Origin of the sequence: Paraburkholderia strydomiana (assembly GCF_031456815.1) — a bacterium.
GTDB lineage: Bacteria > Pseudomonadota > Gammaproteobacteria > Burkholderiales > Burkholderiaceae > Paraburkholderia > Paraburkholderia caledonica.
Map to the genome: position 1 here is coordinate 56,847 of NZ_JAVDVL010000006.1, position 57,025 is coordinate 113,871.

Annotated in this window: 53 protein-coding genes (1 of these 53 running past the window's edge); 39 read left to right on the forward strand and 14 right to left on the reverse strand. The window is 62.7% G+C overall.

Annotated elements, in window-relative coordinates; genetic code table 11:
- The first annotated feature begins 148 nt into the window (after positions 1-148).
- Positions 149-715: a hypothetical protein gene (locus J2W46_RS17570; RefSeq protein ID WP_310355306.1), complete on the forward strand. Its 567-nt coding sequence runs from the start codon at positions 149-151 to the stop codon at positions 713-715.
- Positions 716-824: 109 nt separating this feature from the next.
- Positions 825-1,622: an endonuclease/exonuclease/phosphatase family protein gene (locus J2W46_RS17575; protein WP_020067207.1), complete on the forward strand. Its 798-nt coding sequence runs from the start codon at positions 825-827 to the stop codon at positions 1,620-1,622.
- Positions 1,623-1,709: 87 nt separating this feature from the next.
- On the opposite strand, the gene J2W46_RS17580 is transcribed toward J2W46_RS17575, so the two are convergent.
- On the reverse strand, positions 1,710-2,693 hold the full coding sequence (locus J2W46_RS17580; RefSeq protein ID WP_310355307.1) for an aldose 1-epimerase: 984 nt from the start codon (positions 2,691-2,693) through the stop codon (positions 1,710-1,712).
- A gap of 342 nt (positions 2,694-3,035) precedes the next feature.
- On the opposite strand from J2W46_RS17580, the gene J2W46_RS17585 reads away from it, so the two are divergent.
- From J2W46_RS17585 to J2W46_RS17660, 16 genes are all read left to right on the forward strand, one after another.
- Complete coding sequence (locus J2W46_RS17585; protein WP_310355568.1) at positions 3,036-4,088, forward strand: LacI family DNA-binding transcriptional regulator; 1,053 nt, start codon at positions 3,036-3,038, stop codon at positions 4,086-4,088.
- A 109-nt stretch (positions 4,089-4,197) separates the two neighbouring features.
- Positions 4,198-5,229 (forward strand): ABC transporter substrate-binding protein, encoded by a 1,032-nt coding sequence (locus J2W46_RS17590; protein ID WP_131315904.1) that lies wholly within the window; start codon positions 4,198-4,200, stop codon positions 5,227-5,229.
- A gap of 192 nt (positions 5,230-5,421) precedes the next feature.
- The gene (locus J2W46_RS17595; RefSeq protein WP_374726844.1) at positions 5,422-7,074 is read left to right on the forward strand and encodes a sugar ABC transporter ATP-binding protein; all 1,653 of its coding nucleotides are present in this window, start codon (positions 5,422-5,424) and stop codon (positions 7,072-7,074) included.
- Positions 7,064-8,125 carry an ABC transporter permease gene (locus tag J2W46_RS17600; protein ID WP_310355308.1) on the forward strand — a complete coding sequence of 354 codons (1,062 nt, stop codon included), beginning with the start codon at positions 7,064-7,066 and terminating at the stop codon, positions 8,123-8,125. The genes J2W46_RS17595 and J2W46_RS17600 overlap by 11 nt, the downstream gene beginning before the upstream one ends.
- A 19-nt stretch (positions 8,126-8,144) precedes the next feature.
- Positions 8,145-9,110, forward strand: a complete 966-nt coding sequence (locus J2W46_RS17605; RefSeq protein ID WP_087751716.1) for an ABC transporter permease — start codon at positions 8,145-8,147, stop codon at positions 9,108-9,110.
- 578 nt (positions 9,111-9,688) lie between these two features.
- Positions 9,689-10,459, forward strand: a complete 771-nt coding sequence (locus J2W46_RS17610) for a ferredoxin--NADP reductase (protein ID WP_020067214.1) — start codon at positions 9,689-9,691, stop codon at positions 10,457-10,459.
- Between the two features lie 417 nt (positions 10,460-10,876).
- Positions 10,877-11,737, forward strand: coding sequence for a sensor histidine kinase (locus J2W46_RS17615; protein ID WP_310355309.1), 861 nt, complete (start codon positions 10,877-10,879; stop codon positions 11,735-11,737).
- Between the two features lie 10 nt (positions 11,738-11,747).
- Complete coding sequence (gene rqpR, locus J2W46_RS17620; protein ID WP_088176113.1) at positions 11,748-12,404, forward strand: response regulator transcription factor RqpR; 657 nt, start codon at positions 11,748-11,750, stop codon at positions 12,402-12,404.
- 195 nt (positions 12,405-12,599) lie between these two features.
- Entirely contained in the window at positions 12,600-13,991 is a 1,392-nt protein-coding gene (locus tag J2W46_RS17625) for an amino acid permease (RefSeq protein WP_310355310.1), read from the forward strand.
- 168 nt (positions 13,992-14,159) lie between these two features.
- On the forward strand, positions 14,160-14,702 hold the full coding sequence (locus J2W46_RS17630; protein WP_310355311.1) for a (2Fe-2S)-binding protein: 543 nt from the start codon (positions 14,160-14,162) through the stop codon (positions 14,700-14,702).
- Between the two features lie 10 nt (positions 14,703-14,712).
- Positions 14,713-17,100 (forward strand): xanthine dehydrogenase family protein molybdopterin-binding subunit, encoded by a 2,388-nt coding sequence (locus J2W46_RS17635; RefSeq protein ID WP_310355312.1) that lies wholly within the window; start codon positions 14,713-14,715, stop codon positions 17,098-17,100.
- A 22-nt stretch (positions 17,101-17,122) separates the two neighbouring features.
- A complete protein-coding gene (locus tag J2W46_RS17640; RefSeq protein WP_027776779.1) occupies positions 17,123-17,920 on the forward strand; it encodes an FAD binding domain-containing protein in 798 nt (265 codons plus the stop codon).
- A gap of 173 nt (positions 17,921-18,093) precedes the next feature.
- Positions 18,094-18,981, forward strand: a complete 888-nt coding sequence (locus J2W46_RS17645; RefSeq protein WP_310355313.1) for an AAA family ATPase — start codon at positions 18,094-18,096, stop codon at positions 18,979-18,981.
- A gap of 5 nt (positions 18,982-18,986) precedes the next feature.
- Positions 18,987-20,249, forward strand: coding sequence for a vWA domain-containing protein (locus tag J2W46_RS17650; RefSeq protein ID WP_310355314.1), 1,263 nt, complete (start codon positions 18,987-18,989; stop codon positions 20,247-20,249).
- The gene (locus tag J2W46_RS17655) at positions 20,240-20,848 is read left to right on the forward strand and encodes a CoxG family protein (RefSeq protein WP_087751722.1); all 609 of its coding nucleotides are present in this window, start codon (positions 20,240-20,242) and stop codon (positions 20,846-20,848) included. Before J2W46_RS17650 ends, J2W46_RS17655 begins: the two co-directional genes overlap by 10 nt.
- Entirely contained in the window at positions 20,821-21,843 is a 1,023-nt protein-coding gene (locus J2W46_RS17660; RefSeq protein WP_088176109.1) for an XdhC family protein, read from the forward strand. Before J2W46_RS17655 ends, J2W46_RS17660 begins: the two co-directional genes overlap by 28 nt.
- A 53-nt stretch (positions 21,844-21,896) precedes the next feature.
- On the opposite strand, the gene J2W46_RS17665 is transcribed toward J2W46_RS17660, so the two are convergent.
- The 3 genes from J2W46_RS17665 to J2W46_RS17675 all read right to left on the reverse strand — a co-directional run bounded on the left by J2W46_RS17665 (position 21,897) and on the right by J2W46_RS17675 (position 24,223).
- Complete coding sequence (locus tag J2W46_RS17665) at positions 21,897-22,637, reverse strand: PepSY-associated TM helix domain-containing protein (RefSeq protein WP_020067226.1); 741 nt, start codon at positions 22,635-22,637, stop codon at positions 21,897-21,899.
- Between the two features lie 249 nt (positions 22,638-22,886).
- The gene (locus J2W46_RS17670; protein WP_310355315.1) at positions 22,887-23,912 is read right to left on the reverse strand and encodes a serine/threonine protein kinase; all 1,026 of its coding nucleotides are present in this window, start codon (positions 23,910-23,912) and stop codon (positions 22,887-22,889) included.
- Between the two features lie 98 nt (positions 23,913-24,010).
- Positions 24,011-24,223, reverse strand: coding sequence for a hypothetical protein (locus tag J2W46_RS17675; protein WP_006050502.1), 213 nt, complete (start codon positions 24,221-24,223; stop codon positions 24,011-24,013).
- A 445-nt stretch (positions 24,224-24,668) separates the two neighbouring features.
- Between J2W46_RS17675 and J2W46_RS17680 the strand changes: the two genes are divergently transcribed.
- Both J2W46_RS17680 and J2W46_RS17685 read left to right on the forward strand, forming a co-directional pair.
- A complete protein-coding gene (locus J2W46_RS17680) occupies positions 24,669-25,874 on the forward strand; it encodes an MFS transporter (RefSeq protein ID WP_310355316.1) in 1,206 nt (401 codons plus the stop codon).
- Between the two features lie 308 nt (positions 25,875-26,182).
- Entirely contained in the window at positions 26,183-26,368 is a 186-nt protein-coding gene (locus J2W46_RS17685) for a hypothetical protein (RefSeq protein ID WP_020067230.1), read from the forward strand.
- Between the two features lie 61 nt (positions 26,369-26,429).
- Here J2W46_RS17685 and mgrA read toward each other — a convergent pair whose 3' ends face one another.
- On the reverse strand, positions 26,430-27,473 hold the full coding sequence (gene mgrA, locus J2W46_RS17690) for an L-glyceraldehyde 3-phosphate reductase (protein ID WP_020067231.1): 1,044 nt from the start codon (positions 27,471-27,473) through the stop codon (positions 26,430-26,432).
- A 212-nt stretch (positions 27,474-27,685) separates the two neighbouring features.
- On the opposite strand from mgrA, the gene J2W46_RS17695 reads away from it, so the two are divergent.
- Complete coding sequence (locus tag J2W46_RS17695) at positions 27,686-27,892, forward strand: DUF3185 family protein (RefSeq protein ID WP_027776789.1); 207 nt, start codon at positions 27,686-27,688, stop codon at positions 27,890-27,892.
- 68 nt (positions 27,893-27,960) lie between these two features.
- Here J2W46_RS17695 and J2W46_RS17700 read toward each other — a convergent pair whose 3' ends face one another.
- Positions 27,961-28,722, reverse strand: coding sequence for a phytanoyl-CoA dioxygenase family protein (locus tag J2W46_RS17700; RefSeq protein ID WP_310355317.1), 762 nt, complete (start codon positions 28,720-28,722; stop codon positions 27,961-27,963).
- Between the two features lie 480 nt (positions 28,723-29,202).
- On the opposite strand from J2W46_RS17700, the gene J2W46_RS17705 reads away from it, so the two are divergent.
- Positions 29,203-29,574, forward strand: a complete 372-nt coding sequence (locus tag J2W46_RS17705) for a hypothetical protein (RefSeq protein WP_087752294.1) — start codon at positions 29,203-29,205, stop codon at positions 29,572-29,574.
- A gap of 200 nt (positions 29,575-29,774) precedes the next feature.
- Here the strand turns inward: J2W46_RS17705 and metK are convergent, their stop codons facing one another.
- Positions 29,775-30,965: a methionine adenosyltransferase gene (gene metK, locus J2W46_RS17710; RefSeq protein ID WP_020067236.1), complete on the reverse strand. Its 1,191-nt coding sequence runs from the start codon at positions 30,963-30,965 to the stop codon at positions 29,775-29,777.
- Positions 30,966-31,238: 273 nt separating this feature from the next.
- Here metK and J2W46_RS17715 point away from each other — a divergent pair, with 273 nt between their 5' ends.
- The 9 genes from J2W46_RS17715 to hslU all read left to right on the forward strand — a co-directional run bounded on the left by J2W46_RS17715 (position 31,239) and on the right by hslU (position 40,661).
- The gene (locus J2W46_RS17715; RefSeq protein WP_020067237.1) at positions 31,239-32,123 is read left to right on the forward strand and encodes a lipid A biosynthesis lauroyl acyltransferase; all 885 of its coding nucleotides are present in this window, start codon (positions 31,239-31,241) and stop codon (positions 32,121-32,123) included.
- Between the two features lie 77 nt (positions 32,124-32,200).
- Complete coding sequence (gene dapF, locus J2W46_RS17720) at positions 32,201-33,064, forward strand: diaminopimelate epimerase (protein ID WP_310355318.1); 864 nt, start codon at positions 32,201-32,203, stop codon at positions 33,062-33,064.
- Positions 33,065-33,158: 94 nt separating this feature from the next.
- Positions 33,159-33,896: a DUF484 family protein gene (locus J2W46_RS17725; RefSeq protein WP_310355319.1), complete on the forward strand. Its 738-nt coding sequence runs from the start codon at positions 33,159-33,161 to the stop codon at positions 33,894-33,896.
- Between the two features lie 43 nt (positions 33,897-33,939).
- A complete protein-coding gene (xerC, locus tag J2W46_RS17730; protein WP_020067240.1) occupies positions 33,940-34,863 on the forward strand; it encodes a tyrosine recombinase XerC in 924 nt (307 codons plus the stop codon).
- A 92-nt stretch (positions 34,864-34,955) separates the two neighbouring features.
- A complete protein-coding gene (locus J2W46_RS17735; protein WP_310355320.1) occupies positions 34,956-36,158 on the forward strand; it encodes a class I SAM-dependent rRNA methyltransferase in 1,203 nt (400 codons plus the stop codon).
- Between the two features lie 179 nt (positions 36,159-36,337).
- A complete protein-coding gene (locus J2W46_RS17740) occupies positions 36,338-37,435 on the forward strand; it encodes a CobW family GTP-binding protein (RefSeq protein WP_020067242.1) in 1,098 nt (365 codons plus the stop codon).
- A 594-nt stretch (positions 37,436-38,029) separates the two neighbouring features.
- Positions 38,030-38,449, forward strand: a complete 420-nt coding sequence (gene dksA, locus J2W46_RS17745; RefSeq protein WP_012431412.1) for an RNA polymerase-binding protein DksA — start codon at positions 38,030-38,032, stop codon at positions 38,447-38,449.
- Positions 38,450-38,768: 319 nt separating this feature from the next.
- Complete coding sequence (gene hslV / locus J2W46_RS17750) at positions 38,769-39,305, forward strand: ATP-dependent protease subunit HslV (protein ID WP_020067243.1); 537 nt, start codon at positions 38,769-38,771, stop codon at positions 39,303-39,305.
- 9 nt (positions 39,306-39,314) lie between these two features.
- On the forward strand, positions 39,315-40,661 hold the full coding sequence (gene hslU / locus J2W46_RS17755; RefSeq protein ID WP_020067244.1) for an ATP-dependent protease ATPase subunit HslU: 1,347 nt from the start codon (positions 39,315-39,317) through the stop codon (positions 40,659-40,661).
- Between the two features lie 104 nt (positions 40,662-40,765).
- On the opposite strand, the gene J2W46_RS17760 is transcribed toward hslU, so the two are convergent.
- Complete coding sequence (locus tag J2W46_RS17760; RefSeq protein ID WP_007179684.1) at positions 40,766-41,308, reverse strand: response regulator transcription factor; 543 nt, start codon at positions 41,306-41,308, stop codon at positions 40,766-40,768.
- Positions 41,305-42,615, reverse strand: a complete 1,311-nt coding sequence (locus tag J2W46_RS17765; protein ID WP_087752299.1) for an ATP-binding protein — start codon at positions 42,613-42,615, stop codon at positions 41,305-41,307. Before J2W46_RS17765 ends, J2W46_RS17760 begins: the two co-directional genes overlap by 4 nt.
- Positions 42,616-42,724: 109 nt before the next feature.
- Between J2W46_RS17765 and J2W46_RS17770 the strand changes: the two genes are divergently transcribed.
- On the forward strand, positions 42,725-44,347 hold the full coding sequence (locus J2W46_RS17770) for a tetratricopeptide repeat protein (RefSeq protein WP_310355321.1): 1,623 nt from the start codon (positions 42,725-42,727) through the stop codon (positions 44,345-44,347).
- Positions 44,348-44,428: 81 nt separating this feature from the next.
- Here the strand turns inward: J2W46_RS17770 and J2W46_RS17775 are convergent, their stop codons facing one another.
- Positions 44,429-44,653, reverse strand: coding sequence for a cysteine-rich CWC family protein (locus J2W46_RS17775; RefSeq protein ID WP_310355322.1), 225 nt, complete (start codon positions 44,651-44,653; stop codon positions 44,429-44,431).
- 261 nt (positions 44,654-44,914) lie between these two features.
- Between J2W46_RS17775 and argB the strand changes: the two genes are divergently transcribed.
- The 7 genes from argB (at position 44,915) to J2W46_RS17810 (ending at position 52,165) form a co-directional block, all read left to right on the forward strand.
- Positions 44,915-45,814, forward strand: a complete 900-nt coding sequence (argB, locus tag J2W46_RS17780) for an acetylglutamate kinase (RefSeq protein ID WP_013337747.1) — start codon at positions 44,915-44,917, stop codon at positions 45,812-45,814.
- 127 nt (positions 45,815-45,941) lie between these two features.
- A complete protein-coding gene (locus tag J2W46_RS17785; protein WP_310355323.1) occupies positions 45,942-46,745 on the forward strand; it encodes a pyrimidine 5'-nucleotidase in 804 nt (267 codons plus the stop codon).
- Positions 46,712-47,389: a nucleoid occlusion factor SlmA gene (slmA, locus tag J2W46_RS17790; protein ID WP_310355324.1), complete on the forward strand. Its 678-nt coding sequence runs from the start codon at positions 46,712-46,714 to the stop codon at positions 47,387-47,389. Before J2W46_RS17785 ends, slmA begins: the two co-directional genes overlap by 34 nt.
- 336 nt (positions 47,390-47,725) lie before the next feature.
- Complete coding sequence (gene metX / locus J2W46_RS17795; protein WP_087752304.1) at positions 47,726-48,871, forward strand: homoserine O-succinyltransferase MetX; 1,146 nt, start codon at positions 47,726-47,728, stop codon at positions 48,869-48,871.
- A complete protein-coding gene (gene metW, locus J2W46_RS17800; RefSeq protein ID WP_020067251.1) occupies positions 48,868-49,476 on the forward strand; it encodes a methionine biosynthesis protein MetW in 609 nt (202 codons plus the stop codon). The genes metX and metW overlap by 4 nt, the downstream gene beginning before the upstream one ends.
- Before the next feature lie 14 nt (positions 49,477-49,490).
- Positions 49,491-50,885 (forward strand): AmpG family muropeptide MFS transporter, encoded by a 1,395-nt coding sequence (locus tag J2W46_RS17805; protein ID WP_088176096.1) that lies wholly within the window; start codon positions 49,491-49,493, stop codon positions 50,883-50,885.
- Positions 50,882-52,165 (forward strand): M48 family metallopeptidase, encoded by a 1,284-nt coding sequence (locus J2W46_RS17810; RefSeq protein WP_374726845.1) that lies wholly within the window; start codon positions 50,882-50,884, stop codon positions 52,163-52,165. Before J2W46_RS17805 ends, J2W46_RS17810 begins: the two co-directional genes overlap by 4 nt.
- A 90-nt stretch (positions 52,166-52,255) precedes the next feature.
- On the opposite strand, the gene J2W46_RS17815 is transcribed toward J2W46_RS17810, so the two are convergent.
- The 4 genes from J2W46_RS17815 to gatA form a co-directional block, all read right to left on the reverse strand.
- Positions 52,256-53,035: an exodeoxyribonuclease III gene (locus J2W46_RS17815; RefSeq protein ID WP_020067255.1), complete on the reverse strand. Its 780-nt coding sequence runs from the start codon at positions 53,033-53,035 to the stop codon at positions 52,256-52,258.
- 56 nt (positions 53,036-53,091) lie between these two features.
- Positions 53,092-53,928, reverse strand: a complete 837-nt coding sequence (locus tag J2W46_RS17820) for a PPK2 family polyphosphate kinase (protein WP_310355325.1) — start codon at positions 53,926-53,928, stop codon at positions 53,092-53,094.
- 175 nt (positions 53,929-54,103) lie between these two features.
- Positions 54,104-55,579 carry an Asp-tRNA(Asn)/Glu-tRNA(Gln) amidotransferase subunit GatB gene (gene gatB / locus J2W46_RS17825; protein ID WP_110405513.1) on the reverse strand — a complete coding sequence of 492 codons (1,476 nt, stop codon included), beginning with the start codon at positions 55,577-55,579 and terminating at the stop codon, positions 54,104-54,106.
- 5 nt (positions 55,580-55,584) lie between these two features.
- Positions 55,585-57,025 carry the 3' portion of an Asp-tRNA(Asn)/Glu-tRNA(Gln) amidotransferase subunit GatA gene (gatA, locus tag J2W46_RS17830; RefSeq protein WP_020067258.1) on the reverse strand. 47 nt of this gene lie beyond the right edge of the window, so the window shows 1,441 of its 1,488 coding nt (coding positions 48-1,488); its start codon lies off the right edge, out of view; the stop codon is at positions 55,585-55,587.

Consider the following 57,025-nt stretch of genomic DNA (forward strand, 5'->3'; position numbering starts at 1 on the left):
GGAAGCGCGGTCCGGATTACCGGCCCAACCGGAAATGCATTGTTGCTGAACCCGGCCCCGTTTAACCTGTCAAAAAAGCGTTCTGCTCTTCAGGCGTAAGATGGCCATCTGACAACGCTGCCGGACGCAGTCACCGGAGATTTGCTTTATGTGGAAAACCAGTATCGTGGCCGTGCTGCTTGGCACTTCGTTGCTCGCACAGGCGCAACAACGGCCGCCGCAGCGGGTTGTTCAATGGGAGTTGCAAGTATTGCGCGACGGTCAGCAGATCGACACGTTCGAAGGCACCACCACGGTTGGCCAGGCGCGCACGGATACGCATCACAAGGTGGTTCAGCATAACGTCGGCTGCAAGGATCGGCCGGCCGGCAGCATCGACCTCGCCCGGACGCTGACCGTGTCGCCGCTGCAGGCGGACAGTAACGAGGTCACACTGTCCATCGAGGCGCAGGAAACTTTCGAGGACTCCGCCGCGCGGCAAACGGACACCGGCTGCAAACTGCCGCCGCAGCCGCGTCAGGTGAGCGCGAGCCATCCGGGTCTGAAAGTGGCAGCGGGTCAATCGGCAAGCTGGACGATCGTCGCCAAAGATCCGAACTTGGTCTATCGCGTCCGCGCGAGCCTGACTAACGGGGCAAGTGAGGCGGCAGGCGCGAGTGCCGCGAGTGCCGCGAGTGGCGCAAGTGGCGCAAGTGGCGCGAACGCTACGAACTGAGCGGCAAGGCAAAGGGTTGAAAAGCGAAGCTGAAGAGCCAACCTGAACGTTGTGTGAACAACGCACGAATAATCAAAGCCCCGAAAACAGAACACGTGGATAACGCGGCATGCGAAACCCCGAAGAATTGATCCGCGAAAGCACAGCACCCAAAGATTTTGTGGCGGTGAGCTGGAACCTTCACAAAGGGAGAACGCCGCTCGGCTTTCAGGCCTGGCAGGCCATGCAGCGCTGGGTTCAGTCGACCCAGGCAGACGCCTATTTTCTCCAGGAAGCCATGGCGCGGCGCATGCCGTCGCCGGTGCTGGGGAGCAGTTTCGGCGCACCCGTTGCCGATCCGCTAAGCGATGTCTGGCATTGCCAGGCGACCGAAATCGCGCGGGCGCTCGAACTCGAAATCGCGCTCGGGCCGAACGTCTTCAAACCGTCCTGGCGACACGGCAATGCGATTCTGTCGCCACATCCGCTCGATCTCGGCGGACGCTGGGACATCTCCGCGCATCGCTTTGAAAAACGCGGCCTGCTTGTCGCGCGCGCAACGTTCGGCGGGCACTCGGTCACCTTGTTGTGCGCGCACCTTGCTCTTACGCGCTCGGCGCGCTTGCGTCAGATGAACTGGATCGCCCACTGGATCGCGAAAGAAGCGCCGGACGGGCCGCTTGTGCTGGCCGGTGACTTCAACGACTGGCGCAACGACTCGGTGCCGCTTTTCGGCGAACACGGCCTGCACGAAGTTGCGACACTGCTCGGCGAATCCGGCCGCACCTTCCCGGCTTTTTCGCCGGCCCTCGCGCTGGACAAGATGTTCATCCGCGGCATGAAGCCGATCGAGTGGATTCAACCGACACAGGAGACCGCGTGGCTCTCCGATCACTTGCCGTATATGGCGCGGTTGCGCGTCGAATGACGGCGTGAAAGCGTGAAATCGACGTTGTCAGGGGCGGTGCGACCGCCCTTTTTCTTTTAATCCCGCCAGACTCCGCGCCCAAAGCAGCTACATCCGTTCAGGCGTCCACGTCACCGTAGCCGAGAGTTCTTCGCCCGGCTGCAGCACGCAGCCGCCGACATGCTCGCGCGGACCTGACGCGTTAAAGCAATCGGTCGTGTTCGTCACCGGTTCCACACACAGCTGCGAGTCGTCAACGGGGGCAAATATCACCATATGGTCGAACGGCGCCTCGGCGGTCATCGTCAATTGACGGCTTTCGTCGGGCCATGCAATCGTTGCTTCGCGCGCCCAGTTTGCGAAGTTGTTGTCCAGATCGAAAGCATCCGGCGAGAGACCGTCGCGGCGCAATGCATCGACAGCCGGATGCGGACCAAGATGCGTCGGCAGCACGTGAGCGTCGGCGTGCCACATTGCCGCTACATCGGCGTAGATGCGCGTTTGCCGCGTGCGCGGATAGTACGGATGATGTCCCATGCCGAACGGCATGGGCCGCCCCGCCAGGTTTTGCGCCGACAGCGTGATGCGCAACGCCTGATCGCTGAGTTCGATGCGCTGCCGCGCGCGGTACCGGAATGGCCAATCGCCGGTAATGCGCGAATCGGGTTCGTGCTCGAAATGCAGGTCCACCGAATTTTGCGTCAACGCGCCAACCTGCCACGGACGCCGCCACGCATTGCCATGCAGCGCGTGCGCAAAGCGCGGGTCGTTACCGCTGAGATCGACCATAGCGCCGTCGAATTCGAAGCGCGCATTGCGAATCCGGTTGCAATACGGAAAGAGCGGAAAACTCGCCATGCGCAACGGGTCCTGCTCGGTGAATGCCGCATGCGAAGCGGGCCGCATCCAGTGCAGGGGACCGTTCGCCGTGCTCTCGTAGAAAGCAGCCAGCGCGCCGCCAATCGCAGGCGCGATCACGAGCCGTAGCGTGCCGGCCGTCAGCCTGACAAGCTGCGGCGCGATGGAAGGATCGTCGAGCCATGCCAGTTCGGTTGCAGCAGGCAGCTTGGGATTGGCGGAAACGTCGGGCATGTGGAGAGAGAAAACGTGGCACCGCGCGAAGACGGCTAACGGCTACAGCGCGGACCCTGTTGGCGTCGATGTACCGCGCACTCTGCGCGGCCCGTGCGGATCAAGGTCCGCGCGTCGCAGAATCGCATGCCATGACACGCCGGTCAATATTATTAGTAATAATTCGGATACGCGCCACTTCGAAACATCCCGCCACCTGCGCCCACCGTGACGGGTTAGCGCGCGTTGCCGCGCGCATATTATTAGTGGTACCGTCAGCACGGAATGTTCAGCATGTCTTCGCTTTAGCGCCGCTGCCGCGCGGCCCGCACAATGAAAAAATCGACTCAACGCCGTCCCACCATGACCGACATCGCCAAATTCACTGGCGTGTCGCAATCGACTGTCTCACTGGTGCTCAACAACGCGACCGGCGCGAAGTTTTCCGAGAATACCCGCAAGAAGATTCTCAAGGCCGCCCACGACCTCGGCTACCGGCTTGCGCCGCGCGCGCCGGTCGCGGCTTCGAGCGACGAACGCAATCTGATCGTCTATCTCGCCGACGAAATCTCCACGAGCCCGCATCCGGTCGTCAATGTTGACGGCGCCCGCGACGCGGCCTACGCGAGCGGCAAGATGCTGGCGGTCTATTCGACGCACGGCAACGCCGACATCGAAAAGCAGGTGCTCGACACAACGTTGTCGAACCCCCATGTGCTCGGCGTGATTTACGCGACCGTCTATACGCGCAAGGTGACGCCGCCAGCCGCGCTCTCCCGCGTGCCGACCGTGCTGCTGAACTGCTACACGGGCGACAGCGGCTTTTCGTCGGTCGTGCCGGCCGAAGTCGCGGGCGGTCATCTGGCCACCGACTATCTACTGCAAGCGGGACATCGGCGAATTGGTTATATCAACGGCGAGCCGTGGCAGGACGCGTCGAAAGACCGGCTCAAAGGTTATCGCACGGCGCTCGCAACGGCCGATCTGCCGTACGCGCCCGAACTAGTGCGCGACGGCGACTGGAGCTCCGGACTCGGCTTCGAGCTGACGCTTTCGCTGATGCGTGAACCCAATCCGCCGACAGCGATTTTCTGTGCGAACGACCTGACCGCGATCGGCGCGATCGAAGCGCTGAAGCAGCTCGGCCTCCGCGTTCCCGACGACGTCTCGGTGCTGGGCTACGACGACCAGGAAATTGCTCGCCATACGCATCCGCCGCTATCCACGGTCGTGCTGCCGAACTACGAACTGGGACGTTGGGCTGTCGAAACTTTGCTTCAGGAAGAGCACAACCGTGCAGCCGGCGCACCGGTGCGGCACCGCATGGTGAAGCTCGACGGACCGCTCGTCGAACGTGCTTCAGTGCGGGTAACTACCGAGGCGAAAAATCCCATGACTAATATTATTAGTGATTGACCGATAATAATTCGCGGTGAAATAATCGACGCGTCCGGTCGTGGCAAAGTTGTCGGGCGAAAGCAAAATCAAAAAGCAAAATACACCTCACCAGGTACTGGAGGAAGACATGGCGTTGCTCAACAAAGAGGCGCGCAGGAATGCGCGCACGCAGAAGATTCGTCCGCTGGCCGGTTCGCTGCTGGCTCTGGCAGTCGGTGTCGGCGCGGGCCTTGGTGCGATCGCGGCGCACGCGGACGACGCGTTGCCGAAACTGCCCGGCAAGACTCCGCTCAAGGTCGGCTTCGCGCAGACCGAAAGCAACAACCCGTGGCGCCTCGCGGAAACACGCAGCTTCAAGGAAGTGGCCGCGAAATGCGGCTGGCAGCTCGTGATGACCGACGCCAACGGCTCCAACTCCAAGCAGGTGTCTGACATTCAAAGCATGATCGCGCAGCACGTCGATCTGCTGGTGTTCCCACCGCGCGAAGAAAAACCGCTTGCACCTGTCGTGCTGCAGGCGAAAAAGGCCGGCATTCCGGTGATTCTGGTCGACCGTAACGTCGATCAGTCGGTGGCCGTCGCGGGCCGCGACTACATCACGTTCATCGGCTCCGACTTCATCGATCAGGGTCATCGCGCCGCAGACTGGCTCGTCAAGGCAACGGGCGGCAAGGCGAAGATCATCGAACTCGAAGGCACGACAGGCGCGTCCGCAGCGAATGATCGCAAGAAGGGCTTCGACGAAATCATCGCGAAGAATCCGGGCATGACGATCATCGCGTCGCAGAGCGGCGACTTCGCGCGCGACAAAGGCCGTCAAGTGATGGAAACGTTGCTGCAGGCGCATCCGGACGTCACCGCCGTCTACGCGCACAACGACGAAATGGCGCTCGGCGCGATCGCCGCGATCAAGGCGGCGGGCAAGCAGCCGGGCAAAGACATCCAGATCGTCACCATCGACGGCACCAAGGGCGGACTCGACGCAATCGCCGCCGGCGAACTGGGCGCGAGCGTGCAGTCGAGCCCGTTCTTCGGGCCGCTCGCCTGCGACGTCGCTCAGCGTTATGCGAAAGGTGAAAAGATCCCGACCTGGGTCAAGGTGTCGGACCGTTTCTACGACAAGAGCAACGTGCAGCAGAGCATGCAATACGGCTATTGACCGTGTTGCTGGCGAAGCTCGCCAACCAGGCAGCAAGAAGTCTCCGGCTTGAAGCAGTCTCCTCTGCAAGCGGATGACGGAAGGGTTCGAAGCGACGCGCCCGTGAACCACGGACCGTCGCTTCGCTTTTATGCAGCGTAAGATGGTCAGGCGCAAAGCGCCGAGCGTTGTACGCGCATCAGGAGGACACCTGTGACGCAATCCGGCATGCACACGCCGCACTCCCCGCAGCCTTCGCAGTCTCCAGTTACACGTCCGCTGCTGCTCGAGATGCAGGACATCGGCATCAGCTTCGGTGGCGTGCCCGCGTTGCGCGGCGCGAATCTCAGCGTCGCGGCGGGCGAAGTCCACGCGCTGATCGGCCAGAACGGCGCAGGCAAATCCACCATGATCAAGATCCTGACCGGCGCTTATCGGCGCGGCTCGGGCAGCGTGCGCTTCGAGGGCCGCGAAGTCGATTTCCGCACGCCGAAGCAGGCACGCGAAGCCGGTATCAGCACGATCTATCAGGAAATCAACCTGGTGCCGTTCCGCTCGGTGGCCGAGAACATTTTTCTTGGCCGCGAGCCGCGCCGCTTCGGTCTGATCGATTGGCGCACGGTGCAGCATCGCGCCGCCGCATTACTCGACTCGTTCGGTTTGCATATCGATGTGAAGAAACCGATGGGCCGCTATTCGACCGCCATTCAGCAAATGGTGGCACTCGCGCGCGCCGTTTCTTCCGACGCGAAGATGGTCATCATGGACGAATCCACTTCTTCGCTCGACGAACGTGAAGTGGAGTTGCTATTCACCGTGGTGCGCAAGCTGCGTGACGACGGGCGGGCGGTGATCTTCGTGTCGCATCGGCTGGACGAACTGTATGCGTTGTGCGACCGCGTCACGGTGATGCGCGACGGTCAGACCGTTGCGCAAAGCACGATGGCGGAGATGGACAAGCTGCAACTCGTGACGACGATACTCGGCCGTACGCTCGCTGCCGTCGTGCACGACGATCCCGCGGCACGCGAAGCGAATCTCGCACGACGCGGCAAGCAGGCCATCGCCGCGCGCGATCTCGGCGCGCATCCAAAAGTGAGCGACGTCTCGCTCGAAGTGCATGCGGGCGAAGCCGTGGGTCTGGCGGGCCTGCTCGGTTCAGGGCGTACGGAAACCATGCGGCTGATGTTCGGCGCCGATACGCTGGAACGCGGGTCGGTTTCGATCGACGGGGCAACGGTGACGCTGAAATCGCCGCAAGACGCAATCGCGCGCGGTCTCGCGTATCTGACCGAAGACCGCAAGGCCGAAGGCATCGTGCCGAAACTGTCGGTGCGCGACAACCTCACGCTCGTCTGTCTGCGCACGTTGACGAGAAACGGCATTGTCGATGTGAAGAAACAGCAGGCGATTGTCGACCGCTTCATTGCGTCGCTCGGCATCAAGCTGCGCTCCGCCGATCAACCGATCCGCGAACTGTCGGGCGGCAATCAGCAGAAAGTGCTGCTTGCGCGTTGGCTCGCCGCCGAGCCGTCGCTTCTGCTGCTCGACGAACCGACGCGCGGCATCGACGTGGGTGCGAAGGCGGACGTCGCGAAGATCGTGCGCGAATTGCGCGACGCGGGACTCGCGGTGCTCATGTCCGCTTCGGAACTGGAAGAGCTGACGGCGGTGGCCGACCGCGCGGTCGTAATTCGCGACGGCCGGACCGTCGCGGAACTGAACGGCGCCGAAATGAGCGAGAGCGCGATCATGGACGCCATCGCGTACGGCGGCGACAGCAGTTCGCAACTGGCAAGAGCGGCACAGACGGCGAGTGCCGCTCACATCGAAGACGCGCTGGAGGGCGACCGTCATGGCGTTTAAGCTGGACACGGAGTCTTTGCAAAGCGAGCCGCAGGCCGGGCAGGAAGCCAGACCGCAACCTGGCAGCGAAGCGTCGCCTCAGCAGGCGAGTTCGTCGGCTTCCCAAGCCACCGGCGTGCGCAACTGGCGGCGCCTCGCGATGCAACGAGAAGTGATCGTGCTGCTCGCGATGGTGCTGTTCAACCTGATCTTCACGCCGCATTTCTGGTCGCTACAGACGTTCAACGTGAATCTCACGCAGGTGGTGACGATCGTGATCGTCGGCATCGGCATGACGCTCGTGGTCGCGACAGGCGGCATCGATCTGTCGGTCGGCGCTTCGATGGCCATCTCGGGCGCGCTCGCACCGATGCTGTTCCTCAACATACTCGGACCCGGCGGCATCGCGCTGGCGTTTGTGCTGCCGGTGCTGGCCGCGGCGTTGTGCGGTGTCTTCAACGGACTGCTGGTAACAAGGCTCGCCGTTCAACCGATTGTCGCGACGCTCGTCCTCTTCATCGCCGGACGCGGCATTGCCCAGGTCGTCACCGACGGCAGCCTGCAGGCGTTCAATACGCCGGCCTTCCAGTGGATTGCGCTTGGCAAGGTCGCGGGCGTGCCTTTCCAGGTGCTTCTCATGCTCGCGCTGGTGGTCGCATTCGCGTGGGTCGTGCGCAAGACGCTGTTCGGCCAGTATCTGCTGATCACCGGCGGCAACGAGAAGGCGGCTTATCTGTCGGGCGTGCCGACGGCGAGCGTCAAGCTGATCGCCTACACGCTGTGTGCGGCGCTGGCCGGACTCGCCGGGCTGATTTCGATCTCCGTTAATTCTTCGTCGGATGCGAACGTGGTCGGACTCGGCATCGAACTCGATGCAATCGCCGCGGTGGCGGTTGGCGGCACGGCGCTGACCGGCGGCAAGGCGTTTATCGGCGGCACGCTGGTCGGCGCGTTGATCATCCAGTTGCTGCGCTACACGTTGCTCGCGCACGGCATTCCCGATGCGGCCGCGCTAGTGGTGAAGGCCGGCATTATCGTCGCCGCGGTGTACGTGCAGCGGCGCTCGCGCTAACGCCAGGAACCTGATCGCGATGAAAAAAAATCTGCCTATCCTGCTCGCGCTGGTTGCGCTCGTCGTGCTCGGCCTCGTGCGCTACGAGCATTTCGCGTCGGCGTACAACATCACTTCGTTCTGGCGCTACAACTCGATGTTCGCGCTGATCTCGGTCGGCATGGCGTTCGTGATCATCACGGGGGGCATCGACCTGTCTGTGGGAACGGTCGCGGCCATGTCGAGCGTCGTGGCGGCACTGGCAAGCGCGCACGGAGGCTGGGTCGCCGTGGTCGCGGGTTGCGCGGCCGGGCTTGCGGTCGGCGTGCTGAACGGAGTCATCATCACGCGGCTGAAGATTCTGCCCTTCATCGTGACGCTCGCGACGAGCCTCGGCGCGCACGGCGTCGCGTTGCTGCTCGGCAAGAACGATGCAGTGTCGATCGCGTCGGATTCGAATTTCGCGAATTTCGGCCAAGGCGATCTGTTCGGCTTGCCGATTCCCGGGATCGTCGCCGCGCTGGTCGCCGTGGCCGGCTGGCTCGCGCTGCGCAGCACGCGCTTCGGGCGGCATTCGCTCGCCATCGGCGGAAGTGAGGAAGCGGCGCGGCTAATGGGCCTGAACGTGGACCGCACGCTCGTGATGGCCTACGCGGTCAGCGGCCTGCTTGCCGGCATGGCGGGCGTGATCCTGGCCGCGCAGTTCGGCGCGGGGCAGCCGAACGAGGGCGTCGGCTGGGAGTTGTTCGCGATCTCAGCAGTGGTGCTCGGCGGCACGCTGCTCACGGGCGGAGAAGGCTCGATTGCGATGACGATTGCCGGCGTGTTGCTGCTCGGCCTCGTGTTCAATCTGCTGAACTTCGAGAACGGCCTCGGGTTCATCAGCCTGTCGGCGTACTGGCAATCGGTGATTCGGGGCGTGTTTCTGCTGCTCGTCATCGTTTTGCAAGCGAGAGTGTTGAAGCAGCGGAGTAACAAGCGGATCGAGGCAGCAGCGCAGAGTTAGGCGACGGTGGACGGGCCAGAGCGCGGCGCCAAGCTGGCGCCAGGCCGCTCCAAGCGGCTTTTTTCTGACGCGTTTGCCTGCTTTATCGGCAGGGTCTATGCTGCGCCGCACGGCAGGTTTCGGTATTATCCCGAAAATGTTGGCCGCGCGGCGCACCTACCCGGCGCAAGCCGACAGCCAATGGCGACCGCCCTGCGCGGCGTTCGCCCATCGCCGTACCCGTGGTGAAGCGCGGCTGCAATCACGCCAGGTTTTCCCGCCGCCGATCGGACTCAGATCGCACCCAGATCCGGCGCGGGCGCTTTCAAACCAGTAATCCGCTCGATGACCGCAGGCCGATAACCGTCGCCTGGACTGCTGTATCGGTGCCAGCCGCACTGCTTTTGGCCGCGCTTCTGGCGGCGCTTGTCTCTGTATTTGTCGCGCCCTATCGCCCGCGCCACGGCCCACCGGCTGCGGGCGCGGTAAAATAATGGATTGCGCGCACTTCCCGTTCGCGGGTGAGCGCAGCATCGCCCTTGCCGTGCCGGCCGGCTTGAACGACTGGCCGCCTTTGTTTTCGCACTATCCAAGAAGCCATGAGCAACCTCAATTCACAAACCGTCCTGAGCGTCCATCACTGGACCGATACGCTTTTCAGCTTCACCTGCACGCGCGATCCGTCGTTCCGTTTCGAAAACGGCCAGTTCACGATGGTGGGCCTGGAAGTCGATGGCAAGCCGCTGATCCGCGCCTACAGCCTCGCAAGTGCGAACTACGAAGAACATCTCGAATTCCTGAGCATCAAGGTGCAGGACGGCCCGCTCACGTCGCGTTTGCAGCATTTGAAGGTGGGCGACCAGGTGCTGATCGGCAAAAAGCCGGTCGGTACGCTGATGGCCGACAACCTGCTGCCGGGCAAGACGCTGTGGCTGTTGTCCACGGGCACGGGCCTCGCGCCGTTCATGTCGATCATTAAAGATCCGGACATTTACGACCGTTACGAGCGCGTGGTTCTCACGCACACCTGCCGTTTCGTCGACGAGCTGGCGTACAAGGAATACATCACCGACCACCTGCCGGCGCACGAGCACCTCGGCGAACTGGTGCAGGAAAAGCTGCTGTATTACCCCACCGTCACGCGTGAGCCGTTCCAGAACCGTGGCCGCATTACCGAACTGATCGAAACCGAAAAGCTGTTCGCCGACCTCGGCGTGCCCGGCTTCTCGCTCGAAGACGACCGTGTGATGCTCTGCGGCAGCCCGCACATGCTGCGCGACACGCGCAAACTGCTTGACGACCTGGGCTTCCAGGAAGGCAGCAACAACGCGCCGGGCCACTACGTGGTTGAAAAAGCGTTTGTCGGTTAAGACGACTGTCGCGGCCGCGCCGCAACTCGCGTAAAAGGAGCCTTCTGGCTCCTTTTTTTTCGTGGTTACAATTAGGCGTCACACAGTTGACGTTTAATGTCGGAATTCTTCCTACAAAAGCGCTCGTGACCGGGGTCCGTCATTGCTGTCAATATTCGCGCTAACCCTTGGTGCGCCTGTATTTTTCGCCTTTTTAAGATATGATCGCGGCGCACCGGCGGTGGATTTTGTTGAGGCTCATGGTGCGCCCCGCTTGTTACTGAATGTAAATTTCGTTACGTTTGCGGTAGTGAATTTGCCTCGCGCTTTTTTCGATACGGGCCGTCCGGGGTGTACTGAGACCTTATGCATTCTTTCGTTTTTGCGGCGCCGATGCGCCACTCTGTCGTTGTCCGCGCCGCTTGCTGAGAGAAAGTCATGGATACGTCGACTGTCGTCCGATTAACCGCCCATTCGCCAACGCCGTTGCTGCGCGGCGGTTTCGACGCGAGCGGTGAAACCGCTGCGCCGGCTGAGCGCGAATTGGCCCGGCTGCGCGCGAGGGTGCGTGAACTTTCCACGGAACTCGTCAGGGCTCAGGAAGCGGCTTGCCGCCACGTTGCGCGCGAACTGCACGACGGCGTGGGCGCCGAGTTGACCGCCACGCGCTTCGCGCTCGCCGGCGTGGAAACATGGTTGCCCGCCGACGCTCCCGCACAATGCTCGGCCGCGCTCGCCGTCGCGAACCGTTCGCTCGACGCCGTCTGCACTGCAACGCGTCAGGCCGTGGCGGAACTGCACGCACCGGCGTTGGAAGCGGGCATCGTCGGCGCGCTTTCGCAATGGACCGGTGATTTCGCCGCACGCACGCAGTTGCGCACGAGTTTCGTCTGCGCGGCCGACGTCCGTCTCACGCGGCTACCCGGCGACGCCGCGCTAGCCGTGTTTCGCGTCGCGCAGGAAGCGCTCAACAACATCGCCAAACATGCACGCGCCCAATCCGCCGACGTACGCATCGAGACAAGCCGCCGCCATCTCACGCTGATAGTCAGCGACGACGGCATCGGCGTTTCGCGCAACGCCCAGCGGCGCAGTGGCCATTTCGGCCTGAGCGGAATGAAGGCGCGTTGCGCCGCATTCGACGGCACGCTGCGCGTGACTGCACGGCGCGACAAGAACGACGGTTCGCGCAGTAACAGCGGCGAAGGCTCGCGCGGCACGCTCGTGCGTGCGCGCTTCGCGTGGGACGCGATGCTCGCGGACGGGTACGCCGCCGGACTGCGCGCGGTGCAATCGTGAGCGAGCCGTCATGAGTCTGCGCATCCTGCTCGCCGACGATCACGCCGTGGTCCGCCAGGGCGTGCGTCAATTACTGCTCGACCGCGGCGTGGCGCGCGAGGTCACCGAGGCGCAGACCGGCGCCGAAGCGCTCGACGCCGTCGCGAGCCAGAGCTACGACGTGGTGTTGCTCGACATTTCGCTGCCGGACATGAACGGCGTCGAAGTACTCAAGCGCCTGAAGCGCAAGGCGCCGCGCGTGGCGGTGCTGATGTTCTCGATGTACCGCGAGGATCAATATGCGGTGCGCGCGCTGAAGGCTGGCGCCGCGGGCTATCTGTCGAAGACCGTCGACGCCGCGCAGATGATCGGCGCGATCCAGCAGGTCGCCGCGGGCCGCAAGTACGTGAGCCCGGCGATGGCGGAGGCGCTCGCCGATTACGTCTCGTTCGACGGCGAACAGCTGCCGCACGAAAAGCTCTCCGACCGCGAATACCAGACGCTGTGCATGCTCGCTTCGGGCAAACGGCTGACCGACATCGCCGAAGCACTGTCGCTGTCGGTGAAAACGGTGAGCGTGTACCGCACCCGTCTGCTCGAGAAGATGAAGCTGCGCAACAACGCGGAACTCACTTTCTACGTGATGAGCAACCGCCTCGTCGACCTGAATCCGGCGATGGCGGGCTGAACCGCGGCTTGTTCTCGCTCTTGCCGCTTCTTTATCGCTTTCGTCGCCCCCTTCCGACGTTGAGCAAATTATCCGGCGATCACGCCAGTCCAATAGCGCGTCCCAAAAAGGTGCATAGGGCGCGCATCCGCTAAAATTGCGGGTTTCCCCGACATTCGGCGCGCGACGCGCGTGCACTACTGGAGACCCCCGCCAATGTCCCTCTTCCGCAAAAAGAGCGTCGAGCACATGATCGCGACGAGCGCTCAGAATGCCGGCCTCAAAAAAGCGCTCGGCGCGCTCGATCTCACGTTTCTCGGCGTCGGCGCCATCATCGGCACCGGCATTTTTGTGCTCACGGGCACGGGCGCTGTGCAGGCCGGCCCTGCGCTGATGGTCTCGTTTCTGATCGCCGCCGTGGCCTGCGGCTTTGCCGCGCTGGCATATGCCGAGTTCGCGTCGACCATTCCGGTCGCGGGCTCTATCTACACCTATTCGTACGCGACGCTCGGCGAACTGGCCGCGTGGATCATCGGCTGGGATTTGATGCTCGAATATGGGCTCGCCACCTCGGCCGTGTCCGTTGGCTGGTCGGGGTACTTGCAATCGCTGCTGTCGGGCTTTGGCGTCTCGCTACCCGTCGCACTGACGGCGGCGCCCGGCGCGCTGCCTGGTCACGAAACGCTCTTCAATCTGCCCGCGTTCCTCGTGATGATGGCGATTACCGCCCTGTTGTCGGTAGGTGTGCGCGAATCCGCGCGGATCAACAACATCATGGTCGCGATCAAGGTGGTCGTGGTGCTGCTGGTGATCGCCGTGGGCGTATTTCACGTGACGCCGGCCAACTGGCATCCGTTTATGCCAAACGGCTGGAACGGCGTGTTCGGCGCGGCGGCGGTGATGTTCTTCGCGTTCATCGGCTTCGACTCGGTGTCGTCCGCCGCAGAAGAGGTCAAAAACCCGAAGCGCGATCTGCCCATCGGCATCATTGCGTCGCTCGGCGTGTGCGCGGTGTTGTACGTGGCGGTCGCGGCGGTCGTGACCGGCATCGTGCCGTCGGCGCAGTTCGCGAACATTTCGCACCCGGTGTCGTACGCTTTGCAGGTCGCCGGGCAAAAGTGGGTGGCGGGCTTTATCGACCTTGGCGCAGTGCTCGGCATGCTCACCGTGATTCTGGTGATGGCTTACGGCCAGACCCGCGTGATCTTCGCGATGTCGCGCGACGGCTTGCTGCCCGCGCGGCTCTCGCGCGTGCATCCGCGCTTTGCGACGCCGTTTTTTACTACATGGCTCGTCGGCGTTTTCTTCGGACTGATCGGGGCGCTCGTGCCGCTGAATGTGCTGGCCGAATTGATCAACATCGGCACGCTCGCCGCCTTCTCGATGGTGTCGATTGCGGTTCTCGTCTTGCGTAAGACGCACCCTGAATTGCCACGGGCGTTTCGCTGCCCGGGTGTGCCGGTGGTGCCGGTGCTCGCCGTCGCGTCGTGTGTGTTTTTGATGGCGAATCTGCAAGCCGTGACGTGGGTCGCCTTTGTGGTGTGGCTTCTGCTCGGAATGGTGATTTATTTCGGGTACTCGCGGCGTCGGTCGCATCTGGCCAGATAACGGGTGGTTGCTGAGGGCGGGCAAAAAACCCCTCATAGCGCGCCCGCCCGATTTGTGCTTTACTTTTCGGCAGACTCATAAAAACCGCAGCACCCTAATCGGGCCCATGAAGGCAGGCTGAAGGCAAAAACAAAACGGTCCGGTTTCACCCCATAAGGAGACGACTTCATGGCGATCAGCATCAGTCTGACGGTGAACGGCGCGCCCATCAGCGCTTCAGTCGAGCCCGGCACCCTGCTTGTGCAGTTCCTTCGCGATCAACTCCGGCTCACCGGCACGCACGTCGGCTGCGATACGGCCCAATGCGGCGCATGCACCGTCCACCTCGACGGCCGCGCAATCAAATCCTGCAATATCCTCGCGGCCCAGGCGGACGGCGCGCAGATCACCACCATTGAAGGCCTCGCCAAAGACGGCGCGCTGCATCCAATGCAAGCGGCCTTTAAACACTGTCACGGCCTGCAGTGCGGCTTCTGTACACCCGGCATGGTGATGAGCGCGATCTCGCTCGTGCAGCGTCAGCCAGACCTCACCGGCGAAGACGTCCGCACGCAACTCGACGGCAATCTCTGTCGTTGCACTGGCTACCACAACATCGTCAAGGCAGTGCTCGAGGGCGCCGAAGGGATGAAGTCCTCCGGCACAGCCAACGCCACCGCAAATGCCGATGCGCATGCATCGACAAACGCCAACGCAGCGGCCACCGCCTGAGGAGCCGACGATGAACGCACCCGAAACTCACAGCCTAATCGGCGCTTCCGTCGAACGTAAGGAAGACTACCGGTTCCTGACCGGCAACGGCCAGTACACCGACGACATCCTGCTACCGCAGCAAACCTACGCAGTGTTCCTGCGCTCGCCGCACGCGCACGCAAAGATCAACAGCATCGACACGACCGCGGCGAAACAGTCGCCGGGTGTGGTCGCGATCTTTACCGGCGCGGATATGGCTGCTGAAAACGTCGGCGGCCTGCCGTGCGGCTGGTTGATCCACAGCACCGACGGCAAGCCGATGAACGAGCCGCCGCATCCGATCATCGCGCATACGAAAGTGCGCCACGTCGGCGATCAGGTCGCACTCGTGATCGCCGATTCGATCAAGGCCGCGAAAGATGCCGCCGAGCTGATCGAAGTCGACTACGAAGTGCTGCCCGCTGTCGTCGATACCGCGCATGCAGCCGACGCAGGCCAGCCGGCCGTTCACGACGAAGTGCCGGACAACGTCTGCTACAACTGGGGCCACGGCGACAAAGCCGCGACCGACGCCGCCTTCGCCAAGGCCGCGCACGTCACGACGCTCGACATCGTGAACAATCGCCTCGTGCCGAACGCGATCGAGCCGCGCGCCGTGAATGCCAGCTATTCGTCGCAGGACGACAGCTACACGCTTTACGTCGCCAATCAAAATCCGCACGTCGAGCGTCTACTCATGGCCGCTTTCGTGTTGTCGTTGCCCGAGTCGAAATTGCGCGTGATCGCGCCGGACGTCGGCGGTGGCTTCGGTTCGAAAATTTTCCTGTATGCGGAAGACGTCGCGCTGACGTGGGCGTCGAAGAAAATTCGCCGCCCCGTGAAATGGACCGCCGAGCGCTCGGAAGCATTCCTGTCGGATGCGCATGGCCGCGACCACGTGACGAAAGCCGAGTTGGCAATGGATGCCGACGGCAAGTTTCTCGCCATGCGCATTCACACCATCGCGAACATGGGCGCGTATCTGTCCACGTTCGCTTCGAGTGTGCCGACCATCCTCTACGCGACGCTGCTCGCAGGCCAGTACGCGACGCCCGCGATCTACGCGGAAGTGAAAGCCGTTTTCACCAACACCGTTCCCGTCGATGCGTATCGCGGCGCGGGGCGTCCGGAAGCGACCTATGTGGTCGAGCGTCTGGTCGAGACCGCCGCGCGCGAGATGAAGCTCGATCCGGCTGAAATTCGCCGCCGCAATTTCATCCGCGAATTTCCTTATGCGACGCCGGTCGGCCTCACCTACGACACCGGCGACTACGAGACGATCCTCGCGCGCTCGCTCGAACTCGCCGATGTGAAAGGCTTCGAAGCGCGCAGGCAGGAATCCGAACGGAACGGCAAGCGGCGTGGCCTGGGTTACTCGTGCTACATCGAAGCATGCGGACTCGCACCGTCGAATATTGCCGGCGCGTTGGGCGCTCGCGCGGGCCTCTTCGAAGTCGGGCAGATTCGCGTGCATCCGACCGGTTCGGTCACCGTATTCACCGGCTCGCATAGTCACGGCCAAGGTCACGAAACGACCTTCGCGCAAGTGGTCGCGGACCGGCTCGGTCTTCCGCTCGAAAGCGTCGAGATCGTGCACGGCGACACCGGCCGCATTCCGTTCGGCATGGGCACGTATGGCTCACGCTCGATCGCGGTGGGCGGCTCGGCGATCATGAAGGCGCTCGACAAGATCGAAACCAAGGCGAAGAAAATCGCCGCGCATCTGCTCGAAGCCGCGGCGGAAGACATCGAATTCAAAGACGGCGTGTTCCGGGTCGCGGGCACGGATCGCACCAAGGCCTTCGCCGAAATTTCGCTCGCTGCTTACGTGCCGCACAACTATCCGCTCGACGTGCTCGAACCCGGCCTCGAAGAAAGCGCGTTCTACGACCCGAGCAACTTCACGTATCCATCGGGCGCGTACATCTGCGAAGTGGAAGTCGATCCGGATACCGGCGTGTGCCGGATCCAGCAGTTCACCGCGGTGGACGATTTCGGCAACGTGATCAATCCGATGATCGTCGAAGGCCAGGTTCATGGCGGACTCGGTCAAGGCATCGGGCAAGCCATGCTCGAACGCTGCGTGTACGACAACGAGAGCGGTCAACTGCTGTCGGGCTCGTACATGGACTACGCAATGCCGCATGCGTCCGACCTTCCCGACTTCACCGTGGAAACCGCGAAGGGCACGCCGTGCACACACAATCCGCTCGGCGTCAAAGGCTGTGGCGAAGCGGGCGCGATCGGTTCGCCGCCGGCGGTGATCAACGCGATCATCGACGCGCTCGCGCCCTTGGGCGTGACCGATCTGCAAATGCCGGCAACGCCACATCGCGTATGGTCGGCGATTCACGCCGCCAAGCAGGCAGCCCATTGAGACCCTGAGCGGAGCATTCGACATGTATTCATTCGAGTATCAACGCGCGACGGATCCGCAAGCGGCCGCCGCAGCCATTTCTGCCGACAGCGACGCCAAGTTTCTCGCCGGCGGTCAGAGCCTGTTGCCCACCATGCGGTTGCGTCTCGCGCAGCCCTCGCAACTGATCGACGTGACGCGCATTCCGGCGCTCAAGTCGATCGCCGTCGACGCAAATCTGGTCACGATCGGCGCGGCCGTCTGCCATGCCGATGTAGCCGATCACGCCGAGTTGCGGCGCGTGTCGCCGGCGCTCGCGGATCTCGCCGCGCACATCGGCGACCGCCAGGTGCGCGCGCTCGGCACGCTGGGGGGCTCGCTTGCCAACAACGATCCCGCCGCGTGCTATCCAGCTGCTGCAATGGGATTGGACGCAACCATCGTCACGCAGCGTCGGCGCATTGCATCGAGCGACTTTTTCGTCGGCATGTACGAGACGGCACTGGAACCGGACGAGTTGATCGTCTCCGTTGAATTCCCGGTTCCCGAGCGCGCCGCCTACGAGAAATTCCGCAATCCGGCGTCGCATTTCGCGCTCGTCGGCGTGTTCGTCGCGAAGTTCGCTAGCGGCGTGCGTGTTGCGGTGACGGGCGCGGCGGCGTCGGTCTTTCGTGTGCCCGAACTGGAAAGCGCGTTGTCGGCGAACTTTACGCCGGAGTCGGCGCGAGCGGTCAGTGTGCCGTCGGCGAATCTGAACGACGACATGCACGCGAGCGCCGAGTATCGCGCGCATCTGATCCCCGTTCTGGCGGCGCGAGCGGTAGCGAAGGCAAACGCTTAGTCTCGCTTGCTATTGGCTGCTGACGTGTCGAGCGTGTAGCTCGCGCACGTCAGTCGCTCGCACACGTCAGTCGCTCGCATTCGCCAGCGCATGCTGTATCGCGCAACGAACGCGCTTCACGTTTCATTGATGCTGCATTTGACGAGCAGACAGCGCGCAGATTCAGGAACGCCATGCACCCCGTTTCAATCGACGACACCCTCGCGCAACTCGCCGCTCAGAACTACTTCGCGAGCCGCGAGCTTGCGACGGCGTTGTTTCTCGCGCTGCGTATGGACCGGCCGTTGTTCGTCGAAGGCGAGCCGGGCGTCGGCAAGACGGAACTTGCGAAGGCCGCCGCCGGCATGCTCGATACGTCGATGCTGCGGCTGCAATGTTATGAAGGACTCGACACGGCCAGCGCGCTATACGAATGGGACTATCCGCGTCAGATCATGGCGTTGCGTCTTGCGGAAGCGGCCGGTCAACGGCCCGATAACGACACCCTGTATCGCGGCGAATTCCTGCTCAAGCGTCCGTTGTTGCAAGCGCTGATGCCCGACGAAAATCATCCGGGCGCGCGGCGCGTGCTGCTGATCGACGAAATCGACCGCGCAGACGAGCCGTTCGAAGCGTTCCTGCTCGAACTGCTCTCCGACTTCCAGGTGTCGATTCCCGAGTACGGCACCGTGCGCGCAACGCAACCGCCGCTCGTCGTGATGACGTCGAACCGCACGCGCGAAGTGCACGACGCGTTGAAGCGCCGTTGCCTCTATCAGTGGATCGGTTATCCGGAGCGGGATCGCGAGCTTGAAATTGTCGCGGCGCGTGCGCCGAAGACATCGGCGGAGTTGCAGCGGCGCGCGGTCGATTTCGTGCACCGTCTGCGCGGCATGGACCTGTTCAAGGCGCCGGGCATCGCCGAAACAATCGACTGGTGCCGCGCGCTCGAAGCACTGTCGGTCACGGAACTCGATCCACAATCGGTGCAGAACACGCTCGGCGTACTGCTCAAGTATCAGGACGATCTGGCGCGTGTCGACGCGGGTCAGATCGCGCAGTGTCTCGCCGCGCCGGGATAGCGGGCATGACGACGCCACCCTCCGCAGACGAGACAGCGCCGCTTCCTGCCGGGACGCCAACGCTTGCTCGCAACGTGGTGCATTTTGTGCGCGTGCTGCGCGGCGCGGGCCTGCCGATGTCGCCCGCACACGCCGTCGATGCGCTCGCCGCGCTGCACTGGATCGACTTGAGCCGCCGCGACGACGTGCGCGCAGCGCTAGCCGCGTCGCTCGTCTCCGCGCCCGACGAGCGCGAGCTTTTCAATGCCGCATTCGATCTGTTCTGGCGGGATCCGGATTGGGAAGGGAAGCTGCGTGCGCTGCTTCTGCCGAAGGTCCGCGACGGCCTTCCGCCGCCAAGACGCAATAACCGTCTCGCCGACGCGCTGGCGGTCCGCGCGCCGCCCTCGCCGCACACGCACAGCCCGCAGGAAACCGAGCGACAGGAATTGCGCGCGCACGTCACCTTCAGCGCGGAAGAGCGGCTGCGTCATCGCGATTTCGACACCCTCTCCGCCGATGAATGGCGCACGCTGCGCCACCTGATCCGCGCTCAGCGTCTGCCGCTTGCGAAGGAGCCGACACGCCGCCTCAAGGCCGCGTCGCATGGTACGCATGCGGACCTGCGCGCGAGTGCGCGGCAGGCGGTGCGCGCGGGCGGCGACTGGACCGTGTGGAAATATCGCGCGGTGGTCGAGCGCAAGCCGCCGCTGGTTCTGATGCTCGACATATCCGGTTCGATGAGCAGTTATTCGCGCGCGGTGCTGTATTTCTGCCACGCGCTCGTGCAGTCGCGTGAACGCCTGCAGGTTTTTCTGTTCGGCACACGCCTTACCAACGCGACCCGCGCATTGCGCGAGCGCGATCCGGATGTGGCGATTGCCGCGCTCACCGAACAGGTCGTCGACTGGTCGGGCGGCACGAGAATCGGTGCGGCGCTCGCTGAATTCAACCGGCGCTGGGCGCGGCGCGTGCTGACTGGTCGCGCAACGGTGCTGCTCGTGACCGACGGCCTCGATCACGAAGCGATCGACGTCCTCCAGATGGAAATGGCCCGTCTGCGCCGCTTCGCGCACCGTATCGTATGGCTTAATCCGCTGCTGCGTTTCAGCGGCTTTTCTCCGAAGGCGCGCGGCGTGCAGGCGATCCTGCCCTACGTCGACGCGCATCGTCCGGTTCATAATCTAGACAGCCTGGCCGCACTCGGCCGCGACCTCGCGCAACTCACGCGCGCGCCGCGTCGGGAAGTTGCTGCCACGTCAACCGCAGGAGCAAGTCCATGGAACTGACCGAAACTCATACGCTGCCGGTTTCGCAGCAGCGTACGTGGGATGCGCTGAACGACACCGAGGTTTTGCGCGCCTGCATTCCGGGCTGCGAAAGCATCGACCCGGACGGCGAGAATGCGTACCTGGTGGCGTTGAGCGCCGCGGTCGGCCCGGTCAAGGCGCGCTTCAAAGGCCGCATGCAACTGACCGATATCGACGCGCCCAACGCGTACAACATCGTGTTCGAAGGCCAGGGCGGCGCCGCTGGCTTCGCGAAGGGCAACGCGCGAGTCACGCTCGAAGCCGACGGCGAAGCAGCAACAAAGCTCAGCTATACCGCGAACGCGCAGGTCGGCGGGAAGCTCGCGCAGATCGGCTCGCGGCTCGTCGATGGCGCGGCGCGCAAGATCGCCGGCGAGTTTTTCAAGCGCTTCGGCGCACGATTCGATGGCGAAGGCGCCGGTGCCGTCAGCGATGAAAACCCTGAAGATGCCGGCGGCGCTGCAGCCGCCGACGCGGAGGGGCACAATACGGCATCGACCGAGGCCGCGGACGGCGAGTCCGGCGGCGATGCAACGAAGAGGAAGAAATCATGGACAGCGTGGATCTCGAAGTCCTGAAATCCAGTGCACGTTGGCTGGAAGAGGGACATCGCGCGCTACTGGTGACGGTGGTGAAAACGTGGGGCTCGTCGCCGCGCCCCGAGGGCGCGATGCTCGCGGTGCGCGACGACGGACTCGTAGTCGGCTCGGTGTCGGGCGGCTGCATCGAAGACGACCTGATCGATCGCGTGCGGCAGCGGGGCATCGAGCAGGCGCATCCCGAGGCCGTGAAATACGGCATCTCGGCAGAAGAGGCGCATCGCTTCGGACTGCCTTGTGGCGGCACGATCCAACTGGTGCTCGAACCGTTGACGCCGCAAAGCGGTATTGCCGAACTCTGCAATGCCGTGGAAGAAGGCCGCCTCGTAGCGCGCGAACTGGACATGAACTCGGGTGAGGCGCGGCTCGGCAAAGCGCTCGCAACAGACGGCGTACTTTTCGACGGCGAGCGTCTATTGACGATCCACGGTCCGCGTTACCGCATGCTCGTGATCGGCGCGGGACAGTTGTCGCGCTATCTGTGCAATATTGCCGTGGGTCTCGACTATCAGGTGACGGTCTGCGACCCGCGCGAGGAGTACACCGAAGAGTGGAACATCCCCGGCACGAAGATCGTGCGGACCATGCCGGATGACACCGTGCTCGACATGAAGCTCGATGAGCGCTGCGCGGTCATTGCGCTCACACACGACCCGAAGCTCGACGATCTCGCACTGATGGAAGCGCTCAAGACGCCGGCGTTCTACGTCGGCGCGCTGGGATCGAGGCGCAATAATCAGGCGCGTCGCGAGCGGCTCAAAGAGTTCGACCTGAGCGACACTGAACTGGCGCGATTGCATGGGCCGGTCGGCATTTATATCGGCAGCCGCACGCCGCCTGAAATTGCAGTGTCGATTCTCGCCGAAGTGACGGCGGCGAAAAACGGCGTTTCGTTGCCGACGCTGCTTCAGGTCGAGGGTGCGAAGGCAGCGCGCGAGATTGCGGCGTCCGGCGGGGAAGCCTGCAGCGCGTAGTCGTCTGAACACCCCGGGCGTTCAGCCACATGGCTGGCGCGACGCCCGGCGGCTTACATCATTCCGCAAACCACGGCGGCAATCACCGATCCGCCGATCAGCACCACACCGACCACGCGGCGCTTGTTCAGTTCGGTCCACAACAGCACGCCGGTCAGCGAAAGCAGGATCAGCGAGCCGGCAATCGTATCGACCAGCAGCATCCATCCGATGCTCAAACCCACGCCCTTGTGCAGATTGGTCATCGTCGCGAGGAAGGAATTCTGCGTGCGTTTGACCGCGACGAAGCCGTTGCCCACCCAGTACTCGGCTTGAACGTTCTGCGTGGGCGCGGCGAACGCAATCTGCCAGAACTCGGGCTGAATCGTGCTGCGATCGCCCCAAGCCACGGGATGCGCCGGCTCGCGCTTCATCCTGCCAGGCTTACCGTCGATCTTCAGTTCGCCCTTGAGCCACTTCGCCATGTCCATCGGCGAATGAAACGGCTTTTCGGGCACGGCCATTTGCAATTCTTCGACCTGCGGTTGTCCGGTCGATACCTTCATCGGCCCCGCGCGATGGTTCAGCAGGAAGCCGGTTGCGCCGAACAGGAGTCCGAGCACCGCGCCCCACAAGCCAACCCAGCCATGCACTTTGCGCAGCCACTTGATGAAGTTCGCGCGCCGCGAACGCTGACGCCGCGCAGCCTGCTCGGCGTCGTCCATCAGATGATGGCCCGGCCGCTGTTCATGGGCGACATATCGCGAAGCGCCATTGGCAGCAGGTTTCATATCGATCGAATCAGGCGCGTTCACATCATGCTCCAGGCACGGCAGGTTAAGCCGCCGACCGCGCGCAGACAGGAGCGCGCTCAGAGACGGGCGGCGACGGAATTTCTGAAGGAGAGAGCGGACAGCTCCGGCTTGCGGTCCAGAGCCGTCCTGTTGAGAGGCTGGCTGGCAGTCACAGAGGAGGAGAAATGTGACAGGAAGCTGGCGATGCCCTTCAATTGAGAATGGCTATCATTACACAACTGGCGCTTTTGCTCAATCGCGGCAAAAAGCTCACACCGGCCACAAAGGCCCTTCCTGCATCGCGCCGAGTTGCTCGCGCATTTCGAGGATGCGATCTTCCCAATAACGTTGCGTGTTGAACCACGGAAACGCTGCCGGAAACGCCGGATCGTCCCAACGGCGCGCGAGCCACGCCTGGTAATGAATCAGCCGTAACGTGCGCAGCGCTTCGACCAGATGCAGTTCGCGCGGCTCGAAGTCGCAGAAGTCTTCGTAACCGGAGAGCAGATCCGCCAGCGCGCGCGATGCCTCCGCGCGTTCGCCGGGCAGCAGCAGCCACAGGTCCTGCACGGCCGGGCCCATGCGGCTGTCGTCGAAGTCGACGAAATGCGGGCCCGCGTCGGTCCACAACACGTTGCTAGGATGACAATCGCCGTGCATGCGGAGCATGCGGATCTCACCGGCCCGCTCGAATGCACGCTCCACGCCTTCCAGCGCCAGATTGACGACAGTTTCCCAGGCAGCGCGCACGTCGTCGGGTATGAAGCGGTGCGCGAGCAGGAAATCGCGCGGTTCATAGCCGAACGTTTGACTGTCGAGCGTGGGACGCTCCGCGTAGTCTTGCGTCTGCCCAACCGCGTGAATGCGGCCGATGAAACGCCCAAGCCATTCAAGCGTATCTCGCCGGTCGAGATCGGGCGCGCGTCCGCCGCGGCGCTCGAAGATCGAGAAACGGAAACCATCGAAGGTATGCAGCGTGCGGCCCTCGTACGCACGCGCCGGCACAGCGGGAATCTCCCGCGCGGCCAGTTCGGCAACGAACGCGTGTTCTTCGAGAATGGCGGCGTCGCTCCAGCGCTCAGGACGATAGAACTTCGCAACGACGGGCGGGCCGTCTTCGACGCCCACCTGATACACGCGGTTCTCGTAGCTGTTGAGCGGCAACATACGGCCGTCGGTACGTACGCCGACTGTGGCGAGCACGCTGTCGAGCGCGTCGAGCACGATTTCCGGCTGGAGCCGGGCGAAAGGCACGGCGCGGTCTGCGCCGTCCGGTGTATCGAGAATGTCGTTCATGCCCGCATTGTGCGCCGCGCCGCCGTCAAACACGAGTGCGAGTGAACAAGGGGCACGCGTCTGCCGTCACGCGACAGACGCGCCAAACGGTGATCGCTTCAATGCATCTGCGCGCTTGACGGACGCACGAGTTCTCCGGTGTCGATAAGGTCTTCGAGGAAAAAGGGTTCAGTGTTCAGTTGCGGCGAAGCGCCGGGCTCGCCGGCATACCACGCCACCATGGCCATGTCGCCGAGAATGCGCATGACGATTCCGCGCGCGCCCTGCGGCACGGCGATATGCACTGATCGGACAATGGAACCGATTTGCATGATGTTTCCCCGTTCTCCCATAGCCGGCTTTATAAGTTCGCGCCGGTCAAGGTGATGATAAAAGCGCCGCTTCGCCGGTAACGTTGCGTACGCACCCAAACAGCTGCGCGTGAATACGCGTGAGAGCTTCGAGTCATTGTTCCCGTTTTGCGGGGCCTTGGAAAGCGGGAACTGAGGGCGCTTCACCCGTCGTTTCGCTTGATTCGTCGAGACGCGCGGCATCGCGACGAGACCATCATAAACCCTCGTGGGCTGAGATATCAAAAACGTGCGGCGTCTGCGCGACGCGTGCGTTGCGGCGCACGCAGGCGCCATTTTCAGCGTATCCTTAACTGTTTTGCACGAGCGTCGTCTCGCGCGTGACGGCCGCCATCGCGCCGCGCCTGATACATCGCTGCCGGTTGTTCATCTGCTTCGTTCCGCCTTCTGCTCTTTGCTCTCTGCCGTGCCCAACACCTCCGACACGCCCTATCTCGAACGCGGCACCCGCGCTTACTGGCGCGCCAGCATCGCGTTGCTGTTCGCGGGCTACGCGACGTTTTCGTTGCTCTATTGCGTGCAGCCGCTGCTGCCGTCGTTTTCGGCGGCATTCAACGTGACACCCGCGCAAAGCAGTCTCACCGTCTCGTTGAGTACGGCAGCGCTAGCAGTCGCCATCTTTATGGCCGGCTTCGTCTCTGAAGGCTGGAGTCGTCACAAGCTGATGACGATGTCGCTCACCGTCTCCGCACTCCTGACCATCGGAGTGTCCATCGCCCCGCAATGGCACCAGTTGCTCGTGCTGCGCGCGCTCGAAGGTCTCGCGCTCGGCGGTGTGCCGGCCGTCGCGATGGCTTATCTCGCGGAAGAAGTGCGCCCCGACGGCCTCGGTCTTGCAATGGGTCTCTACGTCGGCGGCACCGCAATCGGCGGCATGGCGGGGCGCGTGATTACGGGCATCGTCGCCGATCTGTTTTCATGGCGCGTTGCAATCGGCACGATTGGCGTGCTCGGCATTCTGTCGATGCTCGCGTTTCGTTCGCTGCTGCCGCCGTCGCGCCATTTCGTGCCGCGGCGCGGGCTGGGCTTCACGCATCATCGCAGCGCACTCGTCAGGCAATTCAGGCGGCCGGGTCTGCCCTTGTTGTTCCTGCTTGGCTTCGTGCTGATGGGCAGCTTCGTCACGCTGTACAACTACATCGGCTACCGGCTGCTCGCGCCGCCGTACCGGTTGAGTCAAACCGAGATCGGCGCGATCTTCGTGGTGTATCTGACGGGCGTGATCGCCTCACCGTGGTCGGGGCGCATGGCCGACACATTCGGCCGCGCTCGTGTGCTGACGGCAAGCCTGCTGTTGATGGCCCTGGGACTCGCACTCACCATGTTGAGTCCGCTTTCGGCGATTGTCGGCGGCATCGCATGCGTGACATTCGGCTTCTTCGCCGGACACGCCGTCGCGAGCGGCTGGGTCGGGCGACTCGCCAAAGAGGCGAAAGGCCAGGCGGCCGCGCTGTATCTGCTTGCGTACTACATCGGCTCGAGCCTGGTCGGCTCGTACGGCGGGCACATGTGGGCCGGTTATGGATGGAACGGCGTTGCTGGACTGGTCTTCGCACTGCTCGTGATCGGCGTGCTGGCGACGCTGAGGTTACGCCGGCTCGACCAGGCCTGAGCGTGACGGGCGAATGTGCGACTGTCTCCATCGCACAGCTCGCCCGGTGATTCACACCGCATTGGAAATCCATAAAAAGTAAGCAGCGCGTAAGCAAACGCTTCACACTTTCTGGCCGGGTTTGCTGCGTCGCGGCAACCGCGCGAAGCCTTGCGGCGACTGGCTTCTACGGATTGCGAATAAACCTTCTGGATGTACCGGACGCGCCTACGCCGCCTCCGCCGTCACCTATACTCAAATCGAGCGTTGCAGCGTGCGACTCTGAACGAGACCCGCTCACTACGCCGCCAATACAAAAGGAGACGAGTATGACGACCTATTTCACGATCGGCGATTTCATTCTGGTCATTCCGATGGCGCTCGCCGGGGCATTGTTCGTAGGCGCGCTTCCTTGCAAGACGGAATTGCGGCACAACGCGCTGCGCGTGCTGGGCGCCCTGCTCGGCGTAATGTTCGCAGTCGTGCTGGTCGAAGGCTTGCCCGCGCTCGTATAGCAAAAAGCCGCCTGATCGGCGGCTTTCGTTTTTCATTTGCGCGGCGGCAGCGCCGCCGGAATCAGACCGCCTGATCCGTCGACGGCTTTTCCCACAAGTTGACGCCACCCTCCGTCGCGTAGCGGTCGATCTCCGCGAGTTCCTCTTTCGAGAACGCGAGGTTCTTCAGCGCGCCGACGTTCTCGCGCACCTGTTCCGCGCGGCTCGCGCCGATCAGCACCGAGGTCACGCGCGGATCGCGCAACGCCCACGCAAGCGCCATTTGCGCGAGGCTTTGTCCGCGACGCTGAGCGATATCGTTCAGCTTGCGTACATGCTCGATGTTCTGCGCGCTCAAATGCTCCTCTTTCAGCGAACCGCCGCCCGGCTTGTTCACGCGCGCGTCTTGCGGCACGCCATTCAGGTACTTACCGGTGAGCAGACCCTGTGCGAGCGGTGTGAACGCAATGGTGCCCGCGCCGACCTGTTCGAGCGTGTCGAGCAGATCCTGTTCGATCCAGCGATTGAGCATGTTGTACGCGGGCTGATGAATCAGCAACGGCACTTTGTATTCGGCGAGCAGCTTCGCCATTTCGAGCGTCTTGCTCGCCGAGTACGACGAAATGCCGATGTAGAGCGCCTTGCCCTGCTGCACGGCGCTCGCCAGTGCGCCGGCGGTTTCTTCGAGCGGCGTGTGCGCGTCAAAGCGATGCGAATAGAAAATGTCGACGTAGTCGAGGCCCATGCGCTTCAGGCTTTGATCGAGGCTCGCAAGCACATATTTGCGCGAACCGCCGCCTTGTCCATACGGACCGGGCCACATGTCCCAACCGGCCTTCGACGAAATCAGCAGCTCGTCGCGATACGGTTTGAAGTCGTCCTTGAAGTGGCGGCCGAAATTCGTTTCGGCGCTGCCATACGGTGGCCCGTAGTTGTTCGCGAGATCGAAGTGCGTGATGCCAACGTCAAACGCGGCACGCAGAATTTCGCGTTGCGTCGAGAGCGGCGTCGTATCGCCGAAGTTGTGCCACAAGCCGAGCGACAGTGCGGGAAGTTTGAGACCTGATTTGCCGCACACGCGGTATTGCATGTCCGAATAGCGTTCTGAAGCTGCTTCGTAAGCCATTGCTGGTGTCCTTGATGGTGATGTCGCCCGGGAATCTGCGGGCATGGGCAATCGCATGCTGCGGGAGGCGTGCTGCTGTGGGTTTGTTTTTATGTGCGGTCAGACCGCTATGGTAGCCAATCGACGGGATGCGTGCAGACGCCCAATATGCAGGATGGACGACTGCTTGCACGTCCCCTACACTTTCGCCGTTCGAGCTTGTGGAGCATTAAATGACGAAAGCGATTTCAATCGCGTTGATTGTCGGTGGCATTCTGTTGCTGTATTTCGGCGGGCAAGCGTTCAATTCGGTGAGCAGCGACGTGTCCCGCGTCTTTACAGGTTCACCGTCGAACAAGGCCATCATGCTGATCGTAGGCGGCGTGGTGGCAACGCTCGCGGGAATAACGGGCATCGCCCTGTCCGGCCGCAAGCGCTAGGCGCGAAGCGGCGCAGACCTGGCAGGCGACAAAAAGACGGCAAAAAGGCGCTGAAAAGCGCCGAAAAGTCAGAACGCGATTTCAGGCTTCGCCGCCGACCGGGTGCCCGGCAACGGCACATTGCTCGCGCCGTGGTACGTGTACACGAGCGAGAACTTCACCTCATCGCTGATGTTCTTGCCCGCCGAATGCAGCGTATTGCAATGAAAGAACACCACGTCTCCGGCTTTCAGTTCCGGCGACACGGCGGTGCGAATCCACGCCTGGTTTTCCTCGAGATCGGAGCGGAAGAACTTCGCGTCGTCGAAGCGTTCACCCGTGAATGCAGCGGTGTGCGATCCAGGCACCAACCATAGCGCGCCGTTGTCGACGTTCTCATTGCCCAGCGCGAGCCATACCGAAACCAGGTCGTCGCGCTCGAACGACCAGTAGCGCACATCGCGATGCCAGCCGGTCAAACTGCCGTACGCCGGATGCTTCGTCATCATGCAATTGTGATGGGCGCGCGACAGGCGCGGCTCCTCACCGAAATACAGTTCCATCCAGCCGCGAATTTCCGGCGCAGTCGCCCATTCGGCGAAACTGCGATCGCGGGCATACGCGTCGAGCAATCGCCGCACGGTCTTGCCGCCGGGCGCATGCCGGGAAGACGGCGCTCCGGGGTACTGCAAATCCGCTTCGAACTCGACCGGCGCCGCGGCTTCGTTCAACTGACGTTGCGCGACCCGCTTCATCTCCTCGCATCGCTCGACCGGCACGAGGCCAGGCACGACGACGAAGCCCTGCTCCCGCAATGCTTGAATCTGCTCTTTCTTCGAATGAAATGACATGGTGTTCCGTGACCGTCGACAAACCGATGTTCGATTGTAAAACGGGCGCGATCATATCGCCCGGTGTTTGACGTCGCACGTTGCGATGAACTTGATGCAACTTGGCCATTTGCGCACTGTTTGCATGCGGCTCGCGATGGCGCCGCACATTTCCCGGGCAGCCGCGCACGCTAATCGTCCGCGAAGGGTGGGAGCAATGTCCGTCTCAAAGCTTCATGCACCCTCGTGAAAACCCGTATCCGCAGGGTAAAAACCGACTTTCAGACGTCACGAATCACGTGTAGCCTGCTCGCATGTTGATCGCTATTCCCGCCTGTTTGCGCGCTGCACCGGCCATCAAGGCCCGCCCGGCTGTCCGCCGCGCAGTTTTCCATCGAATCCCGGGCTCCCGCGCAGTCGATCGCGATGCCGCCATTGGCATGCTTGGTGCTGCTATTGGCGCACATCTGACCGCGCGACACGTTGCCTACCTGTGAAGCCATGCATACTCTTCTGAGCACCCGTTTTACCCGAGCCGCACTCAAAGCGGCCCGCCCCGCGCGCCGCCACGTAGTGCGCGCTCTGCGTCACCACGCCACGCGCACGCGCGCTTTAGGCGAACAATGGCGCGATGCCCGAGCGGTCGACGGCATTCGCACCTGGTTCAATACGTTCTTCTCGGCGCTGCGCACGCGCGGCGGTTCGCGCCGCTTCTCACTTCGCACGCTCCTGCGCAAACCGACACCGCTGCGTCTGAGCTCGACGCAGCGCGCGCCCGTCGCCGTGCCGGCGCAAAGCGCGAGCCGCCGTCCCCGCCGGATGTCGACGAACGGCAGCACGGGCTGGTTTGCGTTCGCGTTTGCGAGCCGCTAAAGCGCCGCTGAACAGCACGCGTCGATAGCCCGCAATGAGGCGGCTGCGGACGGTTTAGAGCACACCAGCGCTCAAGCCACGCGCGATGCCGACGCATCGCCCTTTGTCCGCGCCGAACCGCCGAACAATCGACGGCCAATAAAAAACCCCGCGCGGCGCAAGCCGGCGGGGTTTTTTACGCTGAATGCGTGCAGCTAGCGTTAATCGGCCAGCGCAGCGACCGGTTCGGTACCGGCAGCTTCCGCGAGTGCCAGAGCCTTGTCGGTGGCTTCCCACGTGAATTCCGGCTCTTCGCGGCCGAAGTGACCATAAGCCGCGCTCTTCTCGTAGATCGGGCGCAGCAGGTCGAGCATCTGGATGATGCCCTTCGGACGCAGATCGAAATGCTCCTGCACGAGGCGCGTGATTGTCGAATCCGAAACGCGGCCCGTGCCGAACGTGTTGACCATGACCGAAGTCGGCTGCGCGACGCCAATCGCGTACGACACCTGAATCAGGCAGCGCGATGCGAGGCCGGCGGCCACGATGTTCTTCGCGACATAACGGCCCGCATAAGCAGCCGAACGGTCGACCTTCGACGGATCCTTGCCCGAGAACGCGCCGCCGCCGTGGGGCGCCGCGCCGCCGTACGTGTCGACGATGATCTTGCGCCCCGTCAAACCGCAGTCACCTTGCGGACCGCCGATCACGAAACGGCCGGTCGGGTTCACGAGGAACTTGATGTCGCCCTTGATGAGCTCAGCCGGCAGCGTCGGCTTGATGACTTCTTCGATCACGGCTTCGCGCAGCGTATCGAGGTCGATGTCCGGCGAATGCTGCGTGGACAGCACCACGGTGTCGATGGAGTGCGGCTTGCCGTCGACATAGCGCACGGTGACTTGCGACTTGGCGTCGGGACGCAGCCAGGGCAGACGGCCGTCACGGCGCAGATTCGCCTGGCGCTCGACCAGACGATGCGACAGGTGGATCGGCAACGGCATCAATTCAGGCGTTTCTTCGCACGCGTAACCGAACATCAGGCCCTGGTCGCCCGCGCCCTGATCGAGGTTGTTGTCGTGCGCACGGTCCACGCCCTGCGCGATGTCCGGCGACTGCTTGTCGTACGCGACGAGCACCGCGCAACCGCGGTAGTCGATACCGTAGTCGGTGTTGTCGTAGCCGATGCGCTTGATCGTGTTGCGCGCGATCTGGATGTAGTCGACGTTGGCGGTCGTGGTGATTTCGCCAGCGAGCACCACGAGACCCGTGTTGCACAGCGTTTCCGCGGCAACGCGCGAGTATTTGTCCTGCGTCAGGATGGCGTCGAGAATCGCGTCGGAAATCTGGTCCGCGACTTTGTCGGGATGGCCTTCGGAAACGGATTCGGAGGTGAAGAAATAGTCGTTTGCCACGTTGCAGACTCCTGTTTTGTGGTTACGGTTGAGTTTCACGTAGCCAGCTTCGGGAGTCTGAAGCGGCGACGCTTTAGCGGATTACCTTACCGGCAGGCGCATATCACGTGGATCGCACCGCCCGGCTTCGCCCCGCAAGTTGTCTATTAACTCGGCGAAGCCCTTATTATAGCGACTTCCATTGATTGTCACAGAGTGCCCACGAGTGCGGTATTACGTCCACCTCTCCGCTTTCCTGAACCCCGCCCCGCAAAGCGCCTCCACGGAGGCCACATGCTGAGCCGCCTCGGAGCCCGGCTCGCGATCGGCCTGCTCAAACTTTTCGCGCTGCTGCCGTATGGTCTCATCGCCCGTCTCGGCGACGGACTCGGCTGGCTGCTGTATCAGATTCCCAGCCGGCGCAAGCGCATCGTCCATATCAACCTGAACCTGTGCTTCCCCCAATGGAGCGACGAGCGGCGTGAAGAAGTCGCGCAGAAGCATTTCCGTCACGCGATCCGCAGTTACCTCGAACGCAGCGTGCAGTGGTTCGGCTCCGCCAGGAAACTCGAAAAGCTCATTCAGCTCGACAGCGCGATCGATTTGACCGATCCGAATCTGCCGCCCACGCTTTTTCTCGGCTTTCACTTCGTCGGCATCGAGGCGGGCTCGATCTTTCTCAATTACTCGCTCAAGCGCCGTTGCGGCTCGCTTTATCAGCCGATGTCGAATCCGGAACTGGAAGAAGTCGCCAAGGCGGCCCGCGCGCGTTTCGGCGCGGACATGGCAAGCCGCGCCGACAGCGCGCGCATCGTGCTGCGCTGGTTGCGGGAACGCAAGCCGGTCATGCTCGGCGCCGACATGGACTACGGCGCGCGCAATTCGACGTTCGTGCCGTTTTTCGGCGTGCCGACCTGCACGCTTACCGCCGTCGGGCGTCTTTCGAAAGTCGGTCATGCGCAAGTGGTGCCTTTCATCGGCGAAGTGCTGCCTAACTACAAGGGATATCGCCTGAAGGTGTTCAAGCCGTGGGACAACTATCCGACCGGCGACGACGAAGCGGATGCGCGACGCATGAACGCTTTCCTCGAAGAACAGATTCCGTTGATGCCCGAGCAGTACTACTGGGTCCACAAGCGTTTCAAGACGCGGCCGCCCGGCGTGCCGAGCGTGTATTGACGATGGCTGCCAGGCTGGCGCGTGGAAGCAACTCACCGACTTGGCTCACTTCTGGGCGCGTCACTTACAATAGCGTGATGAAACTGAAATTCACCAAAATGCACGGCGCGGGCAACGACTTCGTCGTGCTCGACGGCTACACCCAACCGGTCAACCTGACGCCGGCGCAGGTGCGCGCGCTTGCGGACCGGCATTTTGGCGTGGGCGCCGACCAGCTTCTGCTGGTCGAGAAGCCAACGGTAGAAGGCGTCGATTTCAGATATCGCATTTTCAATTGCGACGGCGGCGAGGTCGAACATTGCGGCAACGGCGCCCGTTGCTTCGTGAAGTTCGTCCGCGACAGCGGCCTCACCGATCAGCGCAGCGTGCGCGTGCAGGTGCAGAACGGCACGATCACGCTGACCATGCAGGAAAACGGCGAAGTGCTGGTCGATATGGGCGCGCCGGTGTTCGACCCGGAACGTGTGCCTTTCGCTACCAAAGGTCTCGAAGGGCGCCGGGAAGGCGCGGACACGCTATGGCCGCTCGACGTCAACGGCACCACGCGCTGGATCTCGGTCGTGTCGATGGGCAATCCGCACGCGGTGCAAGTTGTCGACGACGTGGAGCAGTTCCCTGTGCTCGTCGAAGGTCCGGTGATCGAGCGGCACGCGCGCTTTCCGCAGCGGGTCAACGCGGGCTTCATGCAGATCGTCGGTCGCAACGAAATCAAACTGCGCGTGTATGAGCGCGGTGCCGGTGAAACGCTGGCATGCGGCACGGGCGCCTGCGCGGCAGTCGCAGCCGGCATTCGCCGCGGACTGCTCGACGCGCCGGTGCTCGTCCATACGCATGGCGGCAAGCTCACCATCTCATGGGACAGCAAGCAGCAAAACGAGCCTTTGCTGATGGCGGGCCCCGCCACAACCGTTTTTCAGGGCGAGATCGAACTGGCCGATTGAACGCCTCCAGTTCCATCGCGCATGACTGGTGCACAAACTCTTTTGACCGACGCGTCGCATGAAGGCGTCGTCCCGTAGTCCTACAGCCGAAACCATGAACGATCGCGAAGTCGCCGAATATCTGCTTGCCAACCCCGAATTCTTCGCCGAACACGCGGAAATCCTCGCGACCATTCGCCTCGCGAACCCGCACGGCAAAGCCGCGGTGTCGCTGCAGGAGCGGCAAATGGAAATGTTGCGCGACAAGAACAAACATCTCGAACGCCGGCTTGCCGAACTGCTGCGCTACGGCCACGAAAACGACAGCATCGCCTCGCGCTTCAACCGCTGGACGATCCGCGTCATGTCCGAGCGCGACTCGTACGCCCTGCCGCGCACGATCGCCAACGGCTTGCGCGACATCTTCGACGTGCCGCAGGCCGCGCTGCGCGTTTGGGACGTCGCCGAACCGTACGCCCAAGCGGACTTTGCGCGCCACGTCGGCGAGGAAGTACGCATTTTTGCGAACAGCCTGACCGCACCCTATTGCGGCGCGAACACGGGTTTCGAAGCGGCGCAATGGCTGGTGCCCGCGACCGGCGCACCGTGCGCACAGGCCGCGGCCGACGAAAACACGTCGGGCGGCGCCGCGCCCGAGTCGGCGCATGCGACGGAGTCGATTGCACTTCTCGCGCTGCGCGATCCGGAGGGCAAAGAAGAAGCGTCGGCTTTCGGCCTGCTGGTAATGGGCTCGGCGGATGCGCGACGGTTCCACGAAGGCATGGCGACCGACTTCCTCACGCAGATCGGCGGGCTCGCGAGCGCGGCGCTCAGCCGTCTGCTGCCGCGCTGATTCAGCGAGCGCCACGCGTCAACCGCCGGTTAAAAAGCCAACCGTGACCGAAGCCGATCCCATCGCCGCCTATCTGTCGAATCTCGAACATGAGCGGCGGCTGTCGGCGCATACCTTGCGCGGCTACACGCACGAACTCGAAGAACTCCGGCTGCTGGCCAAGGGCCGGCCTCTGGAAAGCCTTACCGCCGTCGACATTCGCGGCGCCGTTTCGCGCGCCCATGCGGGCGGACTGACGGCGCGCTCGATCAGTCACCGCCTGTCCGCCTGGCGCGCGTTTTACCGCTGGCTCGCCGGCCGCGTCGATCTGCCTGCCAATCCGGTCGCCACCGTGCGCGCGCCGAAGCAGGCCAAGACGCTCCCCAAGGCACTGTCCGTCGACGACGCCACCCGCCTGATGGAAAGCCCGCCCGCCGCATCGGCAGAAGGTTTGCGCGATCACGCCATGCTCGAGTTGTTCTACTCGTCGGGGCTGCGTCTCGCCGAACTTGTCGGTCTGGACGCCCGTTTCGCCGACGCCGACGGTTATCGCTCGGCCGGCTGGCTCAAGCTCGATTCCGCCGAAGTCGAAGTGCTCGGCAAGGGCAACCGGCGGCGCATCGTGCCAGTCGGCAGCAAGGCGCTCGACGCGCTCAACGCGTGGCTGGCAGTGCGCGACCAGATGGTCAAGCACGACCCGCATCCGCTTTTTCTGTCGGCGCGCGGCAACCGGCTGTCACCGAACGTGGTGCGCGAGCGCGTAAAGCGCGCGGCCCTCGTGGCCGGCATTCCCGCCAATGTGCATCCGCACGTGCTGCGGCATTCGTTTGCCACGCACGTGCTGCAGTCGAGCGGCGACCTGCGCGCCGTGCAGGAATTGCTCGGGCACGCGAGCATCACGGCGACGCAGGTCTACACCGGGCTCGACTTCCAGCATCTCGCGCACGTCTACGATCAGGCGCATCCGCGCGCCAAAAAACGCGACTGACGCCGCTTTGCGGCTTTTCGGTCTCCGCCTTCGCTTTATCTGTCGCGCGTGCGCAGCAAGCCGCGCGGCCCTTTGCTCTCGCTGACATCCTGATGAATATCGTTACGCTCAAACCGTCGAAAGATAAATCGCTGCTGCGCCGCCATCCGTGGGTCTACGCGAACGCGATCGACCGGATCGACGGCAATCCCGCGCCGGGCGCGACCGTGCTGGTTCGCGCGCACGACGGCCGGTTTCTCGCGCGCGCCGCGTACAGCCCGCACTCGCAGATCCGCGCCCGCGTGTGGAGCTTCGACGAAAGCGAGCCGATCGATCATGCGTTTTTCAAGCGCCGCGTGCAGCGCGCGCTGGCGCACCGCCGAACGATGGTTCACGACACCGGCGCAGTGCGGCTCGTTTTCGGCGAAGCGGATGGCCTGCCGGGACTGATCGTCGATCACTACGTCGCCGAAGACGAAGGCCAGCGCAGCCAACTCGTGTGCCAGTTCATGGCGGCGGGCGTGGAGGCGTGGAAGGAGGCGATCGTTGCGGCGCTGGTCGACGCGACCGGCTGTCCGAACGTCTACGAGCGTTCGGACGTGTCGATTCGTCAGAAGGAAGGGCTCGAACAGACGACCGGCGTGCTGGCGGGCGAGCCGCCCTCGGACACGCTGATCGCGAGCGAGAACGGCGTGCGCTATCACGTCGACGTCCGCAATGGCCATAAGACCGGCTTTTACGTCGATCAGCGCGACAACCGCCTGCTCGTGCAGCAGCTCGCGCAGGATCGCGACGTGTTGAACTGCTTCTGCTACACCGGCGGTTTTTCGCTGGCGGCGCTGAAAGGCGGCGCGAAGCGCGTGGTCTCGATCGATTCGTCCGGCGAAGCGTTGGCGCTCGCCCAGCAGAACGTGGCGGCAAACGGTTTCGACGCCGAACGCGCGACCTGGCTCGACGCCGACGCGTTCAAAACGCTGCGCCGCCTCTACGACGAAGGCGAACGCTTCGACCTGATCGTGCTCGATCCGCCGAAATTCGCGCCTTCGCGTGAACACGTGGACCGCGCGTCGCGCGCTTACAAGGACATCAACCTGACCGGCCTCAAACTGCTGCGCCCGGGCGGCCTGCTGTTCACCTACTCGTGCTCCGGCGCGATCGACTCCGAGTTATTCCAGAAGATCGTGTCGAGCGCCGCCGCCGATGCACGCGTCGACGCGCGCATCCTCAAGCGCCTTGGCGCCGGGGTGGATCATCCGTTGCTCACAGCATTCCCGGAAGGTGAATACCTGAAAGGCCTGCTGTTGCAAATCGCCTGATCGCCTATAGATTCAGGGTTATTTCGCGCTGGGGCGTGCGCGGCGAGGGCTTTCAATCCCGCCTGCCAGCGCCGGCTTGACAGATATGTTTCAATAACCGGCTAGACGGGCCGCGCGCCGCGAGGCTGCCGCGCCCGCTTATGCATACGCATCGTTTCACGACCATATAGGCGAACAACATGATCCCAGTCACTATCCTGACCGGCTTTCTCGGCAGCGGCAAAACCACCCTGCTCAAGCGCATCCTGAATGAAAAGCACGGCATGAAGATCGCCGTGATCGAGAACGAGTTCGGCGAAGAAAACATCGACAACGAAATTCTCGTGCAGGACACGAGCGAGCAGATCATCCAGATGAGCAACGGCTGCATCTGCTGCACGATCCGCGGCGACCTGTCACGGGTGCTCAGCGACCTGGCCGCGCAAAAGCAGTCGGGTAAGCTGGATTTCGACCGAGTGGTCATCGAAACGACCGGCCTCGCAAATCCCGGCCCCGTTGCGCAGACTTTTTTCATGGACGATCAGATCGCCAGCGAATTCCTGCTCGACGCGATCATCACGCTGGTCGACGCCAAGCACGCGAACCATCAGCTGGACGAGCATGAAGTCGTGCAACGCCAGGTCGGTTTCGCCGACCGCCTGTTCATCACCAAGGCCGATCTCGTCGACGAGCAGCACCTGGCCGATCTGCGCCACCGTCTGCTGCACATGAATCCGAAGGCCGCGATCAAGGTCGTCAATTTCGGCGAAGCGGACATCAAGGAGATCTTCGACCTGCGCGGTTTCAACCTGAATTCGAAGCTCGAGATCGATCCGGACTTCCTCGTTGAAGACGAACACGCGCATAGCCATGCGCACGCGCACGACGAGCACGGCCATACGCACGCTCATGGCGACGATCATGCGAACTGCGATCACGACCATGGCCATTGCGATCACGAAGGCCATGATCACGCGCACCATCATCACGCGCATCACGACGACAAAATCAAGTCGTTCGTGTACCGCAACGACCGTCCGTTCGATCCGAACAAGCTGGAAGACTTCCTCGGCGGCATTCTGCAGATTTACGGCGAACGGCTGCTGCGCTACAAGGGCGTGCTGTACATGAAGGGCGTCGATCGCAAAGTCGTCTTCCAGGGCGTGCATCAGATGATGGGCAGCGATCTCGCGGCGAAATGGCAGCCGGTCGAGAAGAAGACCAACAAGATGGTGTTTATCGGTATCGAATTGCCGCAAGACCTGATTACAGACGGTTTGGACGCCTGTCTCGCCTGAACGACGTTGTCGGCATTCAGGCAATAGTCAGCAGAAAAAGCATGACGCGGCGGCGCAATTGCCGCCGTGAAATGTGCGCTGGCGCACACGTGTGAAAAGCGCGTGAAAACCCTGCTGTATTAATGCGTGCACGACCATCGCTTTTTGACCGTTCGCGCGTTATATTTTCGGGATACCGGTGCGCCGCAGAGGGATTTCCACCAGTTGCGGTGCCGGATTGTGATTCAGTTACAATACGTGCCCACTGGAGAATGAGAACGATTTGCCCGGTCAGTGCGCGGTCAGTGAATAGTGCGCGCCGGGCCTGAAGCGGCGCCGGAAAATCTAATCCGGGGAACACGCCGACAGTGCCCGCCGCCGCCTGACAAGGTTGGTGCCCGGGAGCAATACCTCAGGAGCATTTGAGAATCGGTTTCCAGAGGAGTTCGGCCCCGCATTGGCGTTACGACGCCCGAGTTGGGCGAGAGACGCTCCGGCGTCACGACAGCCCATCGTCCGTGTCCGCCCTGCGCTCCGCGTCCCAGGCGCCTTGCGGGCAATACGAAAGTGCGGGCACTATGCAGAGTTTTGCCTCACATTGAAGAAGTAAGCCAGATGACGACGAAACGACTCTTGACCGAAGCCGAAATCCTGAAGATGAGCGACAAGGATTACATGAATGAGGATCAGCTCGCTTTCTTCAAGAACAAGCTCGAACAGCTGCAGGCGGATATTCTCCGCAATGCCGGCCAGACGACCGAGAACTTGCGCGAGACCGTGATCGTGCCGGACCCGGCCGACCGCGCAACGATCGAGGAAGAGCACGCTCTCGAACTGCGCACGCGCGACCGCGAGCGCAAGCTGCTGAAGAAGGTGCAGCAGTCGATCGCGCGCATCGACTCTGGCGACTACGGCTGGTGCGAAGAAACCGGCGAGCCGATCGGCATTCCGCGTCTGCTCGCGCGGCCCACGGCTACGCTGTCGCTCGAGGCGCAGGAGCGCCGCGAACTGCGCCAGAAGCTGTTCGGCGACTGAACGCCGGCGGCGCGGCTTCGGCGCCGCGCCAACAAACGCTGCTTCGTCGAGAGGCGCACGGTGATCCGTGCGCCTTTTTTCTTTTGCGCGCGAATCTCGCACATCACGCGGGCACGTCATCCTGCGAAGTCACGTTTTTTGTCTTATGCCGTTTGCCGGCTCTTGATATGACAGCGCAAGCCCTAAAATAAACCGGACATGCGCTGTACGAGCGCGCCGACCGCCAGCACTACAGGCGTCGCGCGCCGTCCGCTTCCAGGATTCATGCGGTGGCGCATCCCGCCGCCGCGTCCTACCCGCTTTGCAAAGAGGAACGCATATGGAGCAATTTCACGGCACGACGATCGTCTCCGTGCGCCGCGGCGACAAGGTCGCGCTCGGCGGCGACGGCCAGGTGACGCTTGGCAACATCGTCATGAAGGGCGGTGCGAAGAAGGTCCGGCGCATTTATAACGGCAAGGTACTCGTCGGCTTCGCAGGCGGCACGGCCGACGCATTTTCGCTGCTCGACCGCTTCGAAGCGAAGCTCGAAAAGCATCAGGGCAACCTCACGCGAGCCGCAGTGGAGCTCGCAAAAGACTGGCGCACCGACCGCATGCTGCGTCGTCTCGAAGCCATGCTGATTACGGCCGACGCGACCACCACGCTCGTCATCACCGGTAACGGCGACGTGCTGGATCCCGAAGGCGGCATCTGCGCGATCGGTTCGGGCGGCGCATATGCGCAAGCCGCCGCGAAAGCCCTCGCCGACAACACCGAGTTGTCGCCTCGCGAGATCGTGGAAAAGTCGCTGGAAATAGCCGGCGACATGTGCATCTACACGAACCATAACCGCGTCATCGAGACGATCGAGTAAGGACCCACGATGAGCACCATGACCCCTGCCGAGATCGTCTCGGAACTCGACAAACATATCATCGGCCAAGGCCGCGCGAAAAAAGCGGTGGCCGTAGCGCTGCGCAACCGGTGGCGCCGTCAGCAGGTGGAAGACCCGCTGCGTCAGGAAATCACGCCGAAAAACATTCTGATGATCGGACCGACCGGCGTCGGCAAGACCGAGATTGCGCGGCGGCTGGCCAAGCTTGCGGATGCGCCGTTCATCAAGATCGAAGCCACCAAATTCACCGAAGTGGGCTACGTGGGCCGCGACGTCGACAGCATCGTGCGCGATCTGATCGAGATATCGGTTAAGCAAACTCGCGAATCGGAAATGCGCAAGGTGCGAACGAAGGCCGAAGATCAGGCCGAAGACCGCATTCTTGACATCCTTCTGCCGAGCGCGCGTCCGGTTGGCTTCGGCTCCAGTTCGAGCGCCACTGATACCGCCGACGAAGGCGGCACCACTCGTCAGACGTTCCGCAAGCGCCTGCGCGAAGGACTGCTCGACGACAAGGAGATCGAACTCGACGTCGAACAGCCGCAAGTCGGCATGGACATCATGGGGCCGCCGGGAATGGAAGACATGACCGAGCAGATCCGTTCGATGTTCGCCAACATCGGCGGAGGCAAAAAAACGCGCCGCAAGATGAAGGTGAAGGAAGCGCTGAAGGTCCTCACCGACGAAGAAGCCGGCAAGATGCTGAACGACGAAGAGGTGAAAACCAAGGCGGTTCAGAACGTCGAGCAGAACGGCATCGTGTTTCTCGACGAAATCGACAAGATCGCGTCGCGCAATGAGGCAGGCGGCGGCGAAGTGTCCCGCCAAGGCGTGCAGCGCGATTTGCTGCCGCTCGTGGAAGGCACCACCATCAACACCAAGTACGGCATGGTGAAGACGGATCACATTCTGTTCATCGCGAGCGGCGCGTTCCATCTGGCGAAGCCGAGCGATCTGATTCCCGAACTGCAAGGGCGCTTTCCGATCCGCGTGGAACTGGATTCGTTGTCCGTGAAGGACTTCGAGTCGATCCTGGTGTCGACGGACGCGAGCCTCGTCAAGCAATACCAGGCACTGCTCGCCACAGAAGACGTGCACCTCGAATTCGCCGACGACGGCATTCGCCGCCTCGCCGAAATCGCTTATTCGGTGAACGAAAAGACCGAGAATATCGGCGCGCGCCGTCTATATACGGTTATCGAAAAGCTGCTCGAAGAAGTGTCGTTCTCCGCCGGCAATCACTCCGGCCATACGGTGCAAATCGACGCGGCCTACGTGGATCGCGCGCTGAACGAAGTTGCCGAAGACGAAGACCTGTCGCGTTATGTGCTGTGACGTAGTGACGTAGTCACCTGAAGCTTTGAGCGGACGCAAAAAAAGGGCTGCCTGTAACAAGGCAGCCCTTTTTCTTTCGCACAATATCAGCGATAAAGCCGCGCTTACTGCTTGACCGGCCGCTTCGCGAGTTTGCGCTGCAACGTCCGCCGATGCATGTTCAAAGCGCGCGCGGTGGCCGAGATATTGCCGCCATGCTCGGCGAGCACGCGTTGAATATGCTCCCACTCGAGCCGCGCGACAGACAACGGCGTGGGGTGCTCGATCGCCTCTTCCGCCTGCAACGCGCTCGCCTCGCTTTGCAGCGCCGACAGAATCGTTTCGACGTTGGCAGGCTTTGCCAGATAGTTATCCGCACCGTCTTTCACCGCTTGCACCGCGGTGGCGATGCTCGCATAGCCCGTCAGCACCAGCATGCGAGCGTCGGGCTGCAAATCGCGTAGCGGTGCGACGAGCGTGAGGCCGGAGTCGTTGCCGAGGTGCAGGTCCACCGTGATCTGACTGAATTTTTGCTGGTTTGCCAGCTTGATCGCTTCGTCCGCGTTGTGCGCTTCGCTCACGGTGTACCCGCGGCGCGTCAGGCCACGTGCGAGGATGCCGGAGAACACCTCGTCGTCGTCGATCACCAGAAAATTCATTTCGCTCATGCCTGTTTCTCCGTGTTGGATGGTGCGGCGCCTTGACGGCCCGTGCCGGATATTTTTCGCTCGGTGAGCGGCAACCGCAAAACCGCACGCGTGCCACGCGGCTTGATCGAACTGACGTCGGTCAATTCGATCGAGCCTTTGAGGCGCGCCGCCGCCGAAAAAGCCAGATACAAGCCGACGCCGTGGCCGCCTTGCGTGCTCTCGACCGGCACCGCGCCGAGCGAGCCGCGCAGCGCGGCCGGAATGCCGGGGCCGGCGTCGCATACTTCGAATTCGACCTGATCGCCGCGCACCGTCAACGCGCACGACAACGTGACGTGATCGCGGCTCGCACGCGCGGCGTTGTCGAGCAAAATCGTCAGAATCTGGCTGACGGCAACCGTGTCGTCGAGACTGACATCGGCGGGCGGCGTGCCGATCCGCTCGAACTTCACATGCGGATGGCGCAAGCGCCACTGCTCGGCAAACGACTCGAGCCATTCGTCGACAGGCTGACGGTTCGTCGCGGTCGTTGCGCGGCTGCGCAACCTGGCAAGCGCCGACGTGCACAAACCCATTTGCTGTTCGAGCAATTCGAGATCGGCCTTGTACGGCGCGAGCCCTTTATCGGTTCGTGCCGCGTCGCGCAGTTCTTCGGACAGCATCGCAATTGTAGACAGAGGCGTGCCGATTTCGTGAGCGACGGTAGCGGCCTGCACGCCAAGCGCGACCGCGCGTTCGTCGTGAAGCAAGCGCTGCTGCGCTTCTCCGAGCGCTGCGTCACGTAGCCGCAGGGCTCGCGACATGCGCGCGACGAACCATGCAATCAGACCGACGCTCACCATGAAGTTGACCCACATTCCGGCGCGATAGTAGTCGAACAGGTTCGCGGGGTTGTCGAGATTCAACGGCACTGAGTCGAAACCGAGCACCGCGTAACAGGCCACGGCGAATGCGGCGAGCCACGCCATCAGTTGCCACGGCAAAACAGCCGCGGCAATGGCGAGCGACGGCAGGTACAGCGAAACAAACGGATTGGTCGTGCCGCCAGACAAAAACAGCAACGCGGACAACGCGCCGAGATCGACCCAGATCTGACCGAACAGCTCCATGTTCGACTCGGGGCGCTGCTGCGCGACACGCCACCACGTAAGTCCGTTGAAGAGCACTTCGAGTGAGATGACCAGCAGCATGGCCGGCAACGGCAAATGCACGCCGATAAATATCTGCACGAACGCGATTGTCAGTAACTGACCGATGATCGCGAGGCTGCGCAGCCAGAACAAATGGCCCAGATTGACCCGACCCGTGTTGGTTATACGATGCATGACTTCAGTTTACCCGTTCGGACGCTTCCGAATCATCTCGCTGCTGCACGGCGATACCATAGCTTTCCTTGTTAGCGCGCGGAGCCGGTCGTTCGGCAGCCAATTATCCATGGTCACCTCTGACATGTCGTCAGCTTTCCTTAACTTCATGCGGCAAGCCGCCGCAGCCCGAAAGAACGGCGCTGCGGAATCCGAAACGCCATGGCTCGACGCCGCGGCGCAACTCCACTCTCTCGACAACGCGTCGCTCGCCTCGCACATCCACGCTTTGATCGAGCAGCAACGCCACGGCGACGCAATCGAACTGGCCGCCATTATTGCGCAACTCCAAGCGAGCAACGCCGACGCGCATTTCCGTCTCGGCTACGCATTGCAAATGGCGAACCGTCACGACGAAGCGATCGCTCCATATCGCCGCGCGCTCGCACTGAACCCCTCATTGCCGTCGCTCCGCTGCAATCTCGCCGGCGCACTTGCGGTCACGCACGGCGAGCTGAGCGAACAGATCGAGCTTCTCGAAGATACGCTCCAGGATCAACCTGACGACGGCAACAGCTGGACCAACCTGTCGAACGCTTATCGCAACAATATGGATGTATCTCGCGCGCTTGAAGCGGGCGCGCGAGCCGTCCAGTGCGCACCGCTTAGTCCCCTCGCCCACAACAACTATGCGCTGGCACTACGTGAAGCGCAACGCTGGGCCGAGGCGGCACACGCCTCGCAAACCGCTTGCGCGCTCGCGCCCACTGACGCCAGCATGCGTTCGAACCTCGCGATGCTGCAACTCATGAGCGGCGATTATGCGAACGGCTGGCAGTCGCATGAAGCGCGCTGGAGCGGTTCGTCCGAACTGCGCGGCAATCGTCCTGCCTTGCCTGCACCCACCTGGCGCGGCGAGCCGCTCGCCGGCAAAACGCTGCTAGTGTGGGGCGAGCAAGGCATGGGCGATGTGTTGCAGTTCAGCCGCTACATTCCGATGCTGGCCGAGCTTGTGCATCGTGAAGGCAGCCGCCTCGCATGGAATTCGTTCCCGCAAATGGGTGCCTTGCTCGCCCGCAGTCTCGGCGGGCATGTCGACCACTACTCGGCGGGCGGCGGCGTCGAATCGCTGCCGCCTTTCGACTTCGAGATTCCATTGATGAGCCTGCCGTTGATCTTCGGCACGCGCGAGGCGACCATTCCCACCACCACGCCTTACCTGTATGCGGACCCCGCTGCTGTGCAGCGCTGGCAGCAACGGCTTGCCGGCGAGTCGAGGCTCAGGGTAGGACTCACGTGGACCGGCAGCCAGGGTCATCAGCGCAATCCGTTCCGGCGGGTGGGCTGGGAACGCTATGCGACGCACTTCGGCGGCATTCAGAACGTAGCGTTCTATTCGCTGCAACCCGGCGCAGTTGCCGATGTCGGCGCGGCCAACGCCGCAGGCCTGCCGCTCGCCGACTACACCGCCGAATTTTCGACCTTCGACGATACAGCCGCCTTTGTCGGCGGGCTCGATCTTGTTATCAGCGTTTGCACGTCGGCTGCGCATCTGAGCGGCGCGCTCGGACAGCGCACATGGGTGCTGCTCGACGTCAATCCGCACTGGGTCTGGCTGACCGGTCGCCGCGACAGTCCGTGGTATCCCGGCGCGACGCTGTACCGGCAGGAAGAATTCGGCAACTGGGATCCGGTGCTCCAGGCGGTGGCCCGCGACCTCAATGCGCTCGCTACCCGGCGCCGCGCGGCCTGACGGGCCGCTGAAGCCAGCCGCCGCGTCGCCAGCAGCCCGGCGACGGTCACGGCGACGGTCGCGGCGGCTGTCACGGCAGCGTCACGGCAAACTGGCGCCCGGCTCGGCTTGCGCCGCTTTCGCAATCTCCGCTACGAGACATTCAGGGCAAAGGCAACGTCCGGCCGGGTCCAGCCGGTCGCGCGGCAGTGCGGGCATTTCGCGGCACCAGCAGTCGAAAGGCTCTGCATGCATCGCGCAGTCGAACGCGTTACCGCAGCGCGGGCAACGCGCGCTGCCTTGCGGGCGGGTAGCAGATGGTTTCATGGCAGACAGATGGCCTCGCGAAGCATCGACGAGCCAATAATGCCACGGCCGGCGTCCGGCCGTGAGTCGTCCATTCGGCTAGTTCACAGGTGCGCGCGAGGCGCGGTACGCTTGGTCGTCGGCTGGCGCTGCAAACACCGCTCGCGCCGCGCGCAGACACCGGCTGCGTGCCGCGAGCGCGCGTGTCGAAAACCCTGTTGCAGCGCGCCAGTCCTGTACAATTCGCCGTGTTTTAACTGTTCCGTGCCCGAGCCTGCCGCCATGTCCGAGCTTCCCGACCTTTCGCAGATTGCGCCCACCCTGAAGGCTGAAATTCTGGCCGAGGCGCTGCCTTACATTCGCCAGTATCACGGTAAGACCGTGGTCATCAAATACGGCGGCAACGCCATGACGGAGGAGCGGCTGAAGCAGGGATTCGCGCGCGACGTCATTTTGCTCAAGCTGGTCGGCATCAATCCGGTCATCGTGCACGGCGGCGGTCCGCAAATCGACCAGGCGCTGAAGAAAGTCGGCAAGCAGGGCACGTTCATTCAAGGCATGCGCGTCACCGACGAAGAGACGATGGAAGTCGTCGAATGGGTGCTCGGCGGCGAAGTGCAGCAGGACATCGTTACGCTGATCAACCACTTCGGCGGACACGCGGTCGGTCTGACCGGCAAGGACGGCGGCCTGATCCACGCGCGCAAGATGCTGATGCCCGACCGTGACAATCCCGGTCAGTACGTCGACATAGGCCAGGTGGGCGAAGTCGAAGCCATCAACCCCGCGGTTGTGAAGGCGCTGCAGGACGACGCATTCATTCCGGTGATCTCGCCAATCGGTTTCGGCGAAGACGGCCTGTCGTACAACATCAACGCCGACCTCGTCGCGGGCAAACTGGCGGTCGTTCTCAACGCCGAAAAGCTCGTGATGATGACGAACATCCCCGGCGTGATGGACAAGGAAGGCAATCTGCTCACCGACCTGTCAGCGCGCGAAATCGACGGCCTGTTTGCCGACGGCACGATCTCCGGCGGCATGCTGCCGAAAATCTCGTCGGCGCTTGACGCGGCCAAGAGCGGCGTGCGCTCGGTGCATATTATCGACGGGCGTATCGAGCATTCGGTGCTGCTGGAAATTCTCACCGAGCAGCCGTTCGGCACAATGATCCGCTCGCATTGATTGCTGTCCCCCCGCCAGCACATAAGGCACGCCAAACCGGCGCGCCTTATGTGCACTGCGGCAACAATCCGGCAACGTATGGCCGCCGCGCGCAGCAACTGCTCCGGCCTGAACGGCCCTACTGACCATGCGCACTCCAACTTCCCGACGCCGCCGTCCGCACATCGCAGGCGGCCGTCCGGTCTGGCTGTTCGATCTCGACAACACGCTGCACCACGCGTCGCACGCCATCTTCCCTGCAATCAATCAGGCGATGACGCAGTACATCATCGACGCGCTCCAGGTGGAGCTCGACGAAGCCAACCGTCTGCGCACCGGCTACACCGAGCGCTACGGCGCTGCGCTGCTGGGTCTCACGCGCCATCATCCACTGGACGCAAGCGACTTCCTGAAGGTCGTGCACACGTTCCCCGATCTCGGCTCTATGGTCCGCCACGAGCGCGGCGTGGCGCGTCTCGTCGCGGCGCTGCCGGGGCGCAAGATCGTGCTGACCAATGCGCCCGAAGCGTACGCGCGCGCGGTGCTGGCGCAACTTCGTATCGAGCGTCTGTTCGAGCAGGTGATCGCCATCGAGCACATGCGCGACCGGCGCCGCTGGCGCGCAAAACCCGACCACGCGATGTTGCGCAAGGCCATGCGCGACGCTCATGTGTCGCTGGAAGACGTGATCCTCGTCGAAGACACGCGTTCGCACCTGAAGAACTACCGGCGCCTCGGCATCCGCACCGTATGGATCACCGGCCATCTGCCGCGTAAGCCTCATGCGGACGGCGTGCCCACGCGGCTACCGGGTACAGGCCGGCCGCACTATGTCGATCGCAGCATTCGTTCGTTAAAATCGCTACGACTGAGCACCCGCTCGGTTCGAGTGAAGCGCCAGCAGACGGTACGACAGCCATGCAGCCGATCGACAAGCCTGACGAAGCCCTAGCCGAACACGAACCCTCCGCGCCCGCTGCACCGCGCGGGCAGCGCCTGAAACCGGGCGAGCGCCGCGTGCATATTCTCCAGACGCTCGCCTCCATGCTTGAGGCGCCAAAGAGCGAAAAAATCACCACGGCTGCGCTTGCGGCGCGGCTCGGCGTGTCCGAAGCCGCGCTTTATCGGCACTTTGCCAGCAAGGCGCAAATGTTCGAAGGGCTAATCGAGTTCATCGAGCAGACCATCTTCGGATTGATCAATCAGATTGTCGACAGCGAAGAGAGCGGTGTGCTGCAGGCGCGCGCAATCGCATTGATGCTGCTGAATTTCTCCGCGAAAAATCCTGGCATGACCCGGGTACTCACATGCGAGGCGTTGGTCGGCGAACATGAGCGGCTGACCGTGCGCGTCAATCAGATGCTCGAGCGCGTGGAAGCTTCGTTGAAGCAATGTCTGCGCTTAGCTGCAACGAACGCCGATGCATCCGCTCAAAACGCGCCGCCGGCGCCCGTCCCGGCCGATTACGATCCGGCCGTGAGAGCAAGCCTGCTGCTCAGCTATATCATCGGCCGCTGGCATCGGTTCGTTCGCAGCGGCTTCGTGCGTATGCCGGCCGCCGACGCGGATTCCCAATTACGAGTGATCCTTCAGTAGTCCGCTGAAGAAGGCGCGCCACGGGGTGTCAGGCGCTGCCACGCGAGATTTTCCGCTATACTTTGCGCCTGATCGCGGCCCTGATTGTCTCGGGAAATCGCTTCCCAGCTTCTAATGCCGCGCTTCAGAACACGTCTAATACGTGTGTGAATTCCTGTTGTGAAAGCCTAGTACGCGCCGATTTGCTGACTCGATTGCGGGCGCGCGAACCAGTGGAAGATTTCCGCGGTTCACTATAAATGCGGCTAAAGAGGTCGTCAGCCGCGCACAAGTCTTTCTCCTCCGTGCTTTGCCGACGCCGTCTAGCCGCCCTGTCTTTGTCAAATGGCGGAATGAATGGAATCGATCGGTATCGTCGCTCCACAAAAAATGCATTTCACCGAGCCGTTGCGTCTGCAAAACGGCAGCTCGCTCGCCAGCTACGACCTGATGGTCGAGACCTATGGCACGCTCAACGCTGCGCGCAGCAATGCGGTACTCGTGTGTCACGCGCTGAACGCCTCGCATCATGTTGCGGGCGTCTATGCGGACAATCCGAAGGACATCGGCTGGTGGGACAACATGGTCGGCCCCGGCAAGCCGCTCGACACCAATAAGTTCTTCGTGATCGGCGTGAACAATCTCGGCTCGTGCTTCGGCTCGACGGGTCCCATGAGCATCGATCCTGCAACCGGCAATCCGTACGGCGCGACGTTCCCCGTGGTCACGGTGGAAGACTGGGTCAACGCCCAGGCGCGCGTCGCGGATCAGTTCGGCATTACACGCTTTGCCGCTGTGATGGGCGGCAGCTTGGGCGGCATGCAGGCGCTCGCGTGGAGCATGATGTATCCGGAGCGGGTCGGGCATTGCATCGTGGTGGCGTCGACGCCCAAGTTGTCGGCGCAAAACATCGCGTTCAACGAGGTGGCGCGCTCGGCGATCCTGTCGGACCCCGACTTCCACGGCGGCAACTACTACGCGCATAACGTGAAGCCGAAACGCGGCCTGCGTGTCGCACGAATGATCGGCCACATCACGTATCTGTCGGACGACGACATGGCCGAAAAATTCGGCCGGTCGCTGCGCCGCGCCGAGGGCGCGCTCGACGCATACAACTTCAATTTCGACGTTGAGTTCGAGGTGGAGTCGTATCTGCGCTATCAGGGCGACAAGTTCGCCGACTACTTCGACGCCAACACCTATCTACTGATCACACGCGCGCTCGATTACTTCGATCCGGCCAAAGCCTTCGAAGGAGATCTGACAGCGGCCGTTGCCCATACAACGGCGAAGTATCTGATCGCGAGCTTCACAACCGACTGGCGTTTCGCGCCGGCCCGTTCACGCGAACTCGTGAAGGCGCTGCTCGATCACAAGCGCACCGTCACCTACGCGGAAATCGACGCGCCGCACGGTCACGACGCCTTCCTGCTCGACGACGCGCGCTATCACAACCTGATGCGCGCCTACTACGAACGCATTGCGAACGAGGTGAACGCATGAACCAGCGAGCTCTGGACTATCTGGCGCTGCGCCCGGACTTTCGCGCGATCGCCCGCTGGGTCGAACCGCGCGCCACGGTGCTGGATCTCGGCTGCGGCGACGGCTCGCTGTTGTCGCTGCTCACCGAGGAACTGGACGTGCAAGGCTACGGCATCGAGATCAACGACGCCGGCGTATTGGCCGCGACGCAAAACGGCGTCAACGTGATCCAGCAGAATCTGGAAGACGGCCTGCGCCTCTTCGAAGACGGCAGCTTCGACTTCGCGGTTCTTTCGCAGACACTGCAAACCATTCATCAGACCGCCGCGATTTTGCGCGAGACCGTGCGGGTCGGCCGGGAATGTATCGTGTCGTTCCCGAACTTCGGCTACTGGGCGCACCGTCTTTCCGTGCTGCAGGGACGCATGCCGGTGTCGAAGTCACTGCCTTATCAATGGCACAACACGCCGAACGTGCGGGTGCTGACCATCAAGGACTTCGAGGCGCTCGCGCCCGAAGTGGGCATCGAAATTCTGGACCGTGTGGTGCTGCACGACGGTCAGACGGTGCGATGGGGGGTGAACTGGCGTGGTAGTCTTGCGGTCTATCGCGTCAAGAAAAGCTAACGCAACTTATCCACATGTCGAACCCGCCGCACGAGGCGCCTGCACTTACCGCTCACGAAGAACATCCCGGCTGGCGCGCGTTTTTTAATACGCGCATGCTGATCTGCGTCTTTCTCGGCTTTACGTCGGGATTGCCGCTGTTCACGCTCGTCTACCTGGTGCAGGCGTGGTTACGCTCCGAAGGCGTCAATCTGAAGGAAATCGGCCTCTTTGCGCTGATCCAGTTCCCGTACACCTGGAAATTCATCTGGGCCCCGCTGATGGACCGCTACGTCCCGCGCTTTCCGGGCTGGCGCCCGGGCAGACGGCGCGGCTGGATGCTCGTCACGCAGATTCTGGTCGCGGGGGCTATAGCAACGTTGGGCTTCGTGTCGCCGCGCGACTCGATCTGGACCGTCGCGGCATTGACGGCGCTCGTCGCATTCTTCGGCGCAAGCCAGGACATTTCGATCGACGCATACCGGCGTGAATTGCTAAGCGACACGCAGCAAGGCCTCGGCAACGCGGTGCACGTGAACGCCTACAAGATCGCAGCGCTAGTACCCGGGTCGCTCGCGCTCATTCTGTCGGATCATTTGCCGTGGACTACCGTTTTCATGGTCACCGCAGCGTTCATGGTGCCCGGTATGGTGATGACGCTCGTTGTGCGCGAACCCGAGGTGCACGGCACGCCGCCCAAGAATCTGCGCGAAGCGATCGTGCAGCCGTTCCGCGAATTCCTCGAACGTGACGGCTGGCGCGGCGCGCTGTTTGTGCTCGGCTTCATCTTTCTCTATAAGCTCGGCGACACGATGGCAACGACGTTGTCCACGTCGTTCTTCCTGGATATCGGCTTCTCGCGCACGCAGATCGGCGTGATCGCGAAAACCACGGCGTTCGGCGCTAGTCTCGCGGGCGGAATCGTCGGCGGTATCTGGCTGATGAAAATCGGCATCGGGCGAGGCTTGTGGATCTTCGGCATCCTGCAGATGGTGTCGACACTCGGCTTCGCATGGCTCGCGCATCTCGGACCCGCCTCGCCCGGTTTGACGGCGGTCTATGACATCGCCGTGTGGATAAGCGAAGGTACGACGCGGCTGCTCGCCTTCGTCGGCGTCGACTGGTCAGTGCAACTCGAACCGCGCGCGGTCGCGCTCGCGCTGGTCTACGGTTTCGAAACCTTCTCTACTGGTCTGACGATGGCGGCTTTCACCGCGTACATCGCCAGCACCACGGACCCGCGCTACACGGCCACCCAGTTCGCGCTCTTCACAAGCCTCGCTTCGGTGCCGCGCACGCTGGCTTCGGCGGCGAGCGGCTACGTGGTGGCCAAGATCGGTTGGTTCGACTACTTCATTGTCTGCACGGCGCTGGCCGTGCCGGGCATGCTGCTTCTGTTGCGCATTGCGCCGTGGAGAGACAGGTCGTGAAGGTGCGTCTCCCGAAGCGGTTGTTGTCGCCGGTCACGCGCGCTGCGTGGTGCAAGGCCCGCCGCGGCGCGTTGCATGCAGCGTTGAGCCTTGTCTGTCTGAGCCTGTTGACTGCCGCCGCACCGTCCAGCGCCTATGCTGCCGCGGCAGCGCTCCCCGCAGCTGCGGCCCCGGCTACTGGTAACAGTGCCGCCGCCGGCACGTCCGCTAATGCAACAACGGCGGCACCGCCGGCGCCGGTCACGAAATCTGCAGCGCCAATCGCCGGTACGGAAAGCGCCACCTCCGCGACACCTGCCGCGAGCAGTGCGGCCAACGCGACACCCTCCGGGAGCGGGCAGGCCGCAGGCACGTCGCCCGGTGCATCGGCGCAACCACCCGCTATCGCGCGAACCCCGACCGCAACGTCTTCGCCCACTGGCGCGACAAAGCCCGCAGCGGGCGCGGCCGCATCGGCGCCGTACAGCCCGAACAACCAGTTGCGCTTCGGCGGCTATCTCGTGTTCCGTAATCTGGTGCCGTCGCCGGTGCTCGAGGCGCAAGCCGCAGACGAGTTCAGCCAGATCGCGTACGGTGCGGAGCATGCAAACCGCCTCTACGGCGACACCGACGCGCACGTGACACGTGTGCGCGCGATCGTCGACAAGATGGTGCCGTACTCGCTCAAATGGAACGAGCGGGCGAAGGGCTGGAAGTGGGATGTCGCCGTGGTGCGCTCGACCGACGTTCGTATGTACTGCCTGCCGGGAGGCAAGATTGTCGTGTACGGTGGGCTGCTCGACCGCGCGCATCTGAACGACAACGAACTCGGCATGCTGATTGGCCACGAGATCGCACATGCGCTGCGTGAGCATGCGCGGGAACGCCTCGGTCAATTGCAGGCGAGCCAGCTCAATTCGTCGGGCACGATTCCACAGCTATTCGGTCTGGCGGATCTCGGCATGGCGCCGCTCGGCATCGGCTCGCGCCTGCTCGAAATGAAGTATGAGAACACTGACGAGACCGAAGCCGACGTGATCGGCAGCGACATTGCCTCTCGCGCGGGCTTCGATCCGCGTGCGGCAGTCACGCTTTGGGACAAACTCGCTCAGGCCACGCGCAGCAATCGCGAGCAGGGCTTCATCTACGTGCACCCGTACACGCCGGCGCGCCGCGAGGACATCATCAAGCGCTTGCCGGATATGCTGCCGCTGTATGCGAAAGCCATTGGCAAGACCGTGGATGCGCTCCCGGACTACGCCGGCATGGGGCGCCCGCGCCGCAAGCTCGCACGCGATTAAGACGGCTCGATCAATACCGCACGCGTCGCGTCAGACGTTGCTCACGATCGAGCTACGCATGTTCCAGCCGCCTGACGACGAACGCGAATTTCACTTCTTGACGTCGTGGTCGTAGTCGACCGTCAGCGGCGCGTGGTCGCTGAACTTGATGTCGCGAAACACGTCTGTGCGTTTCGCCTTGCTCGCGATGCCTGGCGTCGCGATCTGGTAGTCGATCCGCCACCCCACGTTCTTCGCATACGCCTGGCCGCGATTGCTCCACCACGTGTATTGCTCCGGCCGCTGATCGAGCGTGCGGAATACATCCACGTAACCGACTTCGTCGAAAAGCTTGGTGAGCCACGCGCGCTCTTCCGGCAGGCAACCTGAGTTCTTCTGGTTGCTCTTCCAGTTCTTGATGTCGATTTCCTTGTGGACGATGTTCACGTCGCCGCACACGATCACTTCGCGCTCGCGGGCAAGCTCCGCGAGATGCGGCATGAACTCATCCATGAAACGGTATTTGGCCTGCTGGCGCTCGTCACCGCTCGACCCTGACGGCACATACACCGACACGATCGACAGCTTGCCGAAACGCAGTTCGACGTAGCGCCCTTCCGGATCGAACTCCTCGCTGCCGAAGCCAATCACGACTTCGTCCGGCTCATGACGCGTATAGACACCCGCGCCGCTATAGCCCTTCTTCACGGCGTGCTGGAAATAGCCGGTGAAGTCGTGCGGCGCCAGGAATTCCGGCGTCATGTCGTCTTGCGAACATTTGATTTCCTGCACGCAGAGCACGTCGGCATTCTGCTCGCCAAACCAGTCGAAAAAACCTTTCTTCGCCGCTGAGCGGATGCCGTTCAGGTTGGCGGTAATCACACGCAACATGTCGTTCCTTTATCTTCAATTCGTTTTTGAGATCCGTTCGGGGCGAACGGCGAAACTCACTCGACCTTGACGCCCTTCAGCGATTCTTTTGCGGGCGGATATTCGAGCTTTAGCCCTTCAAACGTACGCAACAGCAGTTCGGCGACCATCAGGTTGCGATGCGTTTTCGAGTCGGCGGGAATCACGTACCACGGCGCGTATTCGGTGGAAGTCGCGGCGAGGGCGTCGCGATACGCGGCCTGATACTTGTCCCACTGTTTGCGCGCGTCGAGATCGGAGACGTCGAATTTCCAGTGCTTCGTCGGGTCGTCGATCCGCGCTTGCAGGCGCGCGCGCTGTTCGTCTTTCGAAATATGCAGCATGCACTTGACGATTGTCGTGCAACTGTCGGCGAGCAATTCCTCGAACTGGCGAATGTGTCGGCTGCGCACCTGGAACGCGTCCTTGTCGAGCTCACCGAGGACAGTCGGGACCAACAGGTCTTCGTAGTGGCTGCGATTGAAGATAGTTAGCTCGCCGGCAGCAGGCGCCTGCCAATGGACGCGCCAAAGGAAATCATGCGCGAATTCCACGGGTGTCGGCGCCTTGAACGGCACAATCCGCAAACCGAGCGGATCGACTTCGTGAAACACCGCGCGAATCGTGCCGTCCTTGCCGCTCGTGTCCATGCCTTGAAGGACCAGCAACACGCGTCGCTTCTGCTGCGCGTGCAGGCATTCCTGCAAGCTGTCGAGCTTCGCGCCAATTTCTGACAGACGCGCGCGGTCGGTGTCTTTCGATCCCGTCGAAAAAGGCTTTGCAGCGGGATCGAAATCGTCGAGCGAAAACTTGTCGTTCTTCTTGGTCTCGAAATAAGGCACGCGGAAATCGTCGAGTTCGGGTTGCTTCGCCATCAACACACTCCGTGATCTGCGTTCAGCGGCTCGCAAAAAGCGCGGCCGCGAAATGAAACGGGCCGTTGCCTCCAACTTTCGTTTCCGGCAACAGCCCGCTGTCGCCAAAGCGCGAGCGCTTCAGCCGTATTTTCTCTTCAACTGCACTTCATTTCAGCTTGAGCCACGCTCCGGCTTACGATAGCTTTTTCTTCAGCAGTTCGTTCACCTGCGCCGGATTGGCCTTGCCCTTCGTCGCTTTCATTGCCTGGCCGATCAGCGCGTTGAACGCCTTCTCCTTGCCCGCGCGGAACTCTTCAACCGACTTCTGGTTAGCAGCCAGCACTTCGTCGATGATCGCCTCAAGCGCGCCCGTGTCGGAGATCTGCTTCAAACCCTTCGCTTCGATGATGCGGTCGGCGGCGGCTTCGTCTGTAGCCTTCTCTTCCCAGATCGCGAGGAAGATTTCCTTTGCGATCTTGTTGGAGATCGTGCCGTCTGCAATGCGCTGCAGCAGCAATGCCAGTTGCGCGGACGACACAGGGCAGTCCGCCATATCGAGGCCTTCGCGATTCAGTTGCGACGACACCTCGCCCATCAGCCAGTTCGCCGCGACTTTGGCGTTGCCCGCGCCGAGCTTGACGACTACCGCTTCGTAGTACGCGGCCATTGCCTTGCTCGACGTGAGCACGTTCGCGTCGTACGGCGTGAGACCGTATTGCGACACGAAGCGCTGCTGGATCGCTTCGGGCAACTCCGGCATTTCGCTCTTCACGCGCGCGACCCACGCCGCGTCGACCACGAGCGGCATGAGATCGGGATCGGGGAAATAGCGGTAATCGTGCGCGTCTTCCTTGCTGCGCATGGAACGCGTTTCACGCTTATCCGGATCGTATAGACGCGTTTCCTGCACCACCGTCCCGCCGTCTTCAATCAGTTCGATCTGACGGCGCACCTCGTACTGGATCGCTTCTTCCAGAAAGCGGAACGAGTTGAGGTTCTTGATCTCGGCGCGTGTGCCGAACTCCGCCTGACCGACCGGACGCACCGACACGTTCGCGTCGCAACGGAACGATCCTTCCTGCATGTTCCCGTCGCAAATGCCGAGCCAGGTCACGAGCGTATGCAGCGTTTTTGCGTATGCGACGGCTTCTGCCGCGCTGCGCATTTCAGGCTCGGTGACGATTTCGAGCAGCGGCGTGCCCGCGCGATTCAGGTCGATGCCCGTCATGCCCGCGAAGTCTTCGTGCAGCGACTTGCCTGCGTCTTCTTCCAGATGCGCACGGGTGAGATTGACGACCTTCGAATACGCTTCCTTACCCGCTTTCTCGTTGGCCGGCACCTGAATCGTCACCTGGCCGCCCTGCACGACGGGAATTTCGTACTGGCTGATCTGATAGCCTTTCGGCAGATCGGGATAAAAATAATTCTTGCGCGCGAAGATGCTGCGCGGCGCGACCGTTGCACCGATTGCGAGGCCGAACTGGATTGCGCGTTCTACAGCGCCGCGGTTCATCACCGGCAACGTGCCGGGCAACGCGAGATCGACAGGGCTCGCCTGCGTATTGGGCGCGGCGCCGAATTGCGTCGGGGAGCCCGAGAAAATCTTCGATTGCGTGGACAGCTGCGCGTGGGTCTCCAGACCGATCACGACTTCCCATTGCTTGGTCATGGTGCTCACACTCCTGCCGGTGCTTTACGGTGCCAGTCGGTCGCGCGCTGGAACGCGTCGGCCACCTGCAGCATCCGGGCTTCATTGAAATAGTTGCCGATGATCTGCAATCCCACGGGGCGCTGCGCGTTCGCGCCCGCGCCGAAGCCGCACGGCACGCTCATGCCGGGCAAACCGGCGAGGCTCACCGACAGCGTGTAGACGTCGGCGAGATACATCTGCACCGGGTCGTCGCCCTTCGCGCCCAGATCCCACGCCACCGACGGCGCGACCGGTCCCATGATCACGTCGCACTGCTTGAACGCTTCCTGGAAGTCCTGCGCGATGATGCGGCGGATTTTCTGCGCCTGCAGGTAGTACGCGTCGTAATACCCGTGCGACAACACGTAAGCGCCGACCATGATGCGACGCTTCACTTCCGGACCGAAACCTTCAGCCCGCGACTTCTTGTACATGTCGAGCAGATCGCGGTATTCCGCGGCGCGATGACCAAAGCGCACGCCGTCGAACCGCGACAGGTTCGACGACGCCTCCGCCGGCGCGATCACGTAGTAGACCGGGATCGACAGCTCGGTTTTCGGCAACGACACTTCGACGAGTGTTGCGCCGAGAGCTTCGTATTCCTTCAACGCGGCGTCGATAGAAGCACGCACGTCGTCGGCGAGACCCGCGCCGAAATACTCTTTCGGCAGGCCGATGCGCAGACCGGCGAGCGGCTTGCCGGCGCCGTCCTGTTTCCACGGCTGGCCGAGATAGCGCGTGTAGTCTTCGTCGTCGCGCACGAGGCTCGTCGAATCGCGCTCGTCGAAGCCGGCCATGGCATTGAGCAGCGTGGCGCAATCGGCGGCGCTTTGCGCCATCGGGCCGCCCTGATCCAACGACGACGCAAACGCGATCATGCCGTAGCGCGACACGCGGCCGTACGTAGGTTTGATGCCGGTGATGCCCGAGAACGACGCCGGCTGACGGATCGAGCCGCCGGTGTCGGTGCCGGTCGCGGCGGGCGCAAGGCGCGCGGCGACCGCCGCCGCAGAACCGCCCGACGAGCCGCCCGGCACGGCCTGACGATCCCACGGGTTTTGTACGGGACCAAAGTACGAATTTTCGTTGGACGAGCCCATCGCGAATTCGTCCATGTTGGTCTTGCCCACGCACACCATGCCCGCCTTCTGCAGACGCTCGACCACCGTTGCGTCGAACGGGCTTTCGTAGTTCGACAACATCTTCGAGCCGGCAGTGGAGCGCCAGCCCTTGGTGACGAACACGTCTTTGTGCGCGATGGGCAGGCCGGTCAGCGGACCGCCGTGGCCCGCGTGAAGCAGCGCGTCCGCGGCCTTCGCCTGCGCGAGCGTCAGGTCGGCGTCGACCTGAATGAAAGCGTTCAGGCTATTGGCCGCGTCGATGCGCTTGAGATAAAGCTGCGCCAGTTCGACGGCGGAGCATTCC

What these genes read in the sequence shown, in the direction of transcription:
- J2W46_RS17570 (WP_310355306.1), top strand. Translation starts at nt 149, where the DNA reads ATGTGGAAAACCAGTATCGTGGCCGTGCTGCTTGGCACTTCGTTGCTC.
- J2W46_RS17575 (WP_020067207.1), top strand. Translation starts at nt 825, where the DNA reads ATGCGAAACCCCGAAGAATTGATCCGCGAAAGCACAGCACCCAAAGAT.
- J2W46_RS17580 (WP_310355307.1), bottom strand. Translation starts at nt 2,693, where the DNA reads ATGCCCGACGTTTCCGCCAATCCCAAGCTGCCTGCTGCAACCGAACTG.
- J2W46_RS17585 (WP_310355568.1), top strand. Translation starts at nt 3,036, where the DNA reads ATGACCGACATCGCCAAATTCACTGGCGTGTCGCAATCGACTGTCTCA.
- J2W46_RS17590 (WP_131315904.1), top strand. Translation starts at nt 4,198, where the DNA reads ATGGCGTTGCTCAACAAAGAGGCGCGCAGGAATGCGCGCACGCAGAAG.
- J2W46_RS17600 (WP_310355308.1), top strand. Translation starts at nt 7,064, where the DNA reads ATGGCGTTTAAGCTGGACACGGAGTCTTTGCAAAGCGAGCCGCAGGCC.
- J2W46_RS17605 (WP_087751716.1), top strand. Translation starts at nt 8,145, where the DNA reads ATGAAAAAAAATCTGCCTATCCTGCTCGCGCTGGTTGCGCTCGTCGTG.
- J2W46_RS17610 (WP_020067214.1), top strand. Translation starts at nt 9,689, where the DNA reads ATGAGCAACCTCAATTCACAAACCGTCCTGAGCGTCCATCACTGGACC.
- J2W46_RS17615 (WP_310355309.1), top strand. Translation starts at nt 10,877, where the DNA reads ATGGATACGTCGACTGTCGTCCGATTAACCGCCCATTCGCCAACGCCG.
- rqpR (WP_088176113.1), top strand. Translation starts at nt 11,748, where the DNA reads ATGAGTCTGCGCATCCTGCTCGCCGACGATCACGCCGTGGTCCGCCAG.
- J2W46_RS17625 (WP_310355310.1), top strand. Translation starts at nt 12,600, where the DNA reads ATGTCCCTCTTCCGCAAAAAGAGCGTCGAGCACATGATCGCGACGAGC.
- J2W46_RS17630 (WP_310355311.1), top strand. Translation starts at nt 14,160, where the DNA reads ATGGCGATCAGCATCAGTCTGACGGTGAACGGCGCGCCCATCAGCGCT.
- J2W46_RS17635 (WP_310355312.1), top strand. Translation starts at nt 14,713, where the DNA reads ATGAACGCACCCGAAACTCACAGCCTAATCGGCGCTTCCGTCGAACGT.
- J2W46_RS17640 (WP_027776779.1), top strand. Translation starts at nt 17,123, where the DNA reads ATGTATTCATTCGAGTATCAACGCGCGACGGATCCGCAAGCGGCCGCC.
- J2W46_RS17645 (WP_310355313.1), top strand. Translation starts at nt 18,094, where the DNA reads ATGCACCCCGTTTCAATCGACGACACCCTCGCGCAACTCGCCGCTCAG.
- J2W46_RS17650 (WP_310355314.1), top strand. Translation starts at nt 18,987, where the DNA reads ATGACGACGCCACCCTCCGCAGACGAGACAGCGCCGCTTCCTGCCGGG.
- J2W46_RS17655 (WP_087751722.1), top strand. Translation starts at nt 20,240, where the DNA reads ATGGAACTGACCGAAACTCATACGCTGCCGGTTTCGCAGCAGCGTACG.
- J2W46_RS17660 (WP_088176109.1), top strand. Translation starts at nt 20,821, where the DNA reads ATGGACAGCGTGGATCTCGAAGTCCTGAAATCCAGTGCACGTTGGCTG.
- J2W46_RS17670 (WP_310355315.1), bottom strand. Translation starts at nt 23,912, where the DNA reads ATGAACGACATTCTCGATACACCGGACGGCGCAGACCGCGCCGTGCCT.
- J2W46_RS17675 (WP_006050502.1), bottom strand. Translation starts at nt 24,223, where the DNA reads ATGCAAATCGGTTCCATTGTCCGATCAGTGCATATCGCCGTGCCGCAG.
- J2W46_RS17685 (WP_020067230.1), top strand. Translation starts at nt 26,183, where the DNA reads ATGACGACCTATTTCACGATCGGCGATTTCATTCTGGTCATTCCGATG.
- mgrA (WP_020067231.1), bottom strand. Translation starts at nt 27,473, where the DNA reads ATGGCTTACGAAGCAGCTTCAGAACGCTATTCGGACATGCAATACCGC.
- J2W46_RS17695 (WP_027776789.1), top strand. Translation starts at nt 27,686, where the DNA reads ATGACGAAAGCGATTTCAATCGCGTTGATTGTCGGTGGCATTCTGTTG.
- J2W46_RS17700 (WP_310355317.1), bottom strand. Translation starts at nt 28,722, where the DNA reads ATGTCATTTCATTCGAAGAAAGAGCAGATTCAAGCATTGCGGGAGCAG.
- J2W46_RS17705 (WP_087752294.1), top strand. Translation starts at nt 29,203, where the DNA reads ATGCATACTCTTCTGAGCACCCGTTTTACCCGAGCCGCACTCAAAGCG.
- J2W46_RS17715 (WP_020067237.1), top strand. Translation starts at nt 31,239, where the DNA reads ATGCTGAGCCGCCTCGGAGCCCGGCTCGCGATCGGCCTGCTCAAACTT.
- dapF (WP_310355318.1), top strand. Translation starts at nt 32,201, where the DNA reads ATGAAACTGAAATTCACCAAAATGCACGGCGCGGGCAACGACTTCGTC.
- J2W46_RS17725 (WP_310355319.1), top strand. Translation starts at nt 33,159, where the DNA reads ATGAACGATCGCGAAGTCGCCGAATATCTGCTTGCCAACCCCGAATTC.
- J2W46_RS17735 (WP_310355320.1), top strand. Translation starts at nt 34,956, where the DNA reads ATGAATATCGTTACGCTCAAACCGTCGAAAGATAAATCGCTGCTGCGC.
- J2W46_RS17740 (WP_020067242.1), top strand. Translation starts at nt 36,338, where the DNA reads ATGATCCCAGTCACTATCCTGACCGGCTTTCTCGGCAGCGGCAAAACC.
- dksA (WP_012431412.1), top strand. Translation starts at nt 38,030, where the DNA reads ATGACGACGAAACGACTCTTGACCGAAGCCGAAATCCTGAAGATGAGC.
- hslV (WP_020067243.1), top strand. Translation starts at nt 38,769, where the DNA reads ATGGAGCAATTTCACGGCACGACGATCGTCTCCGTGCGCCGCGGCGAC.
- hslU (WP_020067244.1), top strand. Translation starts at nt 39,315, where the DNA reads ATGAGCACCATGACCCCTGCCGAGATCGTCTCGGAACTCGACAAACAT.
- J2W46_RS17760 (WP_007179684.1), bottom strand. Translation starts at nt 41,308, where the DNA reads ATGAGCGAAATGAATTTTCTGGTGATCGACGACGACGAGGTGTTCTCC.
- J2W46_RS17765 (WP_087752299.1), bottom strand. Translation starts at nt 42,615, where the DNA reads ATGCATCGTATAACCAACACGGGTCGGGTCAATCTGGGCCATTTGTTC.
- J2W46_RS17770 (WP_310355321.1), top strand. Translation starts at nt 42,725, where the DNA reads ATGGTCACCTCTGACATGTCGTCAGCTTTCCTTAACTTCATGCGGCAA.
- J2W46_RS17775 (WP_310355322.1), bottom strand. Translation starts at nt 44,653, where the DNA reads ATGAAACCATCTGCTACCCGCCCGCAAGGCAGCGCGCGTTGCCCGCGC.
- argB (WP_013337747.1), top strand. Translation starts at nt 44,915, where the DNA reads ATGTCCGAGCTTCCCGACCTTTCGCAGATTGCGCCCACCCTGAAGGCT.
- J2W46_RS17785 (WP_310355323.1), top strand. Translation starts at nt 45,942, where the DNA reads ATGCGCACTCCAACTTCCCGACGCCGCCGTCCGCACATCGCAGGCGGC.
- slmA (WP_310355324.1), top strand. Translation starts at nt 46,712, where the DNA reads ATGCAGCCGATCGACAAGCCTGACGAAGCCCTAGCCGAACACGAACCC.
- metX (WP_087752304.1), top strand. Translation starts at nt 47,726, where the DNA reads ATGGAATCGATCGGTATCGTCGCTCCACAAAAAATGCATTTCACCGAG.
- metW (WP_020067251.1), top strand. Translation starts at nt 48,868, where the DNA reads ATGAACCAGCGAGCTCTGGACTATCTGGCGCTGCGCCCGGACTTTCGC.
- J2W46_RS17805 (WP_088176096.1), top strand. Translation starts at nt 49,491, where the DNA reads ATGTCGAACCCGCCGCACGAGGCGCCTGCACTTACCGCTCACGAAGAA.
- J2W46_RS17815 (WP_020067255.1), bottom strand. Translation starts at nt 53,035, where the DNA reads ATGTTGCGTGTGATTACCGCCAACCTGAACGGCATCCGCTCAGCGGCG.
- J2W46_RS17820 (WP_310355325.1), bottom strand. Translation starts at nt 53,928, where the DNA reads ATGGCGAAGCAACCCGAACTCGACGATTTCCGCGTGCCTTATTTCGAG.
- gatB (WP_110405513.1), bottom strand. Translation starts at nt 55,579, where the DNA reads ATGACCAAGCAATGGGAAGTCGTGATCGGTCTGGAGACCCACGCGCAG.